The organism is Pseudoalteromonas aliena (assembly GCF_038155085.1).
Taxonomy (GTDB): domain Bacteria; phylum Pseudomonadota; class Gammaproteobacteria; order Enterobacterales; family Alteromonadaceae; genus Pseudoalteromonas; species Pseudoalteromonas aliena_A.
On the sequence record NZ_JBAKAU010000021.1, the window covers coordinates 1 to 57,671 of the forward strand.

49 protein-coding genes, 1 tRNA gene and 1 pseudogene (1 of these 51 running past the window's edge) are annotated in these 57,671 nt (G+C 38.4%); 21 read left to right on the forward strand and 30 right to left on the reverse strand.

Annotation, left to right across the window (positions count from 1 at the left end; all coding sequences use genetic code 11):
• Nucleotides 1–109: 109 nt before the first annotated feature.
• From V6260_RS15880 to V6260_RS15890, 3 genes are all read right to left on the reverse strand, one after another.
• Nucleotides 110–186: transfer RNA gene (locus V6260_RS15880), tRNA-Val, on the reverse strand.
• Between the two features lie 113 nt (nucleotides 187–299).
• Nucleotides 300–1,364 (reverse strand): DUF3080 family protein, encoded by a 1,065-nt coding sequence (locus tag V6260_RS15885; protein ID WP_425355711.1) that lies wholly within the window; start codon nucleotides 1,362–1,364, stop codon nucleotides 300–302.
• Nucleotides 1,327–2,697, reverse strand: coding sequence for an MATE family efflux transporter (locus tag V6260_RS15890; RefSeq protein ID WP_341595080.1), 1,371 nt, complete (start codon nucleotides 2,695–2,697; stop codon nucleotides 1,327–1,329). Before V6260_RS15890 ends, V6260_RS15885 begins: the two co-directional genes overlap by 38 nt.
• Before the next feature lie 128 nt (nucleotides 2,698–2,825).
• Between V6260_RS15890 and V6260_RS15895 the strand changes: the two genes are divergently transcribed.
• Nucleotides 2,826–3,452, forward strand: coding sequence for a riboflavin synthase subunit alpha (locus tag V6260_RS15895; protein WP_341595081.1), 627 nt, complete (start codon nucleotides 2,826–2,828; stop codon nucleotides 3,450–3,452).
• A 1-nt stretch (nucleotide 3,453) separates the two neighbouring features.
• On the opposite strand, the gene V6260_RS15900 is transcribed toward V6260_RS15895, so the two are convergent.
• Nucleotides 3,454–3,657, reverse strand: coding sequence for a CPXCG motif-containing cysteine-rich protein (locus tag V6260_RS15900; protein ID WP_341595082.1), 204 nt, complete (start codon nucleotides 3,655–3,657; stop codon nucleotides 3,454–3,456).
• 118 nt (nucleotides 3,658–3,775) lie between these two features.
• Nucleotides 3,776–4,017, reverse strand: a pseudogene (locus V6260_RS15905) (fructosamine kinase family protein); the annotation flags it as partial.
• Between the two features lie 215 nt (nucleotides 4,018–4,232).
• Between V6260_RS15905 and V6260_RS15910 the strand changes: the two are divergent.
• The 4 genes from V6260_RS15910 to V6260_RS15925 all read left to right on the forward strand — a co-directional run bounded on the left by V6260_RS15910 (nucleotide 4,233) and on the right by V6260_RS15925 (nucleotide 8,573).
• Nucleotides 4,233–4,925, forward strand: a complete 693-nt coding sequence (locus tag V6260_RS15910) for a DUF445 domain-containing protein (protein WP_341595083.1) — start codon at nucleotides 4,233–4,235, stop codon at nucleotides 4,923–4,925.
• Nucleotides 4,926–5,050: 125 nt separating this feature from the next.
• Nucleotides 5,051–5,836 carry a hypothetical protein gene (locus V6260_RS15915; RefSeq protein ID WP_341595084.1) on the forward strand — a complete coding sequence of 262 codons (786 nt, stop codon included), beginning with the start codon at nucleotides 5,051–5,053 and terminating at the stop codon, nucleotides 5,834–5,836.
• A gap of 100 nt (nucleotides 5,837–5,936) precedes the next feature.
• Nucleotides 5,937–7,319 (forward strand): amidohydrolase, encoded by a 1,383-nt coding sequence (locus V6260_RS15920; RefSeq protein ID WP_341595085.1) that lies wholly within the window; start codon nucleotides 5,937–5,939, stop codon nucleotides 7,317–7,319.
• A gap of 12 nt (nucleotides 7,320–7,331) precedes the next feature.
• Complete coding sequence (locus tag V6260_RS15925; protein ID WP_341595086.1) at nucleotides 7,332–8,573, forward strand: amidohydrolase family protein; 1,242 nt, start codon at nucleotides 7,332–7,334, stop codon at nucleotides 8,571–8,573.
• Nucleotides 8,574–8,710: 137 nt separating this feature from the next.
• On the opposite strand, the gene V6260_RS15930 is transcribed toward V6260_RS15925, so the two are convergent.
• Together V6260_RS15930 and cspD are read right to left on the reverse strand one after the other, a co-directional pair.
• Complete coding sequence (locus tag V6260_RS15930) at nucleotides 8,711–10,933, reverse strand: NADP-dependent isocitrate dehydrogenase (protein ID WP_341595124.1); 2,223 nt, start codon at nucleotides 10,931–10,933, stop codon at nucleotides 8,711–8,713.
• Between the two features lie 507 nt (nucleotides 10,934–11,440).
• Nucleotides 11,441–11,659 carry a cold shock domain-containing protein CspD gene (cspD, locus tag V6260_RS15935; protein ID WP_002962500.1) on the reverse strand — a complete coding sequence of 73 codons (219 nt, stop codon included), beginning with the start codon at nucleotides 11,657–11,659 and terminating at the stop codon, nucleotides 11,441–11,443.
• A gap of 209 nt (nucleotides 11,660–11,868) precedes the next feature.
• On the opposite strand from cspD, the gene clpS reads away from it, so the two are divergent.
• Together clpS and clpA are read left to right on the forward strand one after the other, a co-directional pair.
• Nucleotides 11,869–12,177 carry an ATP-dependent Clp protease adapter ClpS gene (clpS, locus tag V6260_RS15940; RefSeq protein WP_101163090.1) on the forward strand — a complete coding sequence of 103 codons (309 nt, stop codon included), beginning with the start codon at nucleotides 11,869–11,871 and terminating at the stop codon, nucleotides 12,175–12,177.
• A 69-nt stretch (nucleotides 12,178–12,246) separates the two neighbouring features.
• Entirely contained in the window at nucleotides 12,247–14,508 is a 2,262-nt protein-coding gene (gene clpA / locus V6260_RS15945) for an ATP-dependent Clp protease ATP-binding subunit ClpA (RefSeq protein WP_341595087.1), read from the forward strand.
• A gap of 203 nt (nucleotides 14,509–14,711) precedes the next feature.
• Here the strand turns inward: clpA and infA are convergent, their stop codons facing one another.
• The 4 genes from infA to trxB form a co-directional block, all read right to left on the reverse strand.
• Entirely contained in the window at nucleotides 14,712–14,930 is a 219-nt protein-coding gene (gene infA, locus V6260_RS15950) for a translation initiation factor IF-1 (RefSeq protein ID WP_002962494.1), read from the reverse strand.
• A gap of 90 nt (nucleotides 14,931–15,020) precedes the next feature.
• Nucleotides 15,021–15,725 carry an arginyltransferase gene (locus tag V6260_RS15955; protein ID WP_341595088.1) on the reverse strand — a complete coding sequence of 235 codons (705 nt, stop codon included), beginning with the start codon at nucleotides 15,723–15,725 and terminating at the stop codon, nucleotides 15,021–15,023.
• Nucleotides 15,718–16,434 carry a leucyl/phenylalanyl-tRNA--protein transferase gene (aat, locus tag V6260_RS15960; protein WP_341595089.1) on the reverse strand — a complete coding sequence of 239 codons (717 nt, stop codon included), beginning with the start codon at nucleotides 16,432–16,434 and terminating at the stop codon, nucleotides 15,718–15,720. The genes V6260_RS15955 and aat overlap by 8 nt, the downstream gene beginning before the upstream one ends.
• A 96-nt stretch (nucleotides 16,435–16,530) precedes the next feature.
• Entirely contained in the window at nucleotides 16,531–17,481 is a 951-nt protein-coding gene (gene trxB, locus V6260_RS15965; RefSeq protein WP_341595090.1) for a thioredoxin-disulfide reductase, read from the reverse strand.
• Between the two features lie 287 nt (nucleotides 17,482–17,768).
• Between trxB and pssA the strand changes: the two genes are divergently transcribed.
• Entirely contained in the window at nucleotides 17,769–19,094 is a 1,326-nt protein-coding gene (gene pssA / locus V6260_RS15970; RefSeq protein WP_341595091.1) for a CDP-diacylglycerol--serine O-phosphatidyltransferase, read from the forward strand.
• A gap of 56 nt (nucleotides 19,095–19,150) precedes the next feature.
• Here pssA and tpx read toward each other — a convergent pair whose 3' ends face one another.
• Entirely contained in the window at nucleotides 19,151–19,732 is a 582-nt protein-coding gene (gene tpx, locus V6260_RS15975) for a thiol peroxidase (protein WP_425355712.1), read from the reverse strand.
• Nucleotides 19,733–19,915: 183 nt separating this feature from the next.
• Between tpx and V6260_RS15980 the strand changes: the two genes are divergently transcribed.
• Together V6260_RS15980 and V6260_RS15985 are read left to right on the forward strand one after the other, a co-directional pair.
• Nucleotides 19,916–20,920: a response regulator gene (locus tag V6260_RS15980; RefSeq protein WP_341595092.1), complete on the forward strand. Its 1,005-nt coding sequence runs from the start codon at nucleotides 19,916–19,918 to the stop codon at nucleotides 20,918–20,920.
• Nucleotides 20,921–20,923: 3 nt separating this feature from the next.
• Nucleotides 20,924–21,895 carry a diguanylate cyclase gene (locus tag V6260_RS15985; protein ID WP_341595093.1) on the forward strand — a complete coding sequence of 324 codons (972 nt, stop codon included), beginning with the start codon at nucleotides 20,924–20,926 and terminating at the stop codon, nucleotides 21,893–21,895.
• A gap of 114 nt (nucleotides 21,896–22,009) precedes the next feature.
• On the opposite strand, the gene V6260_RS15990 is transcribed toward V6260_RS15985, so the two are convergent.
• The 4 genes from V6260_RS15990 to V6260_RS16005 form a co-directional block, all read right to left on the reverse strand.
• Complete coding sequence (locus tag V6260_RS15990; RefSeq protein WP_341595094.1) at nucleotides 22,010–23,524, reverse strand: SpoVR family protein; 1,515 nt, start codon at nucleotides 23,522–23,524, stop codon at nucleotides 22,010–22,012.
• A gap of 19 nt (nucleotides 23,525–23,543) precedes the next feature.
• Nucleotides 23,544–24,827, reverse strand: coding sequence for a YeaH/YhbH family protein (locus V6260_RS15995; RefSeq protein WP_341595095.1), 1,284 nt, complete (start codon nucleotides 24,825–24,827; stop codon nucleotides 23,544–23,546).
• A gap of 31 nt (nucleotides 24,828–24,858) precedes the next feature.
• Nucleotides 24,859–26,781 carry a PrkA family serine protein kinase gene (locus V6260_RS16000; RefSeq protein WP_341595096.1) on the reverse strand — a complete coding sequence of 641 codons (1,923 nt, stop codon included), beginning with the start codon at nucleotides 26,779–26,781 and terminating at the stop codon, nucleotides 24,859–24,861.
• Nucleotides 26,782–26,989: 208 nt separating this feature from the next.
• Nucleotides 26,990–27,571: a superoxide dismutase gene (locus V6260_RS16005; RefSeq protein ID WP_058549160.1), complete on the reverse strand. Its 582-nt coding sequence runs from the start codon at nucleotides 27,569–27,571 to the stop codon at nucleotides 26,990–26,992.
• A gap of 267 nt (nucleotides 27,572–27,838) precedes the next feature.
• On the opposite strand from V6260_RS16005, the gene V6260_RS16010 reads away from it, so the two are divergent.
• The 3 genes from V6260_RS16010 (at nucleotide 27,839) to V6260_RS16020 (ending at nucleotide 34,903) form a co-directional block, all read left to right on the forward strand.
• On the forward strand, nucleotides 27,839–28,177 hold the full coding sequence (locus V6260_RS16010) for a Grx4 family monothiol glutaredoxin (RefSeq protein WP_058548872.1): 339 nt from the start codon (nucleotides 27,839–27,841) through the stop codon (nucleotides 28,175–28,177).
• Nucleotides 28,178–29,020: 843 nt separating this feature from the next.
• Entirely contained in the window at nucleotides 29,021–33,478 is a 4,458-nt protein-coding gene (gltB, locus tag V6260_RS16015; protein WP_341595097.1) for a glutamate synthase large subunit, read from the forward strand.
• A gap of 9 nt (nucleotides 33,479–33,487) precedes the next feature.
• Nucleotides 33,488–34,903 (forward strand): FAD-dependent oxidoreductase, encoded by a 1,416-nt coding sequence (locus V6260_RS16020; protein WP_341595098.1) that lies wholly within the window; start codon nucleotides 33,488–33,490, stop codon nucleotides 34,901–34,903.
• Between the two features lie 61 nt (nucleotides 34,904–34,964).
• Here the strand turns inward: V6260_RS16020 and V6260_RS16025 are convergent, their stop codons facing one another.
• Nucleotides 34,965–35,501 carry a hypothetical protein gene (locus tag V6260_RS16025; protein WP_341595099.1) on the reverse strand — a complete coding sequence of 179 codons (537 nt, stop codon included), beginning with the start codon at nucleotides 35,499–35,501 and terminating at the stop codon, nucleotides 34,965–34,967.
• Between the two features lie 265 nt (nucleotides 35,502–35,766).
• Here V6260_RS16025 and V6260_RS16030 point away from each other — a divergent pair, with 265 nt between their 5' ends.
• A complete protein-coding gene (locus V6260_RS16030) occupies nucleotides 35,767–36,789 on the forward strand; it encodes a GGDEF domain-containing protein (RefSeq protein ID WP_341595100.1) in 1,023 nt (340 codons plus the stop codon).
• Nucleotides 36,790–37,167: 378 nt separating this feature from the next.
• Here V6260_RS16030 and recN read toward each other — a convergent pair whose 3' ends face one another.
• Nucleotides 37,168–38,841 carry a DNA repair protein RecN gene (gene recN / locus V6260_RS16035; RefSeq protein WP_341595101.1) on the reverse strand — a complete coding sequence of 558 codons (1,674 nt, stop codon included), beginning with the start codon at nucleotides 38,839–38,841 and terminating at the stop codon, nucleotides 37,168–37,170.
• Between the two features lie 342 nt (nucleotides 38,842–39,183).
• A complete protein-coding gene (gene nadK / locus V6260_RS16040) occupies nucleotides 39,184–40,068 on the reverse strand; it encodes an NAD(+) kinase (RefSeq protein ID WP_341595102.1) in 885 nt (294 codons plus the stop codon).
• Nucleotides 40,069–40,222: 154 nt separating this feature from the next.
• Here nadK and V6260_RS16045 point away from each other — a divergent pair, with 154 nt between their 5' ends.
• Together V6260_RS16045 and grpE are read left to right on the forward strand one after the other, a co-directional pair.
• Nucleotides 40,223–41,188: an HrcA family transcriptional regulator gene (locus tag V6260_RS16045; protein ID WP_341595103.1), complete on the forward strand. Its 966-nt coding sequence runs from the start codon at nucleotides 40,223–40,225 to the stop codon at nucleotides 41,186–41,188.
• Nucleotides 41,189–41,246: 58 nt separating this feature from the next.
• Nucleotides 41,247–41,861 carry a nucleotide exchange factor GrpE gene (gene grpE / locus V6260_RS16050; RefSeq protein WP_341595104.1) on the forward strand — a complete coding sequence of 205 codons (615 nt, stop codon included), beginning with the start codon at nucleotides 41,247–41,249 and terminating at the stop codon, nucleotides 41,859–41,861.
• Nucleotides 41,862–41,896: 35 nt separating this feature from the next.
• Here grpE and V6260_RS16055 read toward each other — a convergent pair whose 3' ends face one another.
• The gene (locus V6260_RS16055) at nucleotides 41,897–43,099 is read right to left on the reverse strand and encodes a Bcr/CflA family multidrug efflux MFS transporter (RefSeq protein WP_341595105.1); all 1,203 of its coding nucleotides are present in this window, start codon (nucleotides 43,097–43,099) and stop codon (nucleotides 41,897–41,899) included.
• Nucleotides 43,100–43,295: 196 nt separating this feature from the next.
• Between V6260_RS16055 and V6260_RS16060 the strand changes: the two genes are divergently transcribed.
• The gene (locus V6260_RS16060) at nucleotides 43,296–44,093 is read left to right on the forward strand and encodes a M48 family metallopeptidase (protein WP_341595106.1); all 798 of its coding nucleotides are present in this window, start codon (nucleotides 43,296–43,298) and stop codon (nucleotides 44,091–44,093) included.
• A gap of 77 nt (nucleotides 44,094–44,170) precedes the next feature.
• Here V6260_RS16060 and V6260_RS16065 read toward each other — a convergent pair whose 3' ends face one another.
• The 3 genes from V6260_RS16065 to V6260_RS16075 all read right to left on the reverse strand — a co-directional run bounded on the left by V6260_RS16065 (nucleotide 44,171) and on the right by V6260_RS16075 (nucleotide 48,093).
• Entirely contained in the window at nucleotides 44,171–45,187 is a 1,017-nt protein-coding gene (locus tag V6260_RS16065) for an alpha/beta hydrolase (RefSeq protein ID WP_341595107.1), read from the reverse strand.
• A 134-nt stretch (nucleotides 45,188–45,321) separates the two neighbouring features.
• Nucleotides 45,322–47,169 (reverse strand): ABC transporter ATP-binding protein, encoded by a 1,848-nt coding sequence (locus V6260_RS16070; RefSeq protein WP_341595108.1) that lies wholly within the window; start codon nucleotides 47,167–47,169, stop codon nucleotides 45,322–45,324.
• Between the two features lie 87 nt (nucleotides 47,170–47,256).
• A complete protein-coding gene (locus V6260_RS16075) occupies nucleotides 47,257–48,093 on the reverse strand; it encodes a hypothetical protein (protein ID WP_341595109.1) in 837 nt (278 codons plus the stop codon).
• A gap of 248 nt (nucleotides 48,094–48,341) precedes the next feature.
• Here V6260_RS16075 and V6260_RS16080 point away from each other — a divergent pair, with 248 nt between their 5' ends.
• A complete protein-coding gene (locus V6260_RS16080; protein WP_341595110.1) occupies nucleotides 48,342–48,746 on the forward strand; it encodes a GFA family protein in 405 nt (134 codons plus the stop codon).
• A gap of 6 nt (nucleotides 48,747–48,752) precedes the next feature.
• Here V6260_RS16080 and V6260_RS16085 read toward each other — a convergent pair whose 3' ends face one another.
• On the reverse strand, nucleotides 48,753–49,550 hold the full coding sequence (locus V6260_RS16085; protein WP_341595111.1) for a hypothetical protein: 798 nt from the start codon (nucleotides 49,548–49,550) through the stop codon (nucleotides 48,753–48,755).
• Between the two features lie 341 nt (nucleotides 49,551–49,891).
• Between V6260_RS16085 and V6260_RS16090 the strand changes: the two genes are divergently transcribed.
• The 3 genes from V6260_RS16090 (at nucleotide 49,892) to V6260_RS16100 (ending at nucleotide 52,367) form a co-directional block, all read left to right on the forward strand.
• The gene (locus tag V6260_RS16090) at nucleotides 49,892–50,284 is read left to right on the forward strand and encodes a hypothetical protein (RefSeq protein WP_341595112.1); all 393 of its coding nucleotides are present in this window, start codon (nucleotides 49,892–49,894) and stop codon (nucleotides 50,282–50,284) included.
• 118 nt (nucleotides 50,285–50,402) lie between these two features.
• Nucleotides 50,403–51,806 (forward strand): M28 family metallopeptidase, encoded by a 1,404-nt coding sequence (locus tag V6260_RS16095; protein WP_341595113.1) that lies wholly within the window; start codon nucleotides 50,403–50,405, stop codon nucleotides 51,804–51,806.
• 114 nt (nucleotides 51,807–51,920) lie between these two features.
• Entirely contained in the window at nucleotides 51,921–52,367 is a 447-nt protein-coding gene (locus tag V6260_RS16100; RefSeq protein WP_104642757.1) for a DUF4826 family protein, read from the forward strand.
• 53 nt (nucleotides 52,368–52,420) lie between these two features.
• Here V6260_RS16100 and V6260_RS16105 read toward each other — a convergent pair whose 3' ends face one another.
• The 6 genes from V6260_RS16105 to V6260_RS16130 form a co-directional block, all read right to left on the reverse strand.
• A complete protein-coding gene (locus V6260_RS16105; protein ID WP_341595114.1) occupies nucleotides 52,421–52,879 on the reverse strand; it encodes a GNAT family N-acetyltransferase in 459 nt (152 codons plus the stop codon).
• Nucleotides 52,880–52,888: 9 nt separating this feature from the next.
• Nucleotides 52,889–54,034: a cupin domain-containing protein gene (locus V6260_RS16110; protein WP_341595115.1), complete on the reverse strand. Its 1,146-nt coding sequence runs from the start codon at nucleotides 54,032–54,034 to the stop codon at nucleotides 52,889–52,891.
• Between the two features lie 90 nt (nucleotides 54,035–54,124).
• Nucleotides 54,125–55,495: an adenylosuccinate lyase gene (purB, locus tag V6260_RS16115; protein WP_341595116.1), complete on the reverse strand. Its 1,371-nt coding sequence runs from the start codon at nucleotides 55,493–55,495 to the stop codon at nucleotides 54,125–54,127.
• A 31-nt stretch (nucleotides 55,496–55,526) separates the two neighbouring features.
• Entirely contained in the window at nucleotides 55,527–56,129 is a 603-nt protein-coding gene (gene hflD, locus V6260_RS16120; RefSeq protein WP_341595117.1) for a high frequency lysogenization protein HflD, read from the reverse strand.
• On the reverse strand, nucleotides 56,129–57,229 hold the full coding sequence (gene mnmA, locus V6260_RS16125) for a tRNA 2-thiouridine(34) synthase MnmA (RefSeq protein ID WP_341595118.1): 1,101 nt from the start codon (nucleotides 57,227–57,229) through the stop codon (nucleotides 56,129–56,131). Before mnmA ends, hflD begins: the two co-directional genes overlap by 1 nt.
• Before the next feature lie 246 nt (nucleotides 57,230–57,475).
• A protein-coding gene (locus tag V6260_RS16130; protein WP_341595119.1) for an NUDIX hydrolase crosses the window boundary here: on the reverse strand, nucleotides 57,476–57,671 show its 3' end. 245 nt of this gene lie beyond the right edge of the window; the window shows 196 of its 441 coding nt (coding positions 246–441); its start codon lies beyond the right edge, outside the window — the gene reads right to left on this strand; the stop codon is at nucleotides 57,476–57,478.

Genomic DNA, 57,671 nt, shown 5'->3' on the forward strand with positions numbered 1-57,671 from the left:
CCACCGACCCCTACCATGTCAAGGTAGTGCTCTAACCAACTGAGCTACAGTCGTACAATTTTTGAGGTTTTACTTAAATAGATTTACTCTTTAAGTTAAGAGTAAATATTGGTACGACTGAGTGGATTCGAACCACCGACCCCTACCATGTCAAGGTAGTGCTCTAACCAACTGAGCTACAGTCGTATTACTTTATTTAAGTAGGTGTTAATTGCTTAACAACGGCGGCTAATATATAGCGTGGCGGTTGGTGAATCAAGCAAGTTTGTTGTTTTTGAGTTTATTTGCCGTTTTTTTATTCATATTGGGCTTATTTCACACGTTTTATAAAATACTTGCCACCAAACCACATGTTTTTTGGCTGAGCTTTTTAGTAAGTTCAGTAAGTTACTTGTCGAGTCCGTTTTGACTAAGTTATTAATTTGAGGGCTTGAGATACTTTCGTTAAACCAAAGCTCATTATAAAGCGGTTGTAGTGCCTCTAGATAACCAGTTAACTGCGCTTGATAGGGCTGAATTTCTTTTAGGTAAAATTTTTGAAATACGTTGCTTATGATTTTTGCGTTTTTATTATTTTTACCCTGAGGGCACAACGTATTAAAGTTTAGTGTTTTTACAAGCTGTGTAGCGTTGTTGTTTAACACCACCTGCATGCGGGCTGATTGAATGAGTGCTTGGTTAAATTGAAATTTATTAAGCTGCTCGAGTGCGCTAAAAATAGAATCGCTATTAATTTTACTAAATTCTTTGGCCTTAATTTGCTGTTTAATAAGTAGAAGTTGTTTTAGCGCCTGCAAGGTATCACTAAAGCCTGCGGGTTCGCTACTTAGCTCGTTTGATGTTAACAGCCATGTTTTATTAAGCTCAGGCTCTTTAAATAACATGGTGTTAAAAAAGTGCATTAGGTGTGTTTCTTTGTAGTTTTTGGCTGCGAGTATTTTTGTGTAATTAGGACTATTTTTATCAAGCGTGTTTAAGCAAACCTGCGCACTTTTAATAAAGTTTATTTGATATTTTAATTGTCCAGCAGCGCTGGCGGTTTTTCCTAATTGATTATTGTGCTCACTTATAAGCACGTTAAGCTTACATTGGCTAATGCCTGCAAGCTCAACAATGCTCAGTGTTAAGTCACTTTGTGCTATTGGGGTAGGCTGCAGTAAGGGGAGTTGCTTGAGTGGTGCAGGCTGTATTGGGCTTGTATCAACTGTACTACTTAAGCGTTCAGTATAAGTAGCGTTTACTGTACTTTGTGGTTTGTTGCAGCCTGTAAGCATTAAAAAGCACATTACCAGCAAAGCAGCTGGTAATGTTTTAAGGCTGAGTTTATTAGTTTTGATTGAGTGCATCATTGTTAAAAAATTCATATTTTAGACGTTTTTTTACCGTTAGCATTAATAAAATAGCAGCGACACTAAGACCTACTATTATCCCAGTCCAGAAACCGTGTGGCCCCATAGCTGGCACAATTATGTCTGTTCTTGCTAATACGTAACCTAAACAAAAGCCGATTAACCAATACGATATAAACGTAATGTACGATATTGGTGTGGTGTATTTTAAACCACGAAGTATGCCATTTGCAGCAACTTGCAGTGCGTCAGGTAATTGGTAAATACACGCTAAAATCATAATTGATGAAGCCAATGCCATAACAGCGGGGCTGTCGGTATACAGTTGGCTAATTAAATCACGACCGGCAAACGTAATAAGTGCTAAAAATAACGCCACAGCAATGGCTAAAATATAACTGGTAGACACCGCAACTTTTAATTGAGCCATGTTCTTTTGGCCGTATAAGTTACCTATACGAATGCTGATAGCGATTGATAGGCTCAGCGGCATCATAAACAGCAATGTAGTTACACTGGCTGCTATTTGATGCCCCGATATAGCTACTGCACCTAAATGCGCTATAAATAGCGGTATACACGCAAATAAAGTTACCTCAAAAAAGGTAGCTAGCGAAATAGGAATGCCAAGTTTTGTAATAATGCCAATGGTGGTTAAATTTGGTTTTTCGAATGATGAAAGCAGGCCTTTAGCATCTACCTTTTTACTCATTTGGCAGTAAGTGACTTGTGCTATTGCCATAACAGTTAAAACAATTGCAGTGGCAATGCCACAGCCTGCGCCGCCATAAGCAGGAAAACCAAATAAGCCATTTATGAAAATGTAATTTACCGGAATATTAACAGCTAAACCTAATAGGCTTATGTAAAACGCGGGCTTGGTCATTCCCATACCTTCGGTAACGTTTCTGTATACCGTAAAAATTAAAAACCCAAATACACCCCATTTCACAAAGTGAATGTAGTCAATGGCAAGGTTTGCAATTGCAGGCGTTGTATCGAGCTTAAAAATAATAGCATCTGTTAAATGGGCAATTCCAAAGCCTGTAAAGCTCAATATAGCGGTTAAATAAAGCGCTTGTTGAAAATAGTGGCTAATGCCTTTGCGGTCATCACTACCCGAAAACTGCGCAATAATACCGGTAAGCGCTAATAAAATACCTTGAAGGCCAAGTAATAAAGGGTTCCATATTCCTGTTGCAATAGACAGTGCGGCTAAGTCAGTTGGGCTCACTTGTCCTGCCATAATTGTGTCGACGACCGACATTAAAATAAGCGTTACTTGCGCTAAAAAAACAGGTAAAGCGAGGGAAAGTAAACGCTTGGCTTCCCAGTTGCAAAAGGTCATAAAAACAGCTATTAGATGAAACAGGCGGCAATTGTAATCTATTGTGTTTCAAATAAAAATCACAGGAGTGAATGATTTTATTAGTTGATACGTTAAACTAACACTTTGTAATAATTTAAAGTGATTTTATGTTTACAGGAATAGTGCAAACGCAAGCAACGGTGGTCTCTAAAACTCAAACAGACGGCGTTTTACGCTTAGTTGTATCGGTGAGCGATGAGTACGTTAAGCATTTAGATTTAGGCGCAAGCATTGCTATTAATGGCTGTTGTTTAACCGTTGTGCAGGTTGAGCTAAGTAATCATGATGTGGTTGCGCAAGTGCATTTTGATGTAATTGACGAAACCCTAAAGCTAACTAATTTAGGCCTGCTTGAGCTAGGCAGTTTAGTTAATTACGAACGCTCTGTAACGTTTGGTACTGAGCTTGGTGGGCATATAGTGTCTGGGCATATTCATTGTACGTCACAAATTTCTCAAATAGTGAAGCTTGAGAATAACTGTAAAATACAACTCATCTTGCCAAAAGAGTGGCAAAAGTATGTGTTATATAAAGGGTTTGTTGCGATTAATGGCGCAAGCTTAACCGTAGGTGAGGTTGATGAACAAGGTTTTTGGTTACACCTAATCCCAGAAACGCTCGCCATTACAAACATTGGTGCAGCGCAAGTGGGTGACAGGCTTAATATTGAAGTTGATCAACAAACTTACACTATTGTAAATACGGTAGAGAACTACTTGCGCCATCAGGCTTAAGTTAAAATATTTGTTCGTCGTCACTGTCTACGTGTAGCTCTAATTTATTGTTAGCATGATCTATATGCATATTTAAATGAATTGGGTTACAGCAGGCAGTGCACTCTTCTATGTAGTTTTGATCGCCCATGCTTGCGTCTAGGTCTAAATGTATGTGGTGTCCGCAGTGTGGGCACGTAATTCGTTGTGATAAAAAGTCTTTCATAATCACTCCAGTTATAAATAATTAAGTGGTTGCAAATAACTCTAGCAAAAACTTAATGGCTCAAAGCTGAACTCTCTATATACTTTGTAAATATAGATTATGAAGTTAGTTACTACACTTATTTTATACCTTCAAATACCAGCTTTTCTATATCTTGTTTAGCTTCGACCGGCAAAGATGTTAGCGTGATTTTAAATTAGGGTATAGCTGCTATATTAACTTACGATTTTCGTAATTTTGAGAAAGCGGGTAGTGCGCGTTATAGGCGTTATAAAAGTCTTTAGGCAGTGGGGTAAACAGTTCGCTCATTGCAATATCTACTTCCCGATCACCATAATAACAAGTGGGGTTAAATACCGTCAGTGTTTGTACTTTGTAATTAGCGTTTATAGGAGTGCTTAAAGTCAAAATTGATGGCTCGGCTAATGTGATCATTTACTGTTTTTCACATAACAATTGCTTGCCTTTTAAACAGATACTTAAACTATGGCAAAAAGGTATTAATTTAACAATCTAAACGTTGTAAAATTAACGGCTATATTGAATAAAATTACACTTACTGTAGTGGAGTAAAAATGAACAAAAGTTTAATAACCAATTTGCTAGCGGGTTTATGTGTTGTTGTAGGTTTTATATTTAACCAAGCAATTGTGTTATCAGTTGGTTTATTTGCACTTTCTGGCGCGGTCACTAATTTATTAGCGATTCATATGTTGTTCGAAAAAGTCCCGTTTTTATATGGTTCAGGTGTTATTGCGCTTAAGTTTGAAAGCTTTAAAATCGCAATTAGAAACCTAATATTAACGGAGTTTTTTTCAGAGCAAAAAATTAATAATTTACTCAATAAAGCGCAGCCCAATATCGACTTTGAGCCAATAATTAGCAATGTTGATTTAAACCCGGCATTCGACAACTTGTTAGAAGTAATAGAGCAATCTCAGTTTGGTAGCATGCTGGGTATGTTTGGTGGCGCGGCGGCAATAGAGCCAATGCGTGAAAAGTTTATTGAAAAAATGCAATTGTCGCTTAGTGAGATTTCTCAAACTGACGACTTTAAAGCCCTAGTTACCCAAACACTCTCACAAGGTAATAGCGCACAGAGCCTACATAAAACGGTGCTTAAATTAGTGGATGAGCGTTTGGATGAGCTTACCCCAAAAATGGTTAAAGAGATTATTCAAACCATGATCCGTGAACATTTAGGCTGGCTTGTTGTTTGGGGCGGTGTGTTTGGTGGCTTGTTCGGGTTAATAGCCGCAGTAATTTAAGAATGGTTTTATGTTGTAGGTATGGTTTGCAAAATAACATCATGAAATTGTTTATTGCTGCTGACTTATTTTTTCAGGCTGTTATTATCGCCCCCATAATTTAGTCGTGTTTTTTAGGAGCAACGGTGAGCAAAACGTTAGCCAGTTATTATCAGCAAGCATACGCGTGCGAACAGCAGCATTTTAACCAGTGTTTTTATTGTGGCTGTGAAGCAACAGAGCGCGACCATTGTCCGCCGCTGCATATGCTACAAAGTATTGTTGATTTAGGTGAAGAGGCTGACTTTATCTCTATCCCTGCGTGTTATGAGTGCCATGCACTTTTACATAACGAAAGACTGATGACGATTGACGAGCGCTTTACCAAGCTTAAAAAAAAGCTCTCTAATAAATATGCTAAACCACTGCGCGTTTATAATATGTGGGAAGAAAACGAGCTGAGTGAAATGAGCGACGAGTTTGCCCATAGTATTGAAGCAGGCATGAAATTAGGTAAAGAAGCCGCTGAGCGTTTAGCGTTTACGGGCTTTAGCTATGCCACTGAAGATGCCAAAGTAGCGGTGCGTGAAAAAACGAAAGAATTTGATGTAGAAGGCATGATATTTACCGACTTTAAAGAGGCGCTAAATTACTGCATTAATGACTTAAACGTACAAAAAAGTGACTTTTATAAAATATTGGTTGAAGACTATCAAGGCGATTTTAATAAAGCTTTGAGTCAGTATCGTCATCGTCATGACAAAGTAACTGCGGCTAAAGATGGTAATACACTGATTAAAGATTTTTCAAAGCTACATAAGCAAAACTCTGATTTTGTAACGCGTACGGTTAAGCACTTTATTAGTAAAGATGCATCGCTTACCACTGAAGGTGCGCTTGAAAAGTTGTATAACAATTATATAAAGAAATAATTACAGATATTCATCTTAATTAACCGTATTTTCACCTGTTTTTTTGGCTTTATTGCGTAGCTTTCGCTAAAGTAGCAAAAAAACAGGAGATCCAAACAACATGCAAAAATTTGCACCTTCTTTATTAGCAGTTAGCTTAGCTGCTGCACTTGTAGGTTGCCAAGAAAACGGCCCGCAAGACGAAAAAATAACAATCAACAAAAATCCTTACCCAAGCACTTATCAGCCCGTAGCTACATCAAGCACACTTATTACAAATGCAACAGTACTTACCGGTACTGGTGAGCGTTTAGATGAGGCTGATGTATTACTTGTTGACGGTAAAGTAAAACAAGTTGGCAAAGATTTAACTGCCACTGCTGATATTACAATTGATGCACAAGGCAAATGGGTAACACCGGGTATTATTGACGTACATTCACATTTAGGCGCCTACCCAAGTCCGTCGGTCGAGTCGCATCAAGATGGTAACGAAATGACCAGCCCTAACACTGCAGAAGTGTGGGTTGAACATTCTGTTTGGCCACAAGATCCAGGTTTTAATCGTGCACGCGAAGGCGGCATTACTTCTCTACAAATTTTACCAGGCTCAGCCAACTTATTTGGTGGGCGCGGTGTTACGCTTAAAAACGTACCAGCGCACACTATGCAAGGGATGAAATTTCCAGAAGCGCCGTATGGTCTAAAAATGGCATGTGGTGAAAACCCTAAACGTGTTTATGGTCGTCAAGGTGTTTTGCCTTCAACCCGTATGGGTAATATGGCTGGTTACCGTATGGCATGGGCTGAAGCAGCTGAATACAAACGTGCATGGGATAAATACGATGCCGATTACGCGGCAGGTTTAAATCCAGAGGCACCAGTACGTGATATTAAACATGATACGCTGCGCGGTGTGCTAGAAGGCGAAGTACGTATTCATAATCATTGTTATAAAGCTGAAGAAATGGCAATGATGATTGACTTGTCAAAAGAATTTGGTTACCACGCGGGTACTTTTCATCACGGTGTAGAAGCATATAAGATTGCTGATTTATTAGCTGAAAATGGCTCGTGTGCAGCACTTTGGCCTGACTGGTGGGGCTTTAAAATGGAAGCCTACGACATGGTACAAGAAAACGTAGCTATTGTTGATGCGGTTAAAAACTCGTGTGCGGTTGTTCACTCAGATTCAGATACAACAATTCAGCGTTTAAACCAAGAAGCGGGCAAGGTGATGTACCGAGCTAACGAAAATGGTTTTGATATTTCTGAGCAACACGCTATTAAATGGATCACGGCTAACGCTGCTAAATCGTTAGGTATTGATGACAAAACCGGTTCACTAGAAGCCGGTAAGCAGGGCGATGTAGTTATTTGGAATCAAAGCCCATTTAGTGTTTATGCTAAAGCTGAACAAGTGTTTGTTGATGGTGCAAAAGTTTACGATAGAAACGACAGCGCGTATCAAGCAGTAAGTGATTTTATGTTAGGTCAACAATAAGGAGCACCCAGAATGAAAAATTTATCACGTTCGTTTTCGCTTTCTCTGGTTGCTGCAGGATTATTAGCATCTGGTGCTGTAAGCGCACAATCACTAGCAATTATTAATGCAACATTGCATACGTCATCAGATCAAGGTGTATTAGAGGCGGCAAGTATTGTAATGACAGATGGCAAAATCACCGCTATTAACCCAACTGAAGTTAAAGCCGATAAAGTTATTGATGCAAAAGGTCAAATTGTAACACCAGGTTTTATTGCAAGTATTAATCAACTTGGTTTAGTTGAAGTAAGTGCTGTTGCGGGCTCTCGCGATGCAGGCGAGGATAAAGCCGATATTGATTTTGATGTAAGCCTTGCTTACAACGCACATTCCAGCTTAGTGCCTTATGCGCGTAAAGGCGGTGTAACACGCGATGTAATTACTCCACATGGCGGTGATAGCATTTTTTCGGGCCTTGCGAGTGTTGTTGATTTAAGCGGTAGTTTTGACAGCAACATGCAAAAACAAGCGGCTTTAATTGTTTACTTAGGTGAGCGCAGTAAAGGTTCTCGTGCTTTTACTTTGCAAACACTTATTAGTAAGCTTGATGAGCACAAAACTAAAGCCGGTAAAAAAGCTAAAAAAGATAACGACAAGCCAAGTACTGAAGACAAAGTAATGGCTAAAGTACTCAGTGGCGAAATGCCATTAGTGGTTGGCGTTTCGCGTGCGGCGGATATTATTGAGCTTATTAAAGTAAAAGAGCAATTTGGTATTAGCCTAGTACTTAATGGTGCGCAAGATGCTGTTGTAGTAAAAGAGCGCATTGCTAAAGCAAATATTCCAGTGATTATTAGTGCAATGGATAGCTTACCAGGAAGCTTTGATTCGCTTCATGCGAGTTTAGATAATGCAGGCGTGCTTGAAAAAGCAGGCGTTAAAGTATTATTAACGGTAGGCGGCGATGCAAGCCACAACATTTACCAGCTGCGTTTTGATGCTGGTAATGCTGTATCGTACGGTATGAGCCAAGAAGGCGCTTTAAAAGCCGTTACATCAAACGTTGCTGATGTATTTGGTATTAATGCAGGTAGCCTTGAAGTAGGTAAAGCAGCTGACGTAGTAATGTGGAGTAATGATCCGTTTGAGCTCAGCAGCCACGTGAACAAAATGTTTATTAATGGCGTTGAGGTGTCTACACAATCTCGCCAAGATAAACTGCGTGACCGTTATACAACTGATTCAAAAATGCCACGGGCATATACTAAGTAATGAATATACTAAATAATTAAATAAATTTGATTATTTTAAAGGCCGCTATTTTATAAATAGCGGCCTTTTTACAAAATTCAAATACAAAAAAGCCGCTTACTTTTACAAGTAAGCGGCTTTTTAATTCAAACTAATATTTATACTAATTTAGCAAGAATATCGTTAAATGTAGTGCTTGGACGCATTGCTTTAAACGCTGCATCGTTATTAGGCTGGAAGTAACCGCCTAAATCAACAGCAGGGCCTTGCGCATCGTTAAGCTCACTTACGATTTTATCTTTATTAGACTCAAGGTCGCTAGCGATTTGAGTAAACTGTGCTTTAAGTTCACTGTCGTCATTTTGCTTAGCAAGTTCTTGTGCCCAGAATAAAGATAGGAAGAAATGAGAACCACGGTTATCAATCTCTTTCACTTTACGTGAAGGCGACTTGTTTTCAGCAAGGAATGTACCTGTCGCTTTATCTAGGGTATCAGCAAGTACTTGTGCTTTTTTGTTACCCGTAGTTACACTTAAATGCTCAAGTGATGCAGCCAGTGCTAAAAATTCACCTAAAGAATCCCAACGTAAGTGGTTTTCTTTTTCAAATTGTTGAACGTGCTTAGGTGCAGAACCACCCGCGCCAGTTTCAAATAAGCCACCACCGTTCATAAGTGGAACAATTGAAAGCATTTTAGCACTTGTACCCAACTCTAAAATTGGGAATAAATCTGTTAGGTAATCACGTAAAACATTACCTGTTACAGAAATAGTGTCTTTACCTTCTTTAATACGCGCTAATGAGAACAATGTTGCTTCAAGCGGTGCTAAAATTTGAATATCTAGGCCCGCTGTATCGTGATCTGGTAGATATTTATTTACTTTTTTGATTAGCTCAGCATCGTGTGCACGATTTTCATCTAACCAGAAAACAGCTGGAACGCCTGTTGCGCGTGCACGATTGACTGCAAGCTTAACCCAATCTTGAATTGGTGCGTCTTTTGCCTGACACATACGCCAAATATCGCCTTTCTCAACACTGTGCTCAAGTAGTGTAGTACCGTTTGCATCAACAACACGGATAGAGCCATCAGCTTTAGCTTCAAATGTTTTATCGTGTGAACCGTACTCTTCAGCTTTTTGAGCCATAAGGCCAACATTTGGAACACTACCCATAGTGGTTGGATCAAACGCGCCATTTTCTTTACAAAAGTCAATAGTTGCTTGGTAAACACTTGAATAACAACGATCAGGAATCACGAAGCTAGTGTCCTGTAATTTACCATCGTTATTCCACATTTGACCGCTTGAGCGAATTGCAGCAGGCATAGACGCATCGATTATTACGTCACTTGGTACGTGTAAGTTTGTAATACCACGGTCAGAATCAACCATAGCAATAGCAGGGCGGTTTGCGTAAACAGCTTGAATGTCTGCTTCAATTTCTTCGCGCTTAGCGTCGTCTAATGTTTGAATTTTAGAATATACATCGCCTAAACCATTATTTACATCAACGCCTAGCTCTTCAAAAAGCTCACCGTGTTTAGCAAATACATCTTTGTAGAATACTTTTACAGCATGACCAAAGATGATTGGATCAGATACTTTCATCATTGTCGCTTTCATGTGAAGCGAGAATAAAACACCTTTTTCCTTAGCAGCGTCAATTTCAGCAGCTAAGAAAGCTTGAAGCTTAGAAGCGCTAATGCTTGATGCATCAATCACTTCGCCAGCTAAAAGCGGCGTGCTTTGTTTAAGTACTGTAACGTCGCCGTTAGTTGCAACATGTTCAATACGTACATCTGTTGCGCTATCAACGGTTACTGACTTTTCAGAACCAAAGAAATCGCCTTCGCTCATGCTTGCAACGTAAGAGCTTGAATCTTTGCTCCACGCACCCATTGAATGTGGGTTGTTACGTGCATATTCTTTTACAGAGCCTGGGGCACGACGATCTGAGTTACCTTCACGTAGTACTGGGTTTACTGCACTGCCTTTAATTTTGTCGTAAGCGGCTTGAATTGCTTTTTCTTCATCATTTTTAGGTTCAACAGGGTAATCTGGAAGTGCATAACCTTGTGCTTGAAGCTCTTTAATTACCGCGCGAAGCTGTGGTACAGATGCACTGATGTTTGGTAATTTGATGATGTTTGCTTCTGGTGTTTTAGCAAGCTCGCCAAGTTCAGCTAGTGCATCACCAATGCGTTGTTCTTCTGTTAAATAATCAGGGAAGCTAGCAATTACACGACCTGCTAATGAAATGTCGCGAGTTTCAACTTCAACACCGGCCGCATTTGTATATGCTTGGATGATCGGTAGCAACGAATAAGTTGCTAGTGCCGGAGCTTCGTCCGTTTTTGTATAGATAATTTTTGATGTCATCATCATTCCTAGATAGTCGACCGATAAGGTCTTATTCAACAATGCAAAGAAAACCATTACTTGTGAGTGCATATTATTAAACAATTTAATAAACACGTACGCCCGTAATGAATAGTTTGTTAGGTGTTGGTACTCAGCGTCGCTCTTTTATAAAAGCAGAATAGTCACACCTGACCAACTGGAATCGTATTTATAGCTAAAAAATTAACAAAAATAAATCAGCCTTTAGCCTAGTACATATAGAAGAGGCGATGAAGGTGTTATGCGCAATTTTTAGCATCAAGAGTGTAACAAGCTTAAATAAAAAGGGCTAGAGTTTGAGCATGCCCAGTAAGCAGTTAAACAATCGACTCTTAGAACATTGGGGTATATAAAATAAATTCAAGGAAAAGGGTTGAATTTGAATGAAAAGAGGCAATAAATAAAGAAGAAGAGATAAGTTAGTATGCTTAAGGAATTAAGCGAGGATCTTAAAAGGTCACTCGCTTTAGTCGAATAAAACAATATTCACTCAATAATGTCACCATCTGGGGCAATATTTTTAGCGTGTAGACCTTTAGGTCCTTGTTCTAATTCGAATGTTACATCTTGACCAGCTTTAAGCGTTTTATAACCGTCCATTACAATTGTTGAGTAATGAGCGAAAATATCATTCTCGCAGCCGTCTTCTACGATGAAACCAAAACCTTTAGCGTTGTTGAACCATTTAACTTTACCGCAAGCCATACTTCTACATCCTTCAATAAGTTGACTAATTTAGTTATTCTAAATTGTATTATTTGCTAGACTGACTAAGGTTTAATCAATCTACGTTTGACTGTAGTTTATTTAGCCAACCAGTCAAGTGTTTTGGATTATTTTTTTAACATTTTATTTATTTTTTATTCAAGTTTGCTTGAGTTACAAAGACAAGACTATATTTAATTATGAGTGGTATGAAAGATTCAGGTGTTATCGACACAGTTCGCGACAGTGAAAAGCAAAAGCTACAGCCGCCGCGAAAATATAAAGTTGTTTTAAATAACGACGACTACACGCCGATGGACTTTGTAATAGAAGTTTTAACGACGTTTTTTAATATGGATAGCGATAGAGCAACCGACGTGATGCTTCAGGTTCATGAAAAAGGTAAGGGTATATGTGGTGTATACAGCGCCGACGTAGCCCACACCAAAGCGGAACAAGTTAACCGCTATTCGCGTGACAACGAGCATCCACTGCTTTGTAGTTGTGAGCAGGAATAAATACCAATTAGGGTGATCAAACATCCGATTGTTGTGGTATAAAATTATTATCTCAGTAAGGGGTTGCCAATGCTAAACAAAGACTTAGAACTAACATTAAATGCCGCGTTTCGCGAAGCGCGCACTCGTCGTCATGAGTTTATGACCGTAGAGCACCTTTTACTTGCGCTTCTTGATAACCCGTCAGCGGGAGAAGCCTTAAACGCGTGTGGTGTTAATCTTTCAGGTTTAAAAACTGAATTATTAGAATTCATTGACGAAACAACACCCGTTATTCCAGATTTAGAAGAAGAACGTGAAACTCAACCAACACTTGGTTTTCAACGTGTGCTACAACGTGCGGTGTTTCATGTTCAATCATCAGGTAAAAATGAAGTTACAGGCGTAAATGTACTGGTCGCAATTTTTTCTGAGCAAGAAAGCCAAGCTGTTTATTTACTTAAAAAGCATGATGTATCGCGCTTGGATATTGTTAATTTTATTTCGCACGGTATTTCAAAAGCTGATGATGAACTTGGTGACGACAGCGACGACATACATGAAGAAGTGCAAGAAGTCCAAAACGAAGAAGCAAGTAAGCTAGACAGCTTTACAACTAACTTAAACGCTCAGGCTCGTGAAGGTAATATTGACCCACTGATTGGGCGAGACAACGAAGTAGAGCGCGCGGTACAGGTATTGTGTCGTCGTAAAAAGAATAACCCGTTACTCGTTGGTGAAGCCGGCGTTGGTAAAACAGCAATTGCTGAAGGTTTAGCGTACCGTATTGTGAACGAGCAAGTACCAGAAGTAATTGCAGATGCCGTTGTATACTCACTAGATATGGGTGCATTGCTTGCCGGTACTAAATACCGTGGCGATTTTGAAAAACGCTTTAAAAGCTTATTAAAAGAGCTTCAGGCTCAACCTGGGTCCATTTTATTTATTGATGAAATACATACCATAATAGGTGCCGGCGCAGCGTCTGGTGGCGTTATGGACGCTTCAAACTTACTTAAACCACTTCTTTCAAGTGGTAAGCTACGTTGTATGGGCTCAACCACTTACAATGAGTACAAAAATATTTTTGAGAAAGACCGTGCATTAGTACGTCGTTTTCAAAAAATTGATGTACTTGAACCAAGTGTTGCTGATACCACTAAAATTTTAAATGGATTAAAAGAGCGTTACGAAGAGCACCATGGTATTCGCTACACTCAAAAAGCACTAAAAGCAGCTGCTGAACTTAGTGCTAAATACATTAATGAGCGCCACTTGCCAGATAAAGCAATTGATGTAATTGATGAGGCTGGCGCTAACCAACGTTTACAGCCTAGTTCTAAACGTAAAAAAACCATTGGTGTAGCAGATATAGAACTAATTATTTCTAAAATGGCACGTATTCCTGCGCAAAATGTGTCATCAACAGATAAAGAGACGCTTAAAAATCTAGACCGTAATCTTAAAATGCTTGTGTTTGGACAAGATCAATCTATTGATGCACTTACATCTGCTATTCGTTTATCTCGCTCAGGTTTATCAAGCGAAGAAAAACCAGTGGGCTCATTCTTGTTTGCAGGCCCAACTGGTGTGGGTAAAACAGAAGTAACTAAGCAACTTGCTAAATGCATGGGGGTTGAGTTTATTCGTTTTGATATGTCTGAGTATGTAGAGCGCCACGCAATCAGCCGACTAATTGGTGCTCCACCAGGGTATGTTGGTTTTGAGCAAGGCGGGTTATTAACCGAGGCGGTTATTAAAAACCCACATGCGGTTGTACTTTTAGATGAGATTGAAAAAGCGCACCCAGACATATACAACATCCTGCTACAGGTAATGGACCACGGTACATTAACTGATAATAATGGCCGTAAAGCCGATTTTAGAAATGTAGTTGTGGTAATGACTACGAACGCTGGCGTGCAAGAAACTACACGTAAGTCGATTGGTTTTAGTGAGCAAGATCATACGCACGATGCAATGGGTGAAATTAATAAAGTATTCTCGCCAGAATTTAGAAACCGTTTAGATAACATCATTTGGTTTAATCATCTTGAGCGTGACGTTATTTTACTGGTGGTTGATAAGTTTATTGTAGAGCTTCAAGCACAGCTTGATAAAAAGTCGGTTAATCTCGAACTTACTTCTAAAGCGCGAGAATGGTTGGCAGATAAAGGTTATGACAAAGCTATGGGTGCTCGACCAATGGCACGTGTTATTCAAGAAGAGCTTAAAAAGCAACTTGCTAATGAGATACTTTTTGGTGAATTAGTTGATGGCGGTACGGTTAAAATATCAATTAAAGATAAGAAGCTTCGCTTCGATTTTGAGAGTAATTTAACACCAGCTTAAAATATTTAAATACTTTAAGGAATTAAAATAGCCCACTAAGTAGTGGGCTATTTTTATATTTTTACGAGCAACAAAAAACCCAGCATAAAGCTGGGTTTTTTGTTTATTAAATGTAATTGCTAGAAAACCCATCAATTACATTTAATAAACGCTTAAAGCTAGTTAAATACTAGCAAAAAACTAAATCTCGTTTACGCACTTACTTAGCGAGCACGGAATACGATACGACCTTTCGATAAATCGTAAGGTGTCATTTCTACCGTTACTTTATCGCCGGTTAAAATACGGATATAGTTTTTGCGCATTTTGCCTGAAATATGAGCCACAACTACGTGACCATTTTCTAGCTCAACTCGGAACATTGTATTTGGTAAAGTATCAAGGACTGTCCCTTGCATTTCGATTACGTCTTCTTTCGCCATATTTAGCGTAACACCTCTTTAATAGTTAAACGCTGCAGATTTTGCCCAAAATACACCAATAAGTAAAGGCACTGGGGCTATATTTGTAAATTAAATAGCCACCCATTCATCGTTAAGCTGTTTTTGGGCCGGTAAAAACTGTGTTTTGTACTTCATTTTATCGCATTCATCAATTTGATAGCCTAAGTACACATATTGTTTATTTTGCTCTTTTGCAAATTTAAGCTGCTCTAATATCATCACAGAGCCTAAACTATAGTGTTCAAAGTCGGGGTCGAAAAAAGTATAAATCGCAGAAATAGCGTTGTTCATACAATCAGTTACGGCAACTGCGACTAAAGTATCCTGGTGCCATAGTTCAATAAATGTGATTTTGAGCCAACTGCAAAGTAAAAAGCTTTGAAACTGTTCTTTTTCAGGAGGGTACATACTTCCATCCTGATGGCGCATCGTTATGTATTTACTATAGAGCGGATAATACTGAGGGCGTTCCTGCGTCGAGTATTTCACCTCAAATTGTTTTTTTGCTTTGTTTAGTTTACGTTTTTGCGATTTTGAAGGGATAAAGTCTTGTGCTAATACACGTACAGAATTACATGCACTACATATTGGGCAATGCGGACGGTATATTTGGTTACCACTGCGACGAAACCCTAAGCCTAATAGTGACTCAAATTTGTCGGTTGTATAACAGCTGGGGTCTAAAATCACCAAAAGCTGTTCTTGGCGATCGGGTAGATAGCTACAAGCAAACTCTTGGCTTAAGCCAACGCGTGCCGGAAGATGTTCATTCATAAATTGCGTTTAGCTCCTGTGGTTCCCACATAGTGTGATCAACACAATAAGTGTGTGCTTTTTTGAGTCTAGTCAAAAATTCTGAGCGGGGGATCACTTTTGCACCTAAAGAGGTTAAATAGGGGTTTTCTAGTTGGCAGTCAATAAAATGTGCGTTATAGCGTTTTAACCAATTAACCAACGCCCACATTGCAAGCTTCGAGCAGTTGGTTTGATGATGAAACATCGACTCGCCACAAAATACACCATTTTGCATAATGCCATAAAGGCCACCTGCTAGTTCGCTATCACGCCAAATTTCAATACTGTGTGCAATACCAGCCTCATGCGCATCGTTGTAAGCGTCAATCATATCTTGAGTGATCCAAGTGCCATCGGTATCAATGCGTTGCTCACAGCATGCTTCAATCACCTCAGCAAATGCATTATTAACAGTAACTTTAACGGGATGCTTTTTTAAATGCTTTCGCAGGCTCTTACTTATATGAAACTCATTAAGCTCTACAATGCCGCGCTCGCTCGGCGACCACCACATTATGGGCTCGTCTTCGCTAAACCACGGAAAAATACCATTTTTATAGGCATTGCTTAAACGCGCAACGGATAAATCGCCGCCTATTGCCAGTAAACCATCAGGAGATGTGAGAGCATATTCAGGGTGTGGAAATGCTATATCGTTTTCACTTAATTGGTATAGCTGGTTTCTCATACATTGCTTAATTTATTAATTATCTTAAAAGTGTAACTATATTTTAGGCATAAAAAAAGGCTGAATTATCAGCCTTTTCTAAATTATTTATCGTGATTACAGATTATCTAGGAAACGTTCTGCATCAAGGGCTGCCATACAGCCTGTACCCGCTGATGTGATTGCTTGACGGTAAATATGGTCAGACACATCACCCGCAGCAAAAACACCCGCTACGCTTGTTTGAGTGGCGTTACCCTTAAGGCCAGACTCTACAACTAAGTAGCCATCTTTCATTTCTAGTTGACCAACAAACATATCTGTATTTGGCTTATGACCAATAGCAATAAATACACCGGCTAAATCTAGCTCTTCAGTTGCATCAGAGTGTGCATCTTTAATACGAATGCCAGTTACGCCCATTTGGTCGCCTAATACTTCGTCAAGCGTGCGGTTGTAATGTAAAACAACGTTACCGTTAGCTGCTTTTTCAGCAAGGCGGTCTGCAAGTATTTTTTCACTGCTGAAACTATCACGACGATGAATAACATGTACTTCGTCAGCAATATTAGATAAGTAAAGCGCTTCTTCAACTGCTGTATTACCACCACCAACAACCGCAACTTTCTGACCTTTATAGAAAAAGCCATCACACGTAGCACAGGCTGAAACGCCACGGCCTTGGAAATTAGTTTCAGACTCTAAACCTAAGTATTTAGCAGACGCACCTGTTGCAATGATTAACGCATCACATGTGTAAGTACCTTGGTCGCCAGTTAGTGTGAAAGGGCGCTTAGATACATCTACTTTATTGATGTGATCGAATATGATTTCAGTTTCAAAGCGCTCAGCGTGCTCTTTCATACGATCCATTAATGCAGGACCTGTTAAACCATGTGCATCACCGGGCCAGTTTTCAACTTCAGTCGTGGTAGTTAATTGTCCACCTTGTTGAATGCCTGTAATTAAAACAGGGTTTAAATTTGCACGTGCTGCATATACTGCGGCAGTATAACCAGCCGGGCCAGAGCCTAAAATTAGTAGCTTACAATGTTTTGCTTCAGTCATTATTTTTTCCTAAACGTTTAATACGGTCTTTAATACGCTCGATTCTAAGAAAATCAAGATGGATGTAAATAAAATCCACGATTATTTTTTTTCGTAAATCGAAAAGCTGTGCAGTATTGTGTACTAGAGTTCAGTGCTTTTACAATTAAAACACCAAAGAAGCTCAATAAATAGACTAACAGGCAACAAAACAGCGTTAATTCATGACCCCCTTGATTTTTTTTGTTATGTTTTACCTAATTTTATTTGTCACTGATAGATTATGTGACCTAAGCGAATAGGCAACTATGTTATTTTGGCAGGAAAAACCCGCATTCGGGTTGACTTCAAAAGACGTTAACGTCTTAACCAATGCGCAAGATTACCGAACGCAATTGTTACGTTTGATAGCTGACGCAAAAAAACGAATTTATATTACGGCACTCTATTTACAAGATGATGAAGCAGGTCGTGAAATTTTAGAGGCCCTGCATCGTGTATCACTAGAAAACCCAGCTCTTGATGTAAAAGTGTTGGTAGATTTTCATCGCGCGCAACGTGGTCTTATTGGTGCTGAAAAATCAGATGGAAATGCAAGTTTATATTGTAACTATTTAGATAAATTTAAATCAAATGTGCAAGTATATGGTGTACCTGTAAAAGCTAAAGAGCTTTTTGGTGTATTACATTTAAAAGGTTTTGTAATTGACGACACCTTACTTTACAGCGGCGCTAGCTTAAACAATGTTTACTTGCAGTATAACGAGCGTTACAGACTCGATCGTTACTTTTTAATAACGCAGAGCGAGCTGTGTGACTCAGTGGTTGATTTTATTGAGACAAAGCTAATTAGTTCAGTTGCTGTGCCACGTATAGACACACGACCGCTTAAGCGTTTGCAAGACTTCAAGCTTGATCAAAAGCAATTAATGCGTGATTTAAAAGTAGCAAGTTATAACGCAGCAGAGCAGCTAAATACGCAAGCTTTAGGTATTCGCTTATTTTTAGGACTCGGGCGTCGCAATAATGAATTGAACCGACTGATAAAAGCATTATTTGATACCACACAGCAAGAGCTTGTGTTGTATACACCGTACTTTAATTTTCCTGCACCGCTTATGCGATCATTGCGCCGATTATTAAAGCAAGGCAAGCAGGTTACGATTGTTGTAGGTGATAAAACAGCAAATGATTTTTACCTGCCACCAAGTGAACCGTTTAGTAAAATAGGGGCATTACCTTATTTGTACGAAACTATTTTGCATAAATTTGTCAAATCGCAAAAACGCCATATTGATAATGGCAATTTAAATGTGTATCTGTGGAAACACGATAGTAATTCGTTTCATTTAAAAGGTATTTGCTCTGATCGCACTAAACATTTATTAAGTGGCCATAACTTAAATCCACGCGCATGGGGTTTAGATATAGAAAATGGTATTTTAATTGAAGATGCTGAGCAAACAATTATGGATGCTATAGATACCGAAAAGCACGAAATTTTACAACATTGCCGCCGTTTAACTGGCCCAGATGATTTGGAAACGATGGACGATTATCCGCAACCAGTTAAAAAACTACTTGGGCAAGCTAAACGTGTAAAAGTAGACTTTATAATAAAGCGCTTTATATAGTTTTTATTTATAAGGCTGTTTAAATTGTCAGTATTTATCAGCCTTATGGAAGTCACTTATAGACTTCCTAACTGATTGATAATTTCACTATATTCTGGCTCGTATGATAAATCACTTATTAGATTTTTATAAACAATAGTATGATTTTTATCTAATATTAAGACTGAGCTAGTTAATAACCCCATGTCTTGAATAATTAACCCATATTTCTCTCCAAAGCTTTTCCAAACAGAATCAGAAAGTATGCTCAATTTATCTATATTTTCACTATTACAAAATCGTTTTTGAGCAAAAGGTAAATCAGTACTTATTACAAGTATTTTTACCTCAGGAAATTGCAGTGCAACTTTTTCGTTAAAATACTTTGTTTGTAGACTACAAACGCCACTGTCTATACTTGGCACGGTGCTGATCAACAGCATTTGATTCTTGTAATCGTTAAGTGTAACGGGAGAAAATTGATTATCTACTACTTTGAAATTAGGAGCTTTATCGCCTACAGAAACGCCTTGCCCGAGCAAAGTAATCGGTTTGCTTTGCACGAATACTTTTCCTGCATCTAGAGTATTTTCTGCTATGGAATTAGCATTTGCCAAAGGAATTAGGGTCGTAAAAATAAGAATTAATGTACGAAACAAAGGAATTTCTCTTTTAAATTAACTAAATGAACTTCAGTGTATTATACTGTTAGGCACTAACCAAGGAATTATATAGTGCTCCAAGGCCTTAACTTTATAGCAAGATTAAGTCAGTTGTATTTACAAGGTTAACAGTGAAGATGAATTGGATAAAATTTAGCGGTTAAGAAATAGAGAGATTCAATGTCAACATCGGTTTTAATATGTGATGATTCAAAACTAGCTAGGCGACAACTTGCTCGATCATTACCTGATGATTGGGATATTCAAATTGAATATGCCATTGATGGTCTTGATTGTATTAAGCAAATAAAGCTTTCCCAGCCAGAAATTTTATTTCTTGATTTGAATATGCCAGAAATGGATGGTTATGAGGTACTTATAGCTATTAAAGAAATGAATCTAAAGGTGCTTACAGTAGTCGTTTCTGGTGATATACAACCAAATGCTTATCAGCGTGTGTTAGAACTAGGGGCTATTGATTTCATTCAAAAGCCATGTTCAGCAGATAAAATAGCTGAGATAATTGATTCTCATGGCATAAAGGACAAAGCGATACGGGAACGCTTAGCACATTCCTTTGGTCAAGAAATTGACTCCGATATCCGCGATATACTTCAAGAGCTAACTAATGTGGCTATGGGACAAGCGGGGGATTTACTTTCTCGCTTATTGAATGTATTTGTAAAGCTACCGATCCCAAATGTTAACATTCTTGAAGTTAACGAACTCGATATGGCCCTTCAATCTATTGACAATAATGTAGCAACGTCAGGTGTATGCCAAGGGTTTATTGGGGGGGGCGTATCTGGTGAAGCATTATTATTGTTAAACGACTCAAGCTTTAAAGAAATAGCTTCATTAATGAATTACGATGGTGAGTTAAATGATAAAGTTGAGCTTGAGCTATTAATGGACATTAGTAATATTTTGATAGGTGCAATTTTAACAGGTCTTTCAAAACAACTTGATATGTCATTTAGTCAAGGACATCCCATTGTACTTGGTCAACATAGAGATGTTTACGAGCTGGTCAAATCTAATAAGTCACGTTGGCAACGCACACTTGCTATAGAAATAAGTTACGGTATTGAAAATCATGATATAAATTGCGATCTCATGCTGTTATTTACTGAAGACTCACTAAAAACTTTGAAGTATAAAGTTGCTTACCTATTAGAAGATTAAGTTATGGCTGCTAATTTAGAAATGAATGAGATCCATTGGTTAATGGATATGTTTAATACCGTTGACGTAGGCCTTGTAGTGCTGGATAGAGATTATAAGGTATGCATATGGAATGGTTTTATGGAAAACCATTCCGGGCTACTACCAAGCGCAGTTAAAGGTAAAGACCTATTTGATTTATTTCCAGTAATAGACGAAAAATGGTTTAGAAGTAAATCTGAATCGGTTTTTGTTTTAAAAAATCGCTCTTTTACGATTTGGGAGCAACAGCCTTACATTTTTAGGTTTAAAAACTATCGACCTATTACAGGTAAAGCTGATTACATGTATCAAAATGCGACATTTATACCACTTACTAATACGATGGGCGAAGTTAGTCATATGTGCATTATTTTGTACGATGTAACTGACATAGCAGTGAATAAAAAAGAGCTTGAAGATTTAAATAAAAAGCTGGAGCAAGTTAGCCAGACAGATAGTTTAACTCAATTAGCTAATCGTGGGTATTGGGAAGGTACACTAAGGCAAGAGTTTCTTCGCATTAAACGAAATGGCGGTAGCAGTACTCTATTAATGTTTGACATTGATCATTTTAAAAAAGTAAATGATGAATATGGTCATAGCTGTGGTGATGAAGCACTTCGTCATTTATCTGATTTATTTCGAACTACACTACGTGAAACTGATATAGCAGGGCGTTATGGCGGTGAAGAGTTTGTAGTAACTTTACTTGATACTGATAAAGAAGACGCAGCCATTTTTGCAGAGCGTTTAAGAGCATTAATAGAATCTACACCTGTTAAATATAAACATTTTGAAATACAAATGACCATTAGCATAGGGTTAGCTGGTAGTAGTAATGACTTTAAAAATCACGAACGCTGGATTGAAGCTGCAGATAAAGCACTATACCAGTCTAAAAATACAGGACGTAATAAAGTAACCGCTTATTCAGATATAAAAAATGACGCTTAAGCGTCATTTTTATATCTAGAATTTAAGATTAAATAATACTATGTTTGTATATCCCGCTGAGCCAATCTAGCCAGTATTAAAACTAATCAATATGAAAAGTTTTATTGTCCCTAACTATTGTGTTGTATGGCGAGAGCCATCTATTGGGCATTGACCAATCATTGTAACCTCACCAGAACTTGACTCTTGCTCTAGTTTTACTTTAAAGCCCCATAATCTGTAAAGATGCTTAAGTACTTCCTCGTGCGAATTTGCTAAAGGAACACTGTTATGAGGTACATAGCGTAGGATTAATGAACGATCACCTCTAATATCAACGTCATACACTTGAATGTTAGGCTCATGATTACTTAAGTTGTACTGCGCTGAAAGTGCTTCTCTAACTGCTTTATAGCCGTTGTCGTTATGTATTGCGCCTATCTCTAAATGGGGATTATTAGTATGGTCAATAATAGTAAATAATTTAAAATCACGAATTAACTTAGGCGATAAAAACTGGCTAATAAAACTCTCATCCTTAAAGTTTTCCATTGTAAAGTGCAGTGTATCTAGCCAGTTACTACCTGCATACTCAGGAAACCAGCGTTTATCTTCTTCAGTTGGGTGTTCACATATTCTGCGAATATCAACCATCATATTAAAGCCTAAAGCATATGGGTTAATGCCTGAATAGTACTTACTGTTATAAGGTGGCTGATAAACTACGTTGGTGTGACTTTGTAAAAACTCTAACATGAAAGATTCGGTGAGTTTTCCCTCATCATATAAGTGATTAAGTATGGTGTAATGCCAAAAAGTGGCCCAGCCTTCGTTCATTACCTGGGTTTGCTTTTGCGGGTAAAAGTATTGCGAAATTTTACGCACTATACGGATTATTTCACGTTGCCAGGAACCCAAAAGTGGGGCGTTTTTTTCAATAAAATATAATATATTTTCTTGGGGCTCTTGCGGAAAATGCTTCTCCAGCTTTTTAGCTTCTTCTTGTTGAACAGGTATGGTCCGCCATAGCTCGTTAACTTGAGATTGCATATAATCTTCACGTTCTTGCTGGCGCTTCTGCTCTTCAAATAATGATATTTGTTGCGGGCGTTTATACCTATCTACACCGTAATTCATTAAAGCATGGCATGAGTCAAGCAGCGATTCTACCTCACTAATACCGTATTTTTCCTCACAGCGATTAATATAGTTTTTAGCAAACACTAAGTAATCAATAATTGATCCCGCATCAGTCCAAGTTTTAAATAAATAGTTACCTTTAAAAAATGAGTTATGACCATAACAGGCATGTGCCATAACTAGAGCCTGCATGGGCAGGGTATTTTCTTCCATTAAATACGCAATACATGGATCAGAGTTAATCACTATCTCGTAGGCTAAGCCCATTTGCCCGCGTTTATAGTTTTGCTCTGTTTGAATAAACTTTTTGCCATATGACCAATGGCTGTAGCCTAAAGGCATGCCCACACTTGAGTATGCGTCCATCATTTGTTCAGCGCTAATAACTTCAATTTGATTAGGGTAGGTATCTAATCGGTAGTGCTCTGCAACGCGAGCAATTTCTGTCTGGTACTCGTGTAATAAGTTGAATGTCCAATCGGGGCCATCATCAATACGTTTATTACTCATATTATTACCTCGCTTAGGCTTATGCTGTACCTTGCTGTTGGCGGCTCTTTTTAAATAGCTCCCTAAATATAGGGTAAATGTCTTCGACACCTTGAATGTGTTGTATAGCAAAATTTTTGTGGCTTTGTGTAATGCCTTCGTATTCACGCCATAGACTTTGATGAGCACGCGTTGTAATTTCAATATAGGCGAAATACCTAACAGCTTTTAAAAGCTTGTTCCGTAATATTTGCCCACAGTGAGGGGTATCGTCAGCCCAGTTATCGCCATCGGATGCTTGTGCAGCATATATATTCCATTGCTCAGCGTCGTAACGATCTTTTATTATTTCATACATTAACTTAAGTGCACTTGAAACGATGGTGCCACCTGTTTCTTGCGAATAAAAAAACTCTTGCTCGTCTACTTCTTTTGCTTGTGTATGATGGCGAATATATACCACCTCAATATCTTTATAGCTGCGTGTTAAAAACTGATACAGCAAAATATAAAAGCGTTTAGCCATATCTTTTGTGGCTTGGTCCATAGAGCCAGATACATCCATAATACAAAACATGACCGCTTTGCTGGTGGGGTGAGGGCGTTTTTCATAATTACGAAAGCGCAAATCATAATTGTCTATAAATGGCACATTTTTAATTTGTTGTTTTAATAACTTAATATCCTCTTGCAGCAATGCAATAGCCGCTTTATCGCTTTGAGGTTGCTCTAGCTCCATTGCAAGCTGCCCTTCAAGCTCTGCGAGTCGCCTTTTTTTACCCGCACTCATAGCTACTCTTCGGGCTAGGGAGCCTTGAAGTGAGCGCACTATATCTATATTACTGGGCATGCCATCGCTACAAAAACCAGCACGATGCGTTTTCATTTGTACTAGTTTATCAAGTTGATTTTCTTGCAAATTTGGCAGTTCTAAATCTTCAAATAGCAAATCTAAGTATTCATCTTTTGATATAGAAAATACAAACTCATCTTGCCCCTCGCCAGATTCACTTGCATCGCCATCTCTTGCGCCACCACCTTGGCCACTTTTAGGGCGTTCAATTTTATCTCCCGTAGAGAATTGATCATTCCCCGGGTGAATTTGCTCTCTATTTCCCCCTCTGCCTTGATGAAAGGTAGGCTCGCTGATATCACGCTGCGGGATAGAAATACTTTCACCAGAGCTTGAGTCGGTGACACTGCGCTTGTTTATTGCATCTGACACAGCTTCTTTTATCTGCTTTTTATAGCGCCTAATAAAGCGCTGGCGATTGAGCGTACTTTTGTTTTTTCCGTTTAAACGCCTATCAATAAAATTCGCCATAATGACCTCCTAAAAACTACGAATATGAAGGCTATTGCGATTTTCTAACTCGTAAATACCATTCAGAAAGCAAGCGAACTTGTTTTTGTGTATAGCCTTTTTCGACCATACGATTTACAAAGTCTTCGTGTTTTTGTTGATCTTTCGCTGATGTTTTAGTGTTAAACGAAATAACGGGTAATAAGTCTTCTGTATTTGAGAACATTTTCTTCTCAATGACAGTGCGTAACTTTTCGTAACTGGTCCATAGTGGGTTTTTACCGTTGTTATGGGCACGAGCGCGAAGTACAAAGTTAACTATTTCGTTTCTAAAATCTTTAGGATTAGAAATACCGGCTGATTTTTCAATTTTTTCAAGCTCAGCATTAAGTGCTGCACGGTCAAATAATTGGCCTGTATCTGGGTCACGGTACTCTTGGTCTTGAATCCAAAAATCAGCATAAATAACATAGCGGTCAAAAATATTTTGGCCGTATTCAGAATAAGACTCTAAATAGGCTGTTTGTAGTTCTTTGCCAATAAATTCTACATATTGTGGTATTAAATAGCCTTTTAAAAAGCTTAAGTAGCGCTCTTCAACTTCGCTACTAAATTGCTCTCGTTCAATTTGTTGCTCTAGTACATAGAACAAATGCACCGGATTTGCAGCAACTTCAGTGGTATCAAAGTTAAACACACGGGACAAAATTTTAAACGCAAAGCGGGTAGAGAGCCCCGTCATGCCTTCATCTACGCCAGCGTAGTCGCGATACTCTTGGTAAGATTTTGCTTTAGGATCTGTGTCTTTTAAGGTTTCACCGTCGTATACCCGCATTTTTGAATAAATACTCGAATTCTCTGGCTCTTTTAATCGAGATAGCGTGGTAAATTGTGCCAGTGTTTTTAGTGTGCCAGGAGCACATGGCGCATTATGAAGCTCGCTATGCTCTAGTAATTTATCGTAAATTTTAATTTCTTCGGTTACACGTAAACAATAAGGCACTTTTACAATGTAAACGCGGTCTAAAAACGCTTCGTTATTTTTATTATTTTTAAACGTTTGCCATTCAGATTCATTAGAATGGGCGAGGATCATGCCATTAAATGGCAGCGCACTAATGCCTTCGGTTCCATTATAATTGCCCTCTTGAGTAGCGGTGAGTAAAGGGTGTAGCACTTTGATAGGGGCTTTAAACATTTCTACAAATTCCATTAAACCTTGGTTTGCAAGGCATAATGAACCCGAATAAGCGTATGCATCAGGATCGTTTTGCGCAAAATGCTCAAGTTGGCGAATATCTACTTTACCAACCAATGCAGAAATATCTTGGTTGTTTTCATCACCAGGCTCGGTTTTGGCAATACCAATTTGGTTTAAAATTGAGGGGTAGCGTTTTACTACTCTAAACTGGCTAATATCGCCGTTAAATTCTCTTAATCGTTTGCCAGCCCAAGGTGACATAATCGTTTTTAAATAGCGGGGTTTAATGCCGTATTCTTGCTCAAGGACGCTAGCATCTTCTGCAGCATCAAATAAAGATAAAGGGTGGTCGTTAACTGGTGAGCCTTTTATAGAATATATAGGCACTTGTTGCATTAGGTATTTTAGTTTTTCAGCAATAGATGATTTACCGCCGCCAACAGGGCCGAGCAAATAAAGTACTTGTTTACACTCTTCAAGCCCTTGGGCTGCATGTTTTAAATAAGACACTATTTGTTCAACAGCATCTTCCATTCCATAAAAGTCTTCAAAGGCAGGGTAGCGTGCTACTACTCTATTGGAGAATAATCGACTTAATCGTGCATCCGTTGCAGTATCAACCATTTGGGGATCGCCTATAGCCATAAGTAAGCGCTCTGGTGCGCTGGCGTAGGCAGACTTATCAGTTTTACAAATTTCAAGGAATTCGCTAATACTGTACTCTTCTTCTTGTGCCGCTTCGTATCGTGCTTGGTAATGCTCAAAAATCGTCATAATAACCTCCGAAACCCGCTAAAAAAGGTGCTTACCTTTTAAAGTTTAGTCACTGTTTCGTATTTTTGTGCAATAAAATTAAAAATTTAAGTGAAAAAAGATCATGTTGACCAATTAACGAATTGCCGCCGTATAACACCACTTTTATTGGAAATTGAGCATAAAAAAAGACGCCTAAGCGTCTTTTTTAAATTAGCTAAAACGCTAATTAAGCGAAGTTTGCGTTTGCAAATTCCCAGTTAACTAGTGACCAGAAACCTTTAAGGTAATCTGGACGCACGTTACGGTAATCGATGTAGTAAGCATGTTCCCATAAATCCACTGTTAGGATTGGAGTAACGCCTTCATCTGTTAACGGAGTTGCAGCGTTAGACGTGTTTACGATATCTAATGAACCATCAGCAAGTTTAACTAACCAAGTCCAGCTAGAACCGAAGTTATTAACTGCTTTATCATTTAATGCATCTTTAAACGCATCAAAAGAGCCCCATTTAGCGTTGATTGCATCAGCAACTGCGCCAGTTGGCTCGCCGCCGCCGTTTGGAGATAAGCTGTTCCAGTAGAAAGTGTGGTTCCAAATTTGTGCTGCGTTGTTAAATACGCCGCCTTCTGATGAACATACGATCTCTTCTAGAGATTTGTTTTCAAACTCAGTACCAGGAATTAAACCATTAAGTTTAACAACATAAGTGTTGTGGTGTTTACCGTGGTGAAACTCTAGCGTTTCTTTTGAAATATGTGGCTCAAGTGCATCGATTGCATATGGTAGTGACGGTAGTTCAAATGCCATTTTTCTATCTCCATCTTCTTTTGGTTGATAATCCGTTTGGTTATACGTAATGCCTGTACAAACAGGCCACTTACCTATACCAACCGGGAATATAGTGTTACTATAATTGTTGAGTATTTTACTCAAGTTTTAGCAAACAGCAATGCTATTGCTAAAGACTATTTCAATTGCGGCTTTATTTGCCCATTTTAAGTTATATATCTGTGGTCACAATGATTTATTTTCAAGGCCTGGGTATATTCAGCTATCGTCATTTTGAGGTTGTAGATGGAAACCATTGATAAAATTAAACAGCAGATTTCAGAAAACCCAATAATCCTTTACATGAAAGGGTCACCTAAATTACCAAATTGTGGTTTTTCTTCACAAGCGTCACAAGCTCTAATGTCGTGTGGCGAACCATTTGCATATGTTGATATTTTACTTAATCCAGACATTCGTGCTGAACTTCCAGCATACGCAAATTGGCCTACGTTCCCACAACTATGGGTAGAAGGCGAGTTAGTAGGTGGTTGTGACATTATCATCGAAATGTTCCAACGCGGTGAGTTACAGCCGCTAGTTGCAGAAACTGCAGCTAAATATAAAGAAGCTGACGCAGAGTAAATTTTACTCAAGCTTGAGCTATTATTGCAACAAGGCCAAGTATTTTGCGTGGCCCTGTTGTTTATAAACTACCCTTCATAACTATCATTTATTCAAGAACCTCTTTTTGCATAATGTCGTAAACCCTAAATTTTTAAATTGAAGCGATTAATTACACTCTTTCAAAATGCAGTGATCTAGTTGTATTTAAATCATATGATCCATTCATGTCCACATTATTAATCCTCTTGGTTTTTTACTAACCACGTTGACCAAAAACAAGAAGCTATTATTAAAGTTTTGAATTAAACCTTTTTAGAGTAGTTTTTGTCGAAAAGTGTATTAGTGGAGCAATGAATTGCCCCTTCGATTTCCTATCTATTGGATAACGTCTTACAAAAGCTGTAATTAAGTAGATAAAAATTCACAAAAAGCATAGAAAATTGACATAAATAGTAATAACTATACTAATGAAACTACAAAAATAGAGATCTTAATCTGCAAAATTCAACTTAATTAATAAAACTATCTAAATGTTAACTGAATTAATCGTTCATTAGTGAATATTTATTCAGCCAAGCGTCACCTTACGTTTACGTAAGGTGTAAGTGTTTCGGTCCTTTGTTTTTACAAAATGTTAAACTTGACACCAGTGTCATGAAAAAATAACGGTCAAATAAGCGCTAATTGTTAAAACTTATAAGTACAAAAGAAATCTTGCCTTGAAGTGAGAAATATTCAAGAATGTGAATATGTATTCAAAATAATATTGACTCTATTTACTATAGAGGCTAGTTTTGTGCGTCTGTTAGCAAATCGTCGAGCAGTTCATTCACGTTAACAGTGCAGCAAGGGGAGGGGTCTATGTTATACGACTCAAAGTTAGAAAAAGAAAATTGTGGCTTTGGCTTAATAGCTCAAGTTAATGGTCAAGCTAGTCATAGGCTCATTCGTACAGCTATTACGGGGCTTGATCGCATGCAGCACCGTGGCGGTATATCTGCCGATGGTAAAACAGGTGATGGCTGTGGTTTATTATTACAAAAACCAGATAGCTTTTTCCGTGCAATTGCCAGTGAACATAATTGGCACTTAGGCAAAAACTACGCAGTGGGTATGATATTTTTAAATTCAGACCCTGTTTTAGCACAAGCTGCAAAACAAATACTTAGCGAAGAATTAGAAAAAGAAACGCTAAATATTTTAGGTTGGCGTGTAGTACCAACCGACCCATCAATGCTCGGTCCTATTGCTGTACAGCAATTACCAGGTTTCGAACAAATTTTTGTTAGCGCGCCAGAAGGTTGGCGTTCTAAAGACTTAGAGCGTCGCTTATATGTAGCACGCCGCCGCGCTGAAAAGCGCATTGTTGATGATGAAGCTTTCTATATCGCAAGTCTATCTGGTTTGGTAACTATCTATAAAGGCTTAATGATGCCTGCGGATTTACCTAATTTTTACCTAGATTTAGCTGATATTCGTATGACGAGTGCGATTTGTGTTTTCCATCAGCGCTTTTCTACTAATACTCAGCCGCGTTGGCCTTTAGCTCAACCTTTCCGCTATTTAGCACACAATGGTGAAATTAATACTATTGAAGGTAACCGCCAGTGGGCGCGCGCACGTTCTTATAAGTTTGCGTCACCGCTTATTCCTGATTTACAAAGCGCAGCGCCGTTTGTGAACGAAACCGGTTCTGATTCATCAAGCTTAGATAATATGCTTGAGCTATTTTTAGCTGGCGGCATGGATTTATTCCGTGCTATGCGTATGCTCGTTCCGCCTGCATGGCAGAAAAACCGTGCAATGGATGACGATTTACGTGCATTTTACGACTTTAACTCTATGCATATGGAACCATGGGATGGCCCGGCAGGTATTGTTATGTCGGATGGTCGTTTTGCGGCGTGTAACCTTGACCGTAATGGACTTCGCCCTGCGCGTTATGTAATTACACAAGATGGTTTTATTACGCTTGCATCAGAAGTAGGTATTTGGGATTACACTGCCGATGAAGTGGTTGAAAAAGGCCGTGTTGGTCCAGGTGAATTATTAGTTATTGATACTAAACTTGGCAAAATCTGGCATTCGGATGAAATCGATCAAGATTTAAAATCTCGCCATCCTTATAAGTCATGGCTTGAAGAAAACGTTAAACGTTTAGTTCCATTTGAAGAACTTACTGAGCAAGACGCAGGTAATCGCTCATTTGATGACGAAACACTAGCTAAATATCAAAAAATGTTTGGTTATACCAACGAAGAGCTTGATAGCGTTATTCGTGTAATGGGTGAAAACGGCCAAGAAGCGACAGGCTCAATGGGTGATGACACGCCATTTGCTGTGCTTAGTGAGGGGCATCGTTCACTTTATGATTACTTCCGCCAAAAATTTGCGCAAGTAACAAACCCACCTATCGATCCACTACGTGAAAACCATGTAATGTCGCTTGCAACCTGTATTGGTAGTGAGCAAAACGTATTTAACGAAACAACAGGCCATGCTAAGCGCCTACAGTTTGATACGCCAATTTTAATGTACGCAGACATGCAGCAGCTATTAAATGCTGATGAAGCGCATTACAGCTACTGTAAAATTGATATTACCTACACAGTTGAAGAAGGTTTAGAAAACGCGGTTACGCGTATTTGTGACCAAGCACAAGAAAAAGCAGATGCGGGCTGTATCATGCTAATTTTAACTGACCGTAACTTTGATGAAATAAATTTACCAATTCCAGCAGCTATGGCTGTAGGTGCGGTACAAAAACGCTTAGTTGATAACAACTTGCGCTGTGAATCAAATATTATCATTGAAACCGGTAGCGTGCGTGATGCGCATCAGTTTGCTGTGCTATTAGGTTTTGGTGCTACGGCAATTTATCCATATCTTGCGTATGAATCGTTAGTTGCGATGAGCGACAACAAAATTATTGATAAGTCGTATTGCGAAGTGACCCTTGCTTATCGTAAAGCCATTAATAAAGGCTTATACAAAATTATGTCTAAAATGGGCATAAGTACGGTTGCATCTTACCGTTGTTCAATGTTGTTTGAAGCGGTGGGATTATCTGATGCGATTATTGAAATGTGCTTTAAAGGCGTTGCAAGTCGCATACAAGGTGCATGCTTTACCGACTTTGATGACGACCAGCAGAGTTTGCACAAACTTGCTCTAAGTAAGCGTAAATTATTAAGCCACGGTGGTTTATTTAAGTACGTTCACGGTGGTGAGTATCATGCTTATAATCCAGATGTTATTCAAACACTGCAAAAAGCGGTTCGCTCAGGTGATTATAAAGACTACAGTGCGTACGCTGATTTAGTTAATGATCGTCCAATAGCAACGTTGCGCGATATGTTAGCGCTTAAATTACCAGAGCAAGGTATAAGCATTGATGAAGTAGAGTCTGCAGACAATCTCTACAAACGTTTTGACTCAGCAGCAATGAGTATTGGTGCGTTATCACCAGAAGCGCATGAAGCGCTAGCAATTGCAATGAACCGCTTAGGTGGTTGTTCAAACTCTGGTGAAGGCGGTGAAGATAAACTCCGTTATGGTACAGAGAAAAACTCGCGTATTAAGCAAGTTGCTTCAGGTCGATTTGGTGTAACGCCTCATTACTTACGCAGTGCTGACGTTATTCAAATTAAAGTAGCGCAAGGTGCAAAACCAGGCGAAGGTGGACAATTACCAGGTGAAAAAGTAACGCCGTATATTGCTAAGCTTCGTTATTCGGTACCAGGTGTTACGTTAATTTCGCCACCGCCGCATCACGACATTTACTCAATTGAAGATTTAGCACAGCTGATTTTCGATTTAAAACAAGTAAACCCTAAAGCACTTATTTCTGTAAAACTTGTTTCAGAGCCAGGAGTAGGGACCATTGCAACAGGTGTTGCTAAAGCATATGCCGATTTAATTACTATTTCTGGCTACGACGGCGGCACAGGTGCAAGCCCACTTACTTCAGTTAAATATGCGGGTAGTCCATGGGAACTTGGCCTTGCTGAAACACAGCAAGCACTAGTTGAAAATGGCCTTCGTCATCGCATTCGTCTGCAAACAGATGGTGGCTTAAAAACAGGTTTAGATATTATTAAAGCGGCAATTTTAGGTGCTGAAAGCTTTGGCTTTGGTACTGGTCCAATGGTTGCCCTTGGGTGTAAATACTTACGTATTTGTCACTTAAATAACTGTGCGACCGGTGTTGCAACACAAGACGAAACACTTCGTCAAAAGCATTACCACGGCTTACCAGAAATGGCGATGAACTACTTTAAGTTTATAGCGCAAGAAGCGCGTGAAATTATGGCGAGCTTAGGTGTAGCTAATTTAACTGACTTAATTGGCCGTTTAGATTTACTAGAAGAAATTGAAGGCAAAACTGCAAAGCAGAAGAAAATTGATTTATCGTCTGTTATTGCTCAGCCGAACAACCCAACAGGTGAAACGCTTTATTGTAGTGCGCCTAACAGTTCGCATTACCTAGGTAAGTTAAACGAAAGTTTATTAGCTAAAGCGCAAGAGGCAATCGATACGTCAAGCGGTATCTCGCTTGTGAGTCGTATTTGTAATACTGATCGCTCTGTAGGTGCAATGCTTTCGGGCTATATTGCTGATAAACACGGTAATCAAGGTATGGCGGCAGATCCAGTAGCAATTGAATTACACGGTACTGCGGGCCAATCGTTTGGTGTGTGGAATGCCGGTGGTCTTGAAATGACATTGATTGGCGATGCTAACGATTACGTTGGTAAAGGCATGGCTGGTGGTAAGCTAGTTATTCGTCCACCACTTGGCTCATCGTTTGAAAGCCATAAGGCAACCATTGCAGGTAACACCTGTTTATATGGTGCAACTGGCGGTAAATTATTTGCTGCAGGTTGTGCAGGTGAGCGTTTCGCTGTTCGTAACTCAGGTGTGCAAGCGGTTGTTGAAGGAGTAGGTGACAACGGTTGTGAATACATGACCGGTGGTGTTGTGTGTGTACTTGGTAATGTAGGTGTTAATTTTGGCGCAGGTATGACTGGTGGTTTTGCGTATATTTTAGATGAGCGAAATGATTTTGAAAAACGCATTAATCCAGAGCTTGTTGAAATAGTAACACTAGACGAATTAACGTCGCATCAAGAACATTTACGCGGCTTAATTGCTGAGCATTTAGAGCTTACGGGTTCGTGTAGAGCAGAAAGCATTTTAGCTAACTTTGAACTGTACTTACCGATGTTCAAATTAGTAAAACCAAAATCAAGCGACGTAAAAAGTTTACTCGGGCATCGCGCTCGCAGTAGCGCAGAGCTTCGTGTTCAAGCGCAATAAGGGGGCAGTATGAGCGAAAATGTATATCAATTTATAGACGTGCAGCGTGTAGATCCACGAAAAAAACCAATCTCGTCACGTAAAAAATCTTTCGTAGAAATTTACGAACCCTTTTCAGAGAATCAAGTTAACTCACAAGCTGACCGTTGTTTAGATTGTGGTAATCCATATTGTGAGTGGAAATGTCCGGTACATAACTATATTCCGCAATGGTTAAAGTTAATACGTACAGGTCGTATTATAGAGGCCGCTGAGCTTTCCCACCGTACAAACAGCTTACCAGAGGTTTGTGGGCGTGTTTGCCCACAGGACAGATTATGTGAAGGCTCGTGTACTTTAGATGAAGAATTTGGCGCAGTAACTATTGGTAATATTGAAAAATACATTACCGATGAGGCATTTAAAATGGGCTGGAAGCCTGATATGTCTTATGTAACTTGGACCGATAAAAAAGTAGCCATTATTGGCGCTGGCCCAGCAGGTTTGGGTTGTGCTGATATTTTAGTGCGTAACGGTATAAAACCTGTCGTTTTTGACCGTCACCCAGAAATTGGTGGGTTACTGACTTTTGGTATTCCTTCTTTTAAGTTAGAAAAAGAAGTCATGCAAAAACGCCGTGAAATTTTCACCGAGATGGGCGTTGAGTTTAAGCTAAATGTTGAAGTGGGTGTTGATATTACCATGGATGAAATTTTAGCCGATTATGATGCAGTATTTTTAGGTGTAGGTACTTATCAAAGTATGCGTGCAGGCCTTGAGAATGAAGATGCACCTGGCGTACATGATGCGCTACCGTTTTTGATTGGTAATACTAACCGTGTTATGGGGTATGACGAAACCGCTCAACCGTGTATTGATATGGCTAACCAAAAAGTAGTTGTATTGGGCGGTGGTGATACGGCGATGGATTGTGTACGTACGTCTATTCGTCAAAATGCATCAAAAGTAACGTGTGCCTATCGTCGTGATAAAGAAAATATGCCGGGGTCAAAGCGTGAAGTTAAAAACGCGAAGGAAGAAGGCGTTATATTTACCTATAACGTCCAGCCTAAAGGCATTGTACTGAACGATAAAGGTAAAGTGACTGGCGTTAAAATGGTTAAAACTAAGCTAGGCGAACCTGACGCAAAAGGCCGCAGCCGAGCTGAAGAAGTACCTGGTTCAGAGCATGTAATAGAGGCAGACCAAGTTATTATGGCGTTTGGTTTTCAACCTCACAAAATGGATTGGTTAGAAAAATACGATGTAGAAATAAACCATTGGGGCGGCATTAATGCACCAGAACAAGGTGAATTTACACATCAAACAACGAACCCTAAAATATTTGCTGGTGGCGATATTGTGCGTGGTTCAGATTTAGTGGTAACCGCTATTTTTGAAGGACGTAATGCTGCAGAAGGTATTATGGATTACTTAAAAGTTTAATTGTTCGTATTAATAAAGTGATGTAAGAAGCAAGCCAACTGGCTTGCTTTTTTTATTTATTTTATTCGAATGTAATGTCAACGTAGTTAGTAACAAACGGTATTATATTAATATCACCTGTAGCATAGCTTTCTTTAGCGACACCTTCCGTTCTTACTTTCATATAGTAACTACCAGAAGGGACTACCTTGTCATAGTGGGTTGTTCTTGTTTCGAGCCAAATACGGTTGCTTTGAGCATCTATTAACCAGCCTTGAGGGCTAATCTCATACATATAAGCCTTACATTTTACTTCACCTACACGAGGATGCAGGCACTTATTTATAGCAACTCGAGTTTGTTTTTTTGGATTTTCAGCAGTACTAGCTAACTTTATTTGGCCATAATCTCTAGCTTCTTTTGTTGCTTTGTACGCTAAAACTTTTGTTTGCGTCGTTGTATAAGCGCTTTGATTTGAAGAGTTAATTGATTGGTTGCTAGAGCTAGATACACTACTTACAGCACCGTTAATACCGTCTTTAACTGCGCGAGTTATATCATTACTTTTACAGCCACTCAGTATCATTAGTGCGGGAATTAGAAGAGTACACTTATTCATTTTTAATCCTTAATGTTATTGTTTTATCCTGTGCTTTATTACTTTTAATAAAGCGTACTAGCATCATGGGGGATCTTACATTGCAATAACCGTGTTCATCCCTGATAAAGGTAAATGATGACTAAAATACACACTTTTATCAACCCTAAATAACGAATCTTATAGTTGATTTAATTTTAAAGTAGGTTCATTATTGCACGCTGTTTACTATTTGATTACTTTTCGCTCATAAGTTTGCCTTAAAATTAATAGAAAAATATAAATTATGTACGAATATTCAGACAATTTAGAAAGGAAGCTTGTTGTTAGGTTTTTTTCTTCAATAGGATTGATCGCTACTTTTTCGATGGCGTGTATAGCATTAATTAACAGTAGTTATTTATTGGCACTAACCTTACTAACTTCTTCGTTTGTTTATCTGTGGGCGTTTAGCCTAGTTATGGGTTTAGAGAGGTCAGCAACTGCGATACTTTATAATTTATACGCACTTATGTTTTATTTAGTTTTGACAGGCGGGGCACAGGGAACCGGACCCATATGGATCTTTATAGTTTCACCGGTCACTTATTCAATTCGAGGATTGAAAAGAGGCACGTTTGATATTATTTTATTTTTATTAGCGATTGTTCTAGGTTTTTACAGTGCAGATACTTTCAATATATATGATTATAACCCTGATCAGTTTCCAATTAGAATACTGTTGGCATTTATAATCGTAGCCTCATTAAGTGGTTACTATGAATATTCAAAGGAAAAATACAGTAGTAAAATAATTGCTTTAAGTCAAAAAAATGAGTTTCTAGCAACAATAGATCCACTCACTAACTTGCCTAACCGTCGCTACACTATGAGTAAGCTGGTGGCTTTTAAAAATGAGCTAAAAAATAATAATATACCTTTTGTTATTTTATTAGCAGATGTAGACAACTTTAAAAAAATTAATGATAAATTTGGTCATGACTTTGGTGATGAAGCCTTGATTTATCTAGCTAAAACATTTGAGAAAAATATTCCTCAGAGTGCGATTGCATCACGTTGGGGAGGAGAGGAGTTTTTAATTGTTATTCCAGGTATGACGCTAGAATACGGATTAAAAGTCGCTGAAAAAATACATTCGTCTCTCAGGACAACAGCCATTAGCCAGTTCCAGAATAATATAAATTTATCGATTAGTATTGGCGCAGTTTTAGCAAGTGCAGAATGTTCCATAGATCTTGATATTAAGCATGCTGATGAGTTGCTTTATAAAGCAAAGGAGCAAGGTAAAAATAGAACTTGCTCCGACTAAGCTTTATTTTTTAATCCATTGAAAATGAATCAAGAGAAGACTTTATTCTCAACTTTCTACGCTTAATACTCACATAGCACATAATATTACATATAAACTGTATTGTAAGTAATATCCAATTACTGATTCCCAAGTCACTTAACCCATTAACCTTTTCGTTAGTAAAATAATAAGCAACAAAAATTAGTTGGAAAATCAAAAAACTATTTAAAAACTTAAGTAAACGTACCTTAAAGTAAATATGTTTATATTTACTGAATACAATTAAGCAAGTGCTTAGTGCTAATAGTATCCAACCTAAAATGATACAAAAATCAAATAAGGTGTTTTTCATTATTCAGTCCTTTAGTCTAGTAATTAGTAAGGTAGATAATAAAATCAAGCGTGAGCCATGATTAGCTCTTTAGCATTTGCTTTAGCTGTTTTACTTACGTTGTCGCCACCAAGCAAACGAGCTATTTCATTAATACGGCCCTCTTTATTTAGGGGCTGCATATGAGTGAATGTTTCGCCTTGGGCAATCTCTTTAGCAACAAAAAACTGCTGATGTGCACTACTCGCTACTTGTGGTAAATGGGTAACACAAATTACCTGTGTTGATTGACCTAATTGTCTTAATAACTTGCCTACAGCTGATGCGGTTGGACCAGAGATGCCAACGTCTACCTCATCAAAAATAAGAGTTGGCGTTGTTACTTTTTGAGCAATAATTACTTGTATAGCAAGGCTAATTCGCGAAAGCTCACCACCTGATGCAACCTTTGCCAAAGGTTGAAGTGGCTGCCCGGGGTTAGTTGATACCAAAAACGAAACATTATCAAAGCCTAGACTGTTTGGCGCACGGTTAGTTTCTTGAATTAAAGCTATCTCAAATACACCGTTTTCCATCGATAAATTGGCCATACTTTTACTTATTAATGTATTAAGTGTATTTGCATATGCAGAACGGCTTTTACTTAACTTACATGCGGCTTGCCTATAATTAAGTAGTGCATTTTCTATTTCTAATTCTAGTTGCTCAAGCCGATTGCTATTGCTACTTATTGATTCAAGCTCTTTCGCAATAGATTGATGAAACTCGGTCAACTGCTGTGGTTTTATATGGTGTTTACGTGCTAAATCCATTGCACCGCTTAACCTATTTTCAACCTCTGTTAATCGAGCCGGATCTAAATCTGCTTGTTCAGTGTAATTTCTGACTTCACGACTGGCCTCTTCTACTTGTACAGCTGCTTCTTCCAATAGAGCTGCAACATTTGCTAAACTTTCATCATATTGTGAAAGTTCAGTGAACTGTTGTGCACTTTGTTGTAGTAATGAACATGCGTTTTGTTCATCATTTTCATATAAATGTTGTAATTCACGTTGGCAAGCTTCTAATATAGTGTTGCTATTACTGAGTTTATAGTGCTCAGCCTCAATTTGCTCAAATTCACCTTCTAGTAATGCAAATTCGTCAAGCTCAGCAACTTGATATTCTAATAACTGCTGTTGAGCGGTTTGTTGTTGCTGCTGCACTTCTAAATATTTAAATTCTTTTTGTAAATCAGCAAAATTTTTATATTGTTCATTTACTGAACTAACTAGATGGTGATGTCCCGCATAGGCATCTAAAAGTTGTAACTGATGGTCAGCTTTTAATAAATGTTGATGGGCATGTTGTCCATGAATAGATATTAGATATTGCCCAAGCTCCTTCAACTGTGCAGCAGTTACTGCACTACCATTTATATAACTTTTACTACGGCCACTTTTACAAACAACGCGACGTAATAAACATTCATTATCGTCATTGTTAAGCATATGCTGTTCTAAAAAGGCTTGCGCAAGAGGTAGATTTTTCAAGTCAAATTGCGCACACACTTCTGCCTTTTCAGAGCTTGGTCGAACCGCGGATGCCTCTGCGCGTTCACCTAAGCATAATGATAGAGCATCGATCGCAATAGATTTTCCAGCACCAGTTTCACCTGTAATCGCAGTCATACCGATACACCATTCAGTGCTTAAATTGCTTACAATCGCAAAGTTTTTAATTTCTAAACCAACTAACATACTGTTTATCCATCCAGCCAATTGACTGTTAATTTATACAGTGTTTTGTTTTTTTGCAAATTAATTTTGTATTATTCAGTAATGTTTTTGACTTATAAAAATCTGTATTTTTGAAGTTGATAGTAGGTTATTTATTTATGTTATTATTTATCAATTGGTTATGATTAACATTGATTCTAATTACGATTAACCATCGGATTTTATTTAATGTGAAAATATAGGGATACACAGTTTTAACAAACATCCAATAATCCCACAAAGCAAAATCAGCTTACATTATTGAACTACAGTGTTATTAGTGTAAAGAAATATACTTACATTAAGGCTCAAAAATAGGCTTGCTTAATATAAACGGCTCCCCCAATTAAGTTTTGTTCGCAAAACATTGTAGTAAGAATAATTTTTTGGGTGAATTAAACGTAATTTTTTATCTGCTTTTTTAATTAGGACTTCATCGCCGGGTAAAACAGCAAGTACAACATGGCTGTCGCAACTTACCTGTAGGCTATCTGTATTTTCTAGGCTTAGCTTTAAACGTACTTCGTTATCAGCATCAACCACTAGAGGTCTGCTTGATAATGTGTGCGGAAACATAGGTACCAACGATATTGCATTTAGCTCTGGCGTTAAAATTGGCCCGCCACCCGAAAGTGAATATGCCGTAGAGCCAGTCGGGGTTGATACTATTAAACCATCAGAACGCTGAGAAAACACAAAATCATTATTTATAAAAGCTTCAAACTCAATCATATGCGCTACTTTATCGGCATGAAGTACCGCTTCGTTAACAGCTGAGTTTGCACTTTTTAGTTCGTTATGACGATATACTTCTACCTCTAGTAAAAAGCGTTTTTCTTCGAGATACTCGCCACTGAGGACTTGCTCTAAGCTCGCTTCAAATCCTTCTGGATTTAAGTCAGTTAAAAAGCCTAAATTTCCTCTGTTAACACCAATTACCGCTATGTTAAAACGTGCCAGTACGCGTGCCGCACCTAACATATTGCCATCACCGCCAACTACTATGGCTAAGTCTGCTTGTTCGCCTAAGTCGACTAATTTAACAAGTTTATCTTGAGGGATATCGTCTAACTGGCTTCCTGTGCGTTTTTCTACTATTACCTCAAAACCAAGTGCAAGTAAAAATGTATGTAAGCGCTGGAGTGTTGCTGCCGCACCAGGGTGATTAGGTTTGCCAATTAGGCCTATGGTGTTAAAAGGAGAGTCCATAATGTACGCACAAAAAGATTTAATAATTGTAGAGTAACTCAAAACAGAAGTGTTTGAAAATACAGATTATAGCAATATTATAAACCTTCAATTTTATTCGCAGTGAGTTAGCTACACTACTTGAAAAAGAACTAAATGCCCCGATATCTCTATCATGCAACAAGATGTAGATAACATGAAACTAAACCCAAGAGATCAGCAAATTTTTTCAGCTGTTATGAACATGTACTGTAATGGTGAGGGCCTTCCAGTTCCATCAACAAAAATAGCCAAGCTCAAAAGCATGGCAGTTTGTTCGGCAACGGTACGTAACGCGATGGCTCGACTTGAAAAAATTGGCTTACTTTATTCGCCTCATACTTCCGCAGGCCGAGTCCCTACAACACAAGGGTTTGATTACTGGTTTGATGAGCATTTTACGCTTGCTGACATTGCAAATTACTGGCAACCTGAGCAAGCACAACTCGTTGAATTAGCACATGGTTTGAGCCAAAAATACCAAATATGTTGTTGTGTTGGTTTGCCACAGGCGAGCTCTCAACAGGTATTTAGAGTAGAAGTGCTTGATTTTGATTCTACCGACTGGCTTATTTTATTAATAGACAGGGCTGGGCAGAGTCACAACATTTGTATTGATAAACCTCATGATTCATCAGATTCTGTTCGTTACCAGTTTGCAACATGGTTGAATACGGTCTTTAGTCAACAAACCCTAATGGAGGGGTTGTATCGTATGCAGGCGATGGCAAATACAGCGCCTCGAAATTGTCACGGCTCGCTTAATCAATGGACGCGACAACTAAGTCAAAAATTAGGCTCAGATAATAGTATTGTCGTGGGTGAAAATTACTTATATAAAAAAATTGATTGTGAGCAAAGTTTGAATATTGGCGTTTCGTTTTTAAATTATGTAGAAGACAAACTCGCTTTTAAAAACGGTGTATCGGTACTTAATAGTGAAAGATTACCTTTTACTGAGTGCGATGAATTAATTGTAATAAGTGTGCCGTACTTTCAAAATCAAGAATACCAAAGCCGTTTTTGTATAATTTGTCCAAAATCGGCGAAAATTGAAGAAATAATCCAAGAATTTAAATTATTAGAGTCATCTAACTCTTGAATCTTTTTATTCAATCCCCATAATTACCGCAGTTGTAAAGAATTGGAGCATGTATTTTATGTCTGAGCAGACAAAAAACCCTGAGCAAGAAGTAGAATTAAATGAAGAAGTAGCTCAAATGGAAGCTGATGTTGAAGCTGCAGTAGAAGCAGCAGAGCAACATGAAGCAGCTCAAGAGCAAAGCCCTGAAGCAGAAATAGCTATGTTATATGGCGAGCTTGAAGCTGCTAAGCAAACTATTGCAGACCAAAAAGATAGTGTAGTACGTGCAGCAGCTGACGTTGACAATATGCGTCGTCGTGCAGCACAAGATGTAGAAAAAGCGCATAAATTTGCACTAGAAAAATTTGCTAACGAATTACTACCTGTAATTGATAACCTTGAACGCGCTATTGAGTTTTCTGATAAAGAAAATGAAACATTAAAGCCGTTACTTGAAGGTATCGATATGACGGTTAAGAGCTTTAACGATGCTGTTGCAAAGTTTGGTGTTGAAATTGTAAACCCACAAGGTGAGCAGTTTAATCCAGATTTTCACCAAGCAATGTCAATTCAACCTAGTAACGATGTAACACCTAATACAGTACTTGCTGTTATGCAAAAAGGTTACACATTGAATGGTCGTTTATTACGCCCTGCAATGGTTATGGTTTCTAAAGCTGCAGACGCTTAATTAATTTAAGATTATTAGCTTTGATAAAAAATGCCTCATAAAGAGGCATTTTTTTTGTCTTTTTTATAGTGGATTAACTGTACGAGCATAGTGAGTAATACAGCGCTAAACATTAAACTTGAAAATGGCACTGCGCTTTTTGCATGCATGATGGCGAGTAGCGGGCCAACCAATGCGCCACTACCAAAACGAAGTGTGCCAATTACGGCCGTTGCCGTGCCTGTGTTTTTTTCAAACTTCATTAATATTAGCGAGTCCGCATTACTTGCCGTGACACCTAAACTCATCATTAATGGCGCAATAGCAGCCACAATATAATAAAGTGATAAGTGCAGTAAGCTAAATGTTAACAGCGCAAGCCCCGATACAAACCCACATACAAGCCCTATATAAAGCATTTTACGAGAGCCGAGCCTAGGTACAATTCGCGTATTTAAAAAGTTACCAAACATCAGCGCCATCACGTTAAAGGCAAATAACACACCAAATAACTGTTCTGACACTTCATATAAATCCAAATATATAAAAGGTACTGAGGTTAAAAAGCAAAAAAATCCAAACGATACAAACATAGAACTGAGTATATCCGCACGGGCATCTTTATTACTCAGTACAGTCTTATAGCTGTCAAAAAACAGAGCGAGGCCTTTTTTCTCATTTTTATGAATAGGTATATCGATTAAATACACTTGTACAAATGCCAATATTAAAAAGCTATATCCAGCAAGTACTAAAAATATACTCGACCAAACAGAAAATCCTAAAATAAACGAGCCAACAGAGGGGGCGACTAACGGCGCTACCATCATGATCATCGACACATACGACATTCCCTTCGCTGTATTTTTCTGATAAATATGGCGAATAATACCTGGTACGACTACGGTTGCTGCCGCTCCCGTAAATGCTTGCACTGCTCTAAGGGTCCAAAATGCATGGATTTCGGTTGTAAATGCAAGTGCAAATGAGCTTGCACCAAATAGGGTTAAGCCAATACGTGCTAGCTTACGGCGGCCAATTTGATCTGCAATAGGGCCAAAAAATAGCATCCCTAACGAATAACCCGCTAAGTAAATACTCAACGATATTTGTACATTTGGCATATTAGTTTGTAAATCGCTTGCAATTACCAGCATGGCAGGCAAATACATATCAATAGCCAAAGGAGTAATCGCCACGATACTAGCTAATAAAGGCAATAAAATACGGGTATTAAAAGACGAGGCTGAGGCGTCCATGTATAAACTCAATAATCACTAAAAACAAGGGCTATAGTGTAACAGCGCAGGCTATTTGGTTAAACTTAGTTTGCCTGCTAAGTTTATCGTCTTATCGCATTTTTTAATATAACGGCATATAAAGCAAATATTTTAAATTGGCATTGCGTTTGCTATTCTACAAGCAATAAAAAATTCATTACTTAAGAGAATTATCATGAAAAAACTAGTACTTGCAGTATTAGCAACTGCAGTTTTAGCAGGCTGTAAAACATCACCAACAGGGCGCACTCAAATAGCACTTTATTCAGATCAACAAATGAGTGAAATGGGTACTGCTAGCTTTGCAGATATGAAAAAAAGCCAACCAATTAATAAAGATGCAAAAACAAATGCATATGTAAATTGCATTGCTGAAAAAGTAGTGGCTGTATTACCAAAAGAATATGCGTCGCAAAATTGGGAAGTAGTGGTATTTGAAGATGAATCTGCTAACGCTTTTGCACTACCTGGTGGTTACATTGGGGTTCATACGGGCTTATTAAAAATAGCCACTAATCAAGACCAACTAGCAACAGTACTAGGGCACGAAGTAGGGCACGTAATTGCTGAGCATTCAAATGAGCGTGTTTCACAAAGCTCTATTTTAGATACCGGTATGCAACTGGGTAGTGCAGCACTTGAAATGGGTAACGTTCAATACCGTAATGAAATTATGCAGGGTCTGGGCTTAGGCGCACAATACGGTGTTGTTTTGCCATTTAGCCGTTCGCACGAGTCAGAAGCTGATGAAATTGGCTTAGATTTAATGGCTGAAGCAGGCTTTAATCCACAAGAATCAGTAACTCTTTGGCAAAATATGAGTGCTGCAGGTAGTGGTACTACACCTGAATTTTTATCAACTCATCCAGCGCCAAGCAGTCGTATTAAAGACTTACAAGCGCAAATGAGTAAAGCACTTGGCGAGCAAAGTACTGCTAAAGCACAGGGTAAAAATCCACAATGTAAGCTGTAATTTAGTTTAATTTAAGTACTAAATAAAAACCCCTGTGAGTAATTACTTACAGGGTTTTTTGTATTTAGTACTTACCTTTATTTAGTTATAAGCGCTTTTTGTAATACATTTTTGAAGCGTTCAAAATCTTCAATGTGCGGCAGGTGTCCTAAGTTATCTAGTTCGAATAATTGTGCGTTTGGGATAAGTGTTGCAGCGTGTTTGCCTAATTTATCGTATCGGCCAAGCTCGTAATCAACACCGTCTTTTTTCCAGTTACGGCCAGGGCCGGTTCTATCGCGTGTACCAATAATTAATTTAACCGGTACAGCTAAATCTTTAAATTCGGTAATAACAGGTTGAGTAAAAATCATATCGTATGTTTTTGCATTAACCCATGCGATTTTATCACTGTCAGGGCCTTGTATTTGACCGACCATAAAATCGGTAAGTGCTGAAAACTTAGTGTTCCATTTACCATCGTAATAATTTTTTTGTTGATAATTTTTAACACCTTGTGGTGTTTTTGCTAATTCATTTTTATAAAAAAAGTTAGTATCTTTGTAATCAACGTACTGCAAGTAGTTTTCAAGCCCAATAGGGTTTAATAAAATTAGCTTTGTAGTTGCATTTGGATACATTAGTGCAAAGTGGCTCGCCAGCATTCCACCCATAGAGTGTCCTAATACAATCGACTTTTTAATATTAAGCGAGTTCATTAAAGCATGAGTGTGATGAGCAAGTGCTGCAAATGAATATTGATAGTTACTTGGTTTAGACGACTTACCAAAGCCTATTTGATCAGGAATTAACACCCCATAACCTAAAGACTGTAAATATTGTGCTGTGCTCGTCCAGTAATCACCATTAAAGTTTTTACCGTGCATAAGTACCACTGCTGGCATATTAGCTTGGGTTGGCTTTAGGTAAATATAAGCCATTTTTAACGATTGTTTTTGTGATTCAAGGTTAAAATAATTAACTTTAAAATCGTATTCGTAATTACTTAATAAGGCATCATAAGAAAGGGGCGAGGGGGCTACGTTGGTTTTGGCAAGTGCCTGCTGTGTTATGAGTAGTAAACAAGACAAACAAATAGCTCTCAGTAAAAACATATAGTCACTCCAGTAAGTTTCCTATTTATAAATTTAAGTAAGTTAACTTAAATAAGGTGTAAATGTATTCGCTACAAAGTAGCCAAGTATTAAACACTATTCAATAAACTCGGCTACTTTGTTGTGTATACAAATTAGTCGAGACCGATAAATCCGCCCGTTTGATGTGTCCAAAGCGCTGCGTATATTCCGCCCTTTGTTATCAACTCTTCATGAGTCCCTTGCTCAACGACGCCGCCGCCATCAAGTACAATTAATCTGTCCATTTGTGCGATGGTTGATAACCTATGCGCTATGGCAATGACCGTTTTGCCTGTCATTAAATCATCCAGACTTGCCTGAATTGCTGCTTCTACTTCTGAATCGAGTGCGCTGGTTGCCTCATCCAGTATCAGTATTGGGGCATTTTTAAGCAGTACACGGGCAATAGCAATACGCTGGCGCTGACCTCCTGAAAGAGTAACGCCGCGTTCGCCCACTTGTGCATCAAAGCCTTTATTGCCTTTGCTATCGACTAAGTCGTTTATAAACTCAAGTGCTTTAGCTTGTTTGGTCGCGTTGATCATTTCATCGTGGGTTGCATCAGGGCGACCATACAAAATATTGTCTTTTACTGAGCGATGAAGCAAGGAGGTATCTTGCGTTACCATGGCTATATAGCGGCGCAGGCTTTCTTGGCTAACGTCTGTGATGTTTTGCCCATCAATTTTTATTGTTCCAGAGTCGGTATCGTAAAAGCGCAGCAACAAGTTAACGAGTGTTGATTTACCTGCGCCAGAGCGACCGACTAAACCAATTTTTTCTCCCGGTTTAATATTTAAGTTTAAACCGTTCATTACTGGGCTACGATTAGTCTCGTTTGCAGCTTTACCGTAATTAAAGTGTAGGTTGTTAAACTCAATGGCGCCTTGGCTTACGTTAAGGGTATCGGCATTTGGTTTATCGGCAACTTCGATAGGGTTTGACAGTGTTTTCATACCATCGGCTACGGTGCCAATGTTTTCAAATAAGCTGCTTATTTCCCACATGATCCACTGCGCCATACCGTTTAATCTAAGCGCTAAACTAACAGCAATTGCAATGGCACCGGCGCTAATTGCGCTAAGCGACCATAAATAAAGCGATACAGCAGCAACTGAAAATACTAAGAGGTAATTTAAGCTTTGAATAACAAAGTTTAAGCTAGTTACCAAGCGCATTTGTTTGTACACAGGCTGCAAAAATACATCCATGCTTTGTTTTGCGTATTGCTCTTCACGTTGTGTATACGAAAACAATTTAATAGTAGAAATGTTAGTGTAGCTATCAACAATTCGTCCGGTCATTTCTGAGCGGGCATCGGCTTGCGAACTGGCAATTTTTTTAAGGCGCGGAACAAAATAAAGCTGTACGCAAATGTATAAAACTAACCAAACGAGTAGTGGGAGCATTAAACGCCAGTCGGCTTCAGCCACTAAAAATACCATAGAGCCAAAATAAACCACAATGTACATTAAAACATCGAGCAATTTAGTTACTGTTTCGCGAACCGCTAAAGAGGTTTGTAGTACTTTGGTGGCTATTCTTCCTGCAAATTCATTTTGATAAAAGCTAACACTTTGGCGCAGTAAATAACGATGTGCTAACCAGCGAATAGACATGGGATAATTACCCAATAAGGCTTGATGTAAAATGGCGGAGTGAAAAAATACGACTACGGGTAGCACAACTAACAGCATGACAGCCATTTTGATAAGTTCGGACTGTTGCTCTACAAACAGTGCCTCTGGTGTGTATGTACTGAGCCAATCAACAAGTTGGCCCATGTAGCTAAATAAAGACACCTCTAAAATAGCAAGCATGGCGGCACTGATTGACATAAGCAGCAGTGAGAGCTCCATTCCTTTGGTGTAGTGGCGACAAAAAGCAAATAAAGTAGAAGGCGGCTGAGTGGGTTGGTCCTCAGGAAATGCTTTTGTCATTTTTTCAAATAATCGATACATTTTAAAAACTTAAATGGCAAATAATGACGAGTATCATACCATTTAAGTATTTTTAAATGCAGTTTTGTAGGGCATTAATTATGAGTATTATTGCGTTGGGCTACTTAGGTTTATTCCTTCACTCATGTATAAATCGTCATATCTGAGACCACCATTTCCGTAAGGCTTTTTTATTGGGCCTGTATTACAGTTTGCTAAAAAGTATATAAGAGGTTGTTCGCGCTTCATTCTAAATTGTGCATTTTTATATACGAGTGTTTGATTATTAAATTCACCACCTCTTAAGTAAACATCGTATTGCTGACCTTGCTCCGAGACTGCTGAATTATTAACAACGTACCATACGTCGTACCAGGTATTTGTTTGCAGAGGTTTAGCTGACTGTTTTGTAGTGTAGTTTTGAATATTGCTATACCCGCTGTCGGTTTTAACCATTAAAGCGCCATCGTTTACAAGACCGTTTGATTCTGTTTTATCGGTTACGCGAAGTGTTGGTTCAAACGAATCGTACGCATGTTTATTAATTAACTCTGGAGTAAGATTACTCAGCCCAAAAGCATGATTATTAGGAAACGCAGCGACGTTTATACGTATATAAAAAGTGTAGATTTCACCAACTTCAACCGCTTGTGGAAGCTTTGTATAAGAAAGTGCTTTACGATTGCCAACAATACCATCGCGTGCGGGCTTTTTTAGTAAATAATGATTTGTTGATGAGTTTGCTTGTTCAGATTGTATAACCGTTATTTGAGGGTTTTTTACCTGTGGCTTAGTTTCATTTTGGGTATCGACACTTTGCCACTTGCTAAGTGAATTTTCAAAATTATCAATAAGCAGCCAATCGGTCGATGTGTTTTTGTGAATGGTTGAACATGACGCTAACGCGCTTAACAGACATAAAAGTGACATGTGTTTAAAATGCATAATTGGCTCTCAGTAAATTCAGGTGTTTTTGGTTAACCAATTATTGTTTTGGCTATAACTTTAAAGTAAAGGTTATGTAACCAATTTAATGTTTTTATGTCAATCATTAAAAAATAGGTATGGCGCGGTAACTGCACAAATATAAAAATTATTATTTCATTCAGAAAATTAACCAGTAAACTTATCCATTAAATCAACTCAGCAAATTTCAGCTGAGTATAAAAATAATTTAATAGTTAGGATGTTATATGTATACGGGTTCGTGTTTGTGCGGTGAGGTAAGCGTTGAAGTGTCGGGCAGTATAACCAGCATTATTCATTGTCATTGTTCACTGTGTAGAAAAAACAGTGGGACTGCATTTGCAACCAATGGCTTTGTAAATACAGGTGACTTTACAATAACAAAAGGGCAGTCACTACTTAGCGAATATAGTTTTAAAGCAGGGCGCACACGTTATTTTTGTAGATGTTGTGGCTCGCCTGTTTACAGTAGCAACAATGATGACAAAAGCAGAATACGAATTCGTTTAGGAATATTCGATACCGATATTACTGAGCAGGTATTATCGCATAATTTTGTTACGTCTAAAGCTAACTGGGAGCAGCTAGAAACAAGCTTACCGTGCTATGAAAAACATGAACCTGGTCGGTAACGCGTTTTATTCAATGTGGTAAATGCTGTTAATACTTTTATAAAGGGTTGGCGCAAAGTTTATAAACACAGGTGAGTTTTGTATTTCATCAACGTTTATATGCATTAATGTATGTTGGCTTAGTATGATCACTATATTTTTGTATTCGTTAAACTCTATTATCGCTAAGCACTTAAAATGTCGCCTTAAAAGCACTAAAAGCATTTGCAGATCTTGGCCCGTTTGTGGGTTTAAATTAATGATTACTTGCGTATTTTTCTCACTGCAGCGATTTATATTTTGCCAAAAGCTATCGCTGGTTAAAAAAGGCTGATGATATTCACCACTAAAAATATCGATAGTGATTACGTTAAAGTGATCAGAGCATTGGGTAATATATTGCTCGGCGCATTGTAAATAGTTGCTGTGCTTAATTGGTAATTTAAAGTGCTGGGCAGCAATTAAGGCAATGCTTGGGTTTATTTCTACCGTGTTAAATGTATTTATGGTGTTTATGTAAGGCGTATTACTTTGTAAGTGATACATAATTCGCTCAAACCCTGCCGTGCCTAAGCCTAAATTTAATATATTTAGTGTATCTACCGGTTTAAGTAAAAATAACATCATACACTGGTTTATCGGTACTATTACTTGTTCTGGGTGTGTAAGGTTCATAACGCCTTGAATTGTTATATCTTCATTGGTTTTTTGTGCAAGCGTTAACCAACGATATTCTTGATTTTGGTACACGCATACGGGACCGTATGCACTTTGCTGTAATTCGATAAGGTTGTTTTTTACTGTGTTTTCTTTTAACTGACGCATAGCTTACACTCTTTATACAAATACAATGATAGTGTGCCACGAAAAGTATATTTTTTGATAGGTTATTGTATAACAAGGTTTGTAATTTAACCCCTTATGTAATACCAACCAGCATAAATCTTTGATCAATTTAACGAATTAAATTGCACTATAACGTCGTTAAAAATTTTTTATTTACGACTGTATGGATGCAGGAGGTAGAGCAATGCAGGGAGCAATTGCCGAGAACAACTAGATACAAAAATTTTTGTCTAGTTCTAGCGTAATTTTCTTAACGTTAAATAGACCCCATATATAAGCAGATTGGTATAAATTAGATAGATGTAATACAAGGATTGAAAATGAGAACATTTATTTGCGCTGTTCATTTTGTGTGTGCTCAGTGGATGAAAAAATTAGATTCAAGAAATAAAAATACGGCCATCAATGCTGCAGCATTGTTAGCCATGATATCTACTGTATATAGTTTTCTTTTAGCGATGATGTTTGACGTTCGACATTTAGATAAAATAATCAGTACTTTTAAGCAAAATCCTTTACTTATTGGCGCTTTATTTTACGCAGTCGTCATTGGAATTGTGTTTTTAATTTTGGGTGATTTTAACGGTTATAGAAGTAGAGTGAGATCTTGTATAAATATGGGGAGCTTTAAAAAATATATTCTAGGAATAAAACTGTGGATGTTTGGGTTGGTTCCTATTACTGGTACAATGTTAATTGTGCGACTCAATTAATTCTCTAACAATTGCTTTAACTGCGCTTTAGCGTGCTCCTTTCTGCATCTACCTCAAATGTATTGCCATAAAATTTTAGTTAAGTAATGGTAACACTATAATAATTAGGAGCTAATAGATGCTTAAATCACCTTTTAAAATATCAACAAGATTACTTAAATTTAGCGTACTTGCTAGTGCATGTACCATTGCTATGTCAGCACATGGGCAAACACAATTACAATATACCGAACAACAAAAGTTACATGACATAGCAGCTCAAGTATCAGCTGAACGTATTGGCAGCGATATTCAAACGCTGGTGGATTTTGGAACTCGTCATACACTTTCTGATACTAAGTCAAATACTCGTGGTATTGGTGCTGCTAGGCGCTGGATTAAAAAAGAGTTTGAAAAAATATCAGCGCAATGTGGTGGTTGTCTTGAAATAATTGAAGTAAAAGACACTATATCTGGCGAAAAACGTATACCTGATCCTGTTGAAGTAGTAAATATTGTTGCTATACAACGCGGCGCTACTGAGCCTAATAGAATGGTGATAATGTCGGGTGATATTGACTCACGTGTGAGCGATGTTATGGATTTTACGAGTGATTCCCCCGGTGCTAATGATAATGCATCGGGCGTTGCTGGGGTTATTGAAGCGGCACGCGTACTGAGTAAATATAAGTTTAATGGGTCAGTTGTTTATGCTGCTTTGTCAGGTGAAGAACAAGGTTTGTTTGGCGGTAAAATACTCACAGCCTATGCGCAAAAGCATGATTGGCAAGTGCATGGCGTGTTAAATAACGACATGATAGGCAATATTACTGGTGTTAACGGCGTTACCGATAATACAACCGCACGTATATTTTCTGAAGGTACTCGTGTTGTTGAAACTAAAGAACAAGCAAGAACACGCCGCTTTACCGGTGGCGAAGTAGACTCAGCTAGTCGTAATTTAGCACGTTATATTGATACGGTTGCCGATAGGTACATTGAAAATTTAGATACAATGTTAGTTTACAGGTTGGACCGCTTTGGTCGAGGCGGGCATCATCGCCCGTTTAACGATGCTGGTTTTGCAGCGGTGCGTATTATGGAAACTAATGAACATTACGATCGTCAGCACCAAGATTTACGAACAGAAGAGGGCATTGAGTATGGCGATACAATCGAAGGTGTTGATTTTGACTACACAGCAAAGCTCACTTCACTTAATGCAGTAACTATGGCCTCTATGGCGTGGGCACCAGCACCTCCTAAACAAGTTAGAATATCTGGAGCGGTTACAGCCGATACGTCTTTTACGTGGGCAAGCAGTGATGATAATAATATTGCCGGCTATAAAATTTATTGGCGTTACACAAGCGAGCCACAGTGGCAGTTTAGTAAATACGTAGGGAATGTAACAAACTATACGCTTAAAAATGTTGTGATTGATAACTATTACTTTGGTGTGGCCTCTGTAAGTAAAGAAGGGGTTGAATCACCTGTTGTATTTCCAGGCGATGTAGGCTCTTTTGATCATAATATTAAATAACGCTTAAAAACCCAGCAAACAAATCTTATTAGGTGCAAAGCAGGTGTTTTATGCTTGCACCTTATTTGTTATGCCCTTAGAGTGTTAAAAAAGAAGTGATAAGGTTAATAAAAAATGCAGCAACAAGAAAAAAAACCGTTAACAGAAAAAGAGCAAGTTATAACACCAGAGCAGCGCATTGCATGGCAACGTGAATGTTTTCAAAATGCACAAAAATATTTAGCAGAAAAAGGCATTATGCCAAAGTCTGTAGTAGATAAAGATAGTCGCTTTTTGGCTCCTCTTTGCGCTATGTGGAAGTTTAAAGCGCAAAATGGCAAAACGTACTGGGTTGTTACTGGGCGTTTACCAACAGATCATGCAGAGGTAAGTGCAGCAAAAGATGCACGTGATGCTATGCGTTACTTTTCATTACAGTGGCAGTTAAAGGCTGATCAAATAATGAGTGTTGGTGCAAGAGATCAAACTCAAGTTAACTTTGCAAATTTACTTATAAATCGTGCACATGGTTTGTACGAAATGCATGAAAATGAACAGTTATGGGCTAATGAGCCTAAGTAATCAGCATTTAAGTTAAGTAAAAATTAAAAGGGCAAATTATGAATTGCCCTTTTTTAATGTACGAGTGTAAATGGCTTAGTAACAAAGTCGGCTACTTCACACTGCATTCTTTGCCTGGGTATACCGGCTTCCATAAACACATACCCTTGTTTTATAAAACCATTTTGATTGAAAAGTTGAACTTCGTTTAAAATACAGTTAATACAAATGGTATTAATACCTTGGCGTGCTGCAAGCTTAACAATAAAGTTTAAAAGTGATTGATATACAAGGCGGTTACGGTGCTCTGGTAGCACTGCAATACGGCCAATTAAGCCGTCACTGCATAATCTGCCCGTTGCTACGGCTTGCTCAGACTCATCAGTAACGAGTACATGTTGGCATATTTCATCTAGGCTATCGAACTCTACTCTTTTGGGTATATGTAACTCGTATACAAAAACGCGTTCTCGTATTTGCTGTAACAAACTTTTTTGTCTGTTCCAATCTACTTCGTTAACTCGATAGCCCATATGTCACCTCTAGTTATACCATATCCCTTCATTAACTAGTGTAGTAAAGGTTTTAATAAATTCTAGACTGGGTTGGTGAGCCATTAAATCTTCGCTATTAAAATAGCTGGTATCGGTTAGTAATTTAACTGCATTTAAATCGCTCATTGGCAGTTCATAATTTTCACCATTAACACTTAATAATACTGCACTGTCAAGTATTTGGTAAATAGCTCTACCCCCCCCTAAACGCTCAAACACATTGTTTTCATCGTTTAGTAATTGGGTTGTATCATCGCTTGAAAGTTCATCTTCTAAAGGTGCTAAATCCATTTCGTGTTTGGCTTGGCTTAGTGTGTTTCCAAGCCATTGTTTAAAGAGCTCGTTATTCTCTAAAAGGGCGGCCATTAAGGTTTTAACTTTATCAACTTCAAGGTTTGTAAGTTCACCTTTAGACTTTCTGAGCGTTATGTTGTGATCGGTATAACGTTTTTGGCCGCTTTCGGTATCAATAATATGATCGGCAAAGCTCGATAATAAATCTTGTTGATTTGGCGCTCTAAAACCAACTGAATAATTGAGCGCGTTTTCGACAGCGTAACCTTCGTGAGGGCACCCTGGTGGAATATATAAAATATCGCCAGGCTCTAATATGCAATCAATTACGGCTTCAAATGCTTCTACTTGCAGTAATTTTTTGTTTTGAGCAAACTGCTTAAGTGTTGGTTCGGGCAGGCCTACGCGCCAATGACGTTTACCTTCGCCTTGAATAATAAATACGTCATATTGGTCTAAGTGTGGGCCAACACCACCATTAGGCGTTGAATAGCTGATCATTAAATCATCTATGCGCCAGTTTGGAATAAACCTAAATGGCTCTAGTAGTTGTGCAGCTTCGCTATGCCAGTGATCAACTGCTTGTACTAGCAATGTAGAATGATCGTCTGTTAACTGCTCAAAGTCTTCAAATGGACCTTGGTAGGTTTGCCAGTCATTTTTATGATTGGTAATAATACGTGACTCTATGCTTTCTTCCATTGCGAGGCCGGCAAGTTCATTAGCATCAAGTGGGTCTTGAAAATCTGCAAAACCTTGTTTGATTAAAAGCGGCTGTTTTTGCCAAAAATGGCTTAAAAACTCTTGCTCAGACAAATTATTTATTTTTAATTGATACATACATCATGCCTACTAGTTAGTGCAATGGGGGGTTAAAACAAAAAAAGCGAAAGGATGAGCCTTTCGCTTTTTAAAAGAGTAATTTAGTTTTTAAACTAAGTCATCAATAAACTCAACAGCACGGCCAATGTAATTAGCAGGTGTTAGTTTTTTCATTTCTACTTTAGCGTGCTCTGGAAGGTCAAGACCATCGATAAAGTCAGCCATTATTTCTTGATTTACACGTTTACCGCGTGTTAAATCTTTAAGTTTTTCGTATGGCTTTTCAATACCATATTTACGCATCACTGTTTGAATTGGTTCTGCGAGTAATTCCCAGTTTTGGTCAAGCTCTTCAAGCAAACGTTGCTCGTTAACTTCAAGCTTGCTTACACCTTTAAGTGTTGATTGGTATGCAATGGTCGCATAACCCATACCCACACCAAGGTTACGTAAAACCGTTGAGTCGGTAAGGTCACGCTGCCAGCGCGATACAGGTAATTTTTGTCCAAGGTGAGCAAAAATAGCATTTGCTAAGCCTAAGTTACCTTCTGAGTTTTCAAAATCAATAGGGTTAACTTTGTGCGGCATTGTAGATGAGCCAATTTCACCGGCAATTGTTTTTTGCTTAAAGTGATTAAGTGCGATGTAACCCCACATGTCACGGTCAAAATCGAGCAAAATAGTGTTAAAGCGTGCAATTGCGTCAAACAACTCTGCAATATAGTCATGCGGTTCAATTTGTGTCGTAAATGGGTTAAGTGTTAAACCTAAGTTTGATACAAACTTATCTGCATGTGTATGCCAGTCGTAATCTGGGTAAGCGCTTAGGTGAGCATTGTAGTTACCAACCGCACCGTTTACTTTACCTAGCATTTCAACTTGAGCAATTTGGTCACGTTGACGTTTTAAACGCATGTATACGTTTGCAAACTCTTTACCCATAGTTGATGGTGTAGCAGGTTGTCCGTGCGTACGTGTCATCATTGGGATTGCTTTATACTCAACTGCTTTTTCTTTAATAGCACTAAGTAAATCATCACAGTAAGGTAGTAAAACCTTATTACGAGCTTCAGTTAGCATTAAACCATGAGATAGGTTATTGATGTCTTCAGAGGTACATGCGAAGTGGATAAATTCGTTAATTGCATGAAGCTCTGCGTTGTCGGCTACTTTTTCTTTTAGTAGGTATTCAACCGCTTTAACATCGTGATTAGTTGTACGTTCAATGTCTTTAACACGTTGTGCATCTGCTTCGCTAAAGTCATCTACAATGGCGTTTAAAAGTACATTTGCTTGTTCGCTAAATGCAGGTACTTCTTTAATTTCGCTTGCTGCAGCTAACGCTTGCAACCAACGCACTTCAACAATTACGCGGTATTTGATTAAGCCAAATTCGCTGAAAATACTACGTAGTTCAGTGGTTTTGCTGCCGTAGCGACCATCCACTGGAGAGATAGCCGTTAACGCTGAAAGCTCCATAATAACTCCTAAATTTTAGTTTGAACGATAATTAAATTTTTGCTTTAGCTATGGCGATAATCTTTCTTTTTGCAAAGAAAAAGTGACGGCGCTTACCGCCCATTTGTCGCCATAATACTGCACTTCTAATACCGGCAAGTAATAATGCACGGATTTTATTTTGAGTGAGCTGCTGTTTTAATAACTCGGGTTTACCATAAACCTGAATTCGGTGCCCAAGGGGGCTCAGCACCGACGAGTATATATCTGCTAAACCGGCAACAACGCTCTCGTCGGTAATAGCAAAATGATCTAAACGACGATGAATATCATCAATTCGTTTGCCTAATTCGTTTAAGCTCTTGTCGTTTGCACTCAGTGCACGCTCAAGCTGCATTAAACCACCTACGTACTTTACTATTTCAACATCCTTTTGAGCGCCTGCAGTAAGCTGCGGCATTAATGTTTTATAACCATCACGCAGGTTATCTGTACCTTGATAAACGTCTTCTGGAGATTCAGGAGATGTTTGAATAATACTTGAAAGTAAGATTTCTAAATCGTGTTCGTTGTTGCTGCCGTATTGAGCAATTTTTTGAACTTGTTTAGCAACCTGGCACATGGCAGCAAGAGCCATGACTTGGTATTCATTCATTACTTAATCACCGAGTCAATAATACCACCACCTAAACACACATCTTCTGCATAAAATACGGCAGATTGACCTGGCGTAACTGCTTTTTGTGGTTCGTCGAATAATACACGAGCCATGCCGTCTTCACCTACAAGTAGGGTACAGCTTAAGTCTTCTTGGCGGTAACGTGTTTTAACTGTACAGCGAGTGGTGCCTTTAGGGCCAACGCGGTCTACCCAATGTAATTGGTTTGCATTAAGACCATTACTGTATAGGCGAGGGTGATCTTTACCTTGACCAACAACAAGTACGTTACGTTCTAAATCTTTATCAACTACGTACCATGGTTCGCCAGAACCTTCCTTCATACCACCAATTAACAAGCCTTTGCGTTGTCCAAGTGTGTGGTACATTAAGCCTTCGTGCTCACCTACGTTATTACCGTCAGTATCTTCGATAACACCTGGTTGTGCAGGTAAAAATTTCTGTAAAAAATCTTTAAACTTACGCTCACCGATAAAACAAATTCCTGTACTGTCTTTTTTATCGTGAGTGATTAGGTCTTGTTCTTCTGCTATGCGGCGTACTTCTGGTTTTTCGATATCGCCTACAGGGAATAACGTTTGGCTAAGGTGTTCATGGCTTAGGGTATATAAGAAGTAGCTTTGATCTTTATTGTTATCTAGTCCGCGACACATTACGTATTTGTCATCGCGAAGCTCACGGCGAACGTAGTGTCCGGTTGCAATAAAGTCAGCACCGAGTGCTTGAGCCGCAAATTCTAAAAAGGCTTTAAATTTAATTTCTTTATTACACATTATATCTGGGTTAGGCGTACGACCCGCTTTGTACTCTGCTAAAAAGTATTCAAATACATTATCCCAGTATTCAGCAGCAAAGTTTACTGTGTGAAGCTCAATGCCTAATTTGTCGCACACGGCTTGTGCATCTTTTAAGTCATCAGCGGCAGCACAGTATTCATCATTGTCGTCTTCTTCCCAGTTCTTCATAAACAGGCCTTCTACTTGGTAGCCCTGTTGTTGTAATAAATATGCAGATACAGAAGAATCAACACCGCCGGACATGCCAACAATGACTTTAATGTGACTATTTTCGCTCATGAATAATTTCGCTTATACAGATTGCTGTTAACTTGGAAAGGCCGCGATTATAGCATGTATTTTGTTTGAGCTTAAAGAGCGTAGGGCGGCAAAGGACATAATTTGTCACTATTTTATCTGTATAACAAATAGCAAAGTAACCTTACGAAATATTGTATAAATTAATTTATCGATTTTTTGATGAAAAACGATACTTTCAAATTCCTCAAAATACATAAGCTAGAGGTTAGTTGAGGAAACTATAATTTAGTCGTCGTAAATTGTATCTAATCCCAAAGCCTTTTTGCTTAAGCTATCTTCAACACACTTGAGAACTAAAGGACTTCTATGAGGTAATGATTTTATTTGCTCTAATGTATGCCAGTTAGCGCTGATGATGTCGGAATCCATTGGTGCAGGTGCTTTTATATTATTAGGTGCTTCAAATAAGAAACAGAACCGT

What these genes read in the sequence shown, in the direction of transcription:
- V6260_RS15885 (WP_425355711.1), bottom strand. Translation starts at nt 1,364, where the DNA reads ATGAATTTTTTAACAATGATGCACTCAATCAAAACTAATAAACTCAGC.
- V6260_RS15890 (WP_341595080.1), bottom strand. Translation starts at nt 2,697, where the DNA reads ATGACCTTTTGCAACTGGGAAGCCAAGCGTTTACTTTCCCTCGCTTTA.
- V6260_RS15895 (WP_341595081.1), top strand. Translation starts at nt 2,826, where the DNA reads ATGTTTACAGGAATAGTGCAAACGCAAGCAACGGTGGTCTCTAAAACT.
- V6260_RS15900 (WP_341595082.1), bottom strand. Translation starts at nt 3,657, where the DNA reads ATGAAAGACTTTTTATCACAACGAATTACGTGCCCACACTGCGGACAC.
- V6260_RS15910 (WP_341595083.1), top strand. Translation starts at nt 4,233, where the DNA reads ATGAACAAAAGTTTAATAACCAATTTGCTAGCGGGTTTATGTGTTGTT.
- V6260_RS15920 (WP_341595085.1), top strand. Translation starts at nt 5,937, where the DNA reads ATGCAAAAATTTGCACCTTCTTTATTAGCAGTTAGCTTAGCTGCTGCA.
- V6260_RS15925 (WP_341595086.1), top strand. Translation starts at nt 7,332, where the DNA reads ATGAAAAATTTATCACGTTCGTTTTCGCTTTCTCTGGTTGCTGCAGGA.
- V6260_RS15930 (WP_341595124.1), bottom strand. Translation starts at nt 10,933, where the DNA reads ATGACATCAAAAATTATCTATACAAAAACGGACGAAGCTCCGGCACTA.
- cspD (WP_002962500.1), bottom strand. Translation starts at nt 11,659, where the DNA reads ATGGCTTGCGGTAAAGTTAAATGGTTCAACAACGCTAAAGGTTTTGGT.
- clpS (WP_101163090.1), top strand. Translation starts at nt 11,869, where the DNA reads ATGAAAGATTCAGGTGTTATCGACACAGTTCGCGACAGTGAAAAGCAA.
- clpA (WP_341595087.1), top strand. Translation starts at nt 12,247, where the DNA reads ATGCTAAACAAAGACTTAGAACTAACATTAAATGCCGCGTTTCGCGAA.
- infA (WP_002962494.1), bottom strand. Translation starts at nt 14,930, where the DNA reads ATGGCGAAAGAAGACGTAATCGAAATGCAAGGGACAGTCCTTGATACT.
- V6260_RS15955 (WP_341595088.1), bottom strand. Translation starts at nt 15,725, where the DNA reads ATGAATGAACATCTTCCGGCACGCGTTGGCTTAAGCCAAGAGTTTGCT.
- aat (WP_341595089.1), bottom strand. Translation starts at nt 16,434, where the DNA reads ATGAGAAACCAGCTATACCAATTAAGTGAAAACGATATAGCATTTCCA.
- trxB (WP_341595090.1), bottom strand. Translation starts at nt 17,481, where the DNA reads ATGACTGAAGCAAAACATTGTAAGCTACTAATTTTAGGCTCTGGCCCG.
- pssA (WP_341595091.1), top strand. Translation starts at nt 17,769, where the DNA reads ATGTTATTTTGGCAGGAAAAACCCGCATTCGGGTTGACTTCAAAAGAC.
- V6260_RS15980 (WP_341595092.1), top strand. Translation starts at nt 19,916, where the DNA reads ATGTCAACATCGGTTTTAATATGTGATGATTCAAAACTAGCTAGGCGA.
- V6260_RS15985 (WP_341595093.1), top strand. Translation starts at nt 20,924, where the DNA reads ATGGCTGCTAATTTAGAAATGAATGAGATCCATTGGTTAATGGATATG.
- V6260_RS15990 (WP_341595094.1), bottom strand. Translation starts at nt 23,524, where the DNA reads ATGAGTAATAAACGTATTGATGATGGCCCCGATTGGACATTCAACTTA.
- V6260_RS15995 (WP_341595095.1), bottom strand. Translation starts at nt 24,827, where the DNA reads ATGGCGAATTTTATTGATAGGCGTTTAAACGGAAAAAACAAAAGTACG.
- V6260_RS16000 (WP_341595096.1), bottom strand. Translation starts at nt 26,781, where the DNA reads ATGACGATTTTTGAGCATTACCAAGCACGATACGAAGCGGCACAAGAA.
- V6260_RS16005 (WP_058549160.1), bottom strand. Translation starts at nt 27,571, where the DNA reads ATGGCATTTGAACTACCGTCACTACCATATGCAATCGATGCACTTGAG.
- V6260_RS16010 (WP_058548872.1), top strand. Translation starts at nt 27,839, where the DNA reads ATGGAAACCATTGATAAAATTAAACAGCAGATTTCAGAAAACCCAATA.
- gltB (WP_341595097.1), top strand. Translation starts at nt 29,021, where the DNA reads ATGTTATACGACTCAAAGTTAGAAAAAGAAAATTGTGGCTTTGGCTTA.
- V6260_RS16020 (WP_341595098.1), top strand. Translation starts at nt 33,488, where the DNA reads ATGAGCGAAAATGTATATCAATTTATAGACGTGCAGCGTGTAGATCCA.
- V6260_RS16025 (WP_341595099.1), bottom strand. Translation starts at nt 35,501, where the DNA reads ATGAATAAGTGTACTCTTCTAATTCCCGCACTAATGATACTGAGTGGC.
- V6260_RS16030 (WP_341595100.1), top strand. Translation starts at nt 35,767, where the DNA reads ATGTACGAATATTCAGACAATTTAGAAAGGAAGCTTGTTGTTAGGTTT.
- recN (WP_341595101.1), bottom strand. Translation starts at nt 38,841, where the DNA reads ATGTTAGTTGGTTTAGAAATTAAAAACTTTGCGATTGTAAGCAATTTA.
- nadK (WP_341595102.1), bottom strand. Translation starts at nt 40,068, where the DNA reads ATGGACTCTCCTTTTAACACCATAGGCCTAATTGGCAAACCTAATCAC.
- V6260_RS16045 (WP_341595103.1), top strand. Translation starts at nt 40,223, where the DNA reads ATGCAACAAGATGTAGATAACATGAAACTAAACCCAAGAGATCAGCAA.
- grpE (WP_341595104.1), top strand. Translation starts at nt 41,247, where the DNA reads ATGTCTGAGCAGACAAAAAACCCTGAGCAAGAAGTAGAATTAAATGAA.
- V6260_RS16055 (WP_341595105.1), bottom strand. Translation starts at nt 43,099, where the DNA reads ATGGACGCCTCAGCCTCGTCTTTTAATACCCGTATTTTATTGCCTTTA.
- V6260_RS16060 (WP_341595106.1), top strand. Translation starts at nt 43,296, where the DNA reads ATGAAAAAACTAGTACTTGCAGTATTAGCAACTGCAGTTTTAGCAGGC.
- V6260_RS16065 (WP_341595107.1), bottom strand. Translation starts at nt 45,187, where the DNA reads ATGTTTTTACTGAGAGCTATTTGTTTGTCTTGTTTACTACTCATAACA.
- V6260_RS16070 (WP_341595108.1), bottom strand. Translation starts at nt 47,169, where the DNA reads ATGTATCGATTATTTGAAAAAATGACAAAAGCATTTCCTGAGGACCAA.
- V6260_RS16075 (WP_341595109.1), bottom strand. Translation starts at nt 48,093, where the DNA reads ATGCATTTTAAACACATGTCACTTTTATGTCTGTTAAGCGCGTTAGCG.
- V6260_RS16080 (WP_341595110.1), top strand. Translation starts at nt 48,342, where the DNA reads ATGTATACGGGTTCGTGTTTGTGCGGTGAGGTAAGCGTTGAAGTGTCG.
- V6260_RS16085 (WP_341595111.1), bottom strand. Translation starts at nt 49,550, where the DNA reads ATGCGTCAGTTAAAAGAAAACACAGTAAAAAACAACCTTATCGAATTA.
- V6260_RS16090 (WP_341595112.1), top strand. Translation starts at nt 49,892, where the DNA reads ATGAGAACATTTATTTGCGCTGTTCATTTTGTGTGTGCTCAGTGGATG.
- V6260_RS16095 (WP_341595113.1), top strand. Translation starts at nt 50,403, where the DNA reads ATGCTTAAATCACCTTTTAAAATATCAACAAGATTACTTAAATTTAGC.
- V6260_RS16100 (WP_104642757.1), top strand. Translation starts at nt 51,921, where the DNA reads ATGCAGCAACAAGAAAAAAAACCGTTAACAGAAAAAGAGCAAGTTATA.
- V6260_RS16105 (WP_341595114.1), bottom strand. Translation starts at nt 52,879, where the DNA reads ATGGGCTATCGAGTTAACGAAGTAGATTGGAACAGACAAAAAAGTTTG.
- V6260_RS16110 (WP_341595115.1), bottom strand. Translation starts at nt 54,034, where the DNA reads ATGTATCAATTAAAAATAAATAATTTGTCTGAGCAAGAGTTTTTAAGC.
- purB (WP_341595116.1), bottom strand. Translation starts at nt 55,495, where the DNA reads ATGGAGCTTTCAGCGTTAACGGCTATCTCTCCAGTGGATGGTCGCTAC.
- hflD (WP_341595117.1), bottom strand. Translation starts at nt 56,129, where the DNA reads ATGAATGAATACCAAGTCATGGCTCTTGCTGCCATGTGCCAGGTTGCT.
- mnmA (WP_341595118.1), bottom strand. Translation starts at nt 57,229, where the DNA reads ATGAGCGAAAATAGTCACATTAAAGTCATTGTTGGCATGTCCGGCGGT.